At 59.1% G+C, this 56,680-nt stretch carries 45 protein-coding genes, 4 tRNA genes and 15 pseudogenes (2 of these 64 running past the window's edge); 20 read left to right on the forward strand and 44 right to left on the reverse strand.

Going from position 1 to position 56,680, the window contains the following annotated elements; genetic code table 11:
- A protein-coding gene (locus tag ACZZZP_RS16470; RefSeq protein ID WP_463536713.1) for a lipopolysaccharide kinase InaA family protein crosses the window boundary here: on the forward strand, window positions 1-115 show its end. It extends 713 nt beyond the left edge of the window; 115 of the gene's 828 nt are visible here — the last part of the coding sequence; the start codon falls outside the window, past its left edge; it ends in the stop codon at window positions 113-115.
- 37 nt (window positions 116-152) lie between these two features.
- Here the strand turns inward: ACZZZP_RS16470 and ahpF are convergent.
- The 3 genes and pseudogenes from ahpF to ACZZZP_RS16485 form a co-directional block, all read right to left on the reverse strand.
- Window positions 153-1,866, reverse strand: a pseudogene (gene ahpF / locus ACZZZP_RS16475) (alkyl hydroperoxide reductase subunit F).
- A 194-nt stretch (window positions 1,867-2,060) separates the two neighbouring features.
- Window positions 2,061-2,624: an alkyl hydroperoxide reductase subunit C gene (gene ahpC, locus ACZZZP_RS16480; protein ID WP_122452823.1), complete on the reverse strand. Its 564-nt coding sequence runs from the start codon at window positions 2,622-2,624 to the stop codon at window positions 2,061-2,063.
- A gap of 148 nt (window positions 2,625-2,772) precedes the next feature.
- Window positions 2,773-3,736, reverse strand: a pseudogene (locus ACZZZP_RS16485) (NAD(P)H-quinone oxidoreductase).
- Window positions 3,737-3,871: 135 nt separating this feature from the next.
- Between ACZZZP_RS16485 and ACZZZP_RS16490 the strand changes: the two are divergent.
- Window positions 3,872-5,959, forward strand: coding sequence for a carboxy terminal-processing peptidase (locus ACZZZP_RS16490; RefSeq protein ID WP_463384734.1), 2,088 nt, complete (start codon window positions 3,872-3,874; stop codon window positions 5,957-5,959).
- A 94-nt stretch (window positions 5,960-6,053) separates the two neighbouring features.
- Entirely contained in the window at window positions 6,054-7,814 is a 1,761-nt protein-coding gene (locus ACZZZP_RS16495; RefSeq protein WP_463383482.1) for an EAL domain-containing protein, read from the forward strand.
- Here ACZZZP_RS16495 and ACZZZP_RS16500 read toward each other — a convergent pair whose 3' ends face one another.
- The 7 genes and pseudogenes from ACZZZP_RS16500 to ACZZZP_RS16530 form a co-directional block, all read right to left on the reverse strand.
- Window positions 7,815-8,285, reverse strand: coding sequence for an SEL1-like repeat protein (locus ACZZZP_RS16500; RefSeq protein WP_463383483.1), 471 nt, complete (start codon window positions 8,283-8,285; stop codon window positions 7,815-7,817).
- Window positions 8,286-8,650 (reverse strand): annotated as a pseudogene (locus tag ACZZZP_RS16505) (hypothetical protein).
- The gene (locus ACZZZP_RS16510; protein WP_463383484.1) at window positions 8,647-8,973 is read right to left on the reverse strand and encodes a helix-turn-helix domain-containing protein; all 327 of its coding nucleotides are present in this window, start codon (window positions 8,971-8,973) and stop codon (window positions 8,647-8,649) included. The pseudogene ACZZZP_RS16505 and the gene ACZZZP_RS16510 overlap by 4 nt, the downstream one beginning before the upstream one ends.
- A 118-nt stretch (window positions 8,974-9,091) precedes the next feature.
- Window positions 9,092-9,541 carry a YkvA family protein gene (locus ACZZZP_RS16515; RefSeq protein WP_463383485.1) on the reverse strand — a complete coding sequence of 150 codons (450 nt, stop codon included), beginning with the start codon at window positions 9,539-9,541 and terminating at the stop codon, window positions 9,092-9,094.
- Window positions 9,542-9,897: 356 nt separating this feature from the next.
- Window positions 9,898-10,620 carry an FKBP-type peptidyl-prolyl cis-trans isomerase gene (locus ACZZZP_RS16520; protein ID WP_463536714.1) on the reverse strand — a complete coding sequence of 241 codons (723 nt, stop codon included), beginning with the start codon at window positions 10,618-10,620 and terminating at the stop codon, window positions 9,898-9,900.
- Window positions 10,621-10,935: 315 nt separating this feature from the next.
- Window positions 10,936-11,012: transfer RNA gene (locus ACZZZP_RS16525), tRNA-Asp, on the reverse strand.
- 13 nt (window positions 11,013-11,025) lie between these two features.
- A tRNA-Val gene (locus ACZZZP_RS16530) sits at window positions 11,026-11,101 on the reverse strand.
- A gap of 161 nt (window positions 11,102-11,262) precedes the next feature.
- On the opposite strand from ACZZZP_RS16530, the pseudogene rdgC reads away from it, so the two are divergent.
- The 3 genes and pseudogenes from rdgC to sugE all read left to right on the forward strand — a co-directional run bounded on the left by rdgC (window position 11,263) and on the right by sugE (window position 13,606).
- A pseudogene (rdgC, locus tag ACZZZP_RS16535) lies at window positions 11,263-12,182 on the forward strand (recombination-associated protein RdgC).
- A gap of 20 nt (window positions 12,183-12,202) precedes the next feature.
- Window positions 12,203-13,175: pseudogene (locus ACZZZP_RS16540) on the forward strand (bile acid:sodium symporter family protein).
- A 116-nt stretch (window positions 13,176-13,291) separates the two neighbouring features.
- On the forward strand, window positions 13,292-13,606 hold the full coding sequence (gene sugE / locus ACZZZP_RS16545) for a quaternary ammonium compound efflux SMR transporter SugE (RefSeq protein WP_122493884.1): 315 nt from the start codon (window positions 13,292-13,294) through the stop codon (window positions 13,604-13,606).
- A 126-nt stretch (window positions 13,607-13,732) separates the two neighbouring features.
- Here sugE and ACZZZP_RS16550 read toward each other — a convergent pair.
- The 4 genes and pseudogenes from ACZZZP_RS16550 to ACZZZP_RS16565 all read right to left on the reverse strand — a co-directional run.
- A pseudogene (locus tag ACZZZP_RS16550) lies at window positions 13,733-15,583 on the reverse strand (MFS transporter); the annotation flags it as partial.
- Window positions 15,584-15,700: 117 nt separating this feature from the next.
- Entirely contained in the window at window positions 15,701-16,030 is a 330-nt protein-coding gene (locus ACZZZP_RS16555; RefSeq protein WP_463383490.1) for an AzlD domain-containing protein, read from the reverse strand.
- Window positions 16,030-16,742 (reverse strand): annotated as a pseudogene (locus tag ACZZZP_RS16560) (AzlC family ABC transporter permease). Before ACZZZP_RS16560 ends, ACZZZP_RS16555 begins: the two are co-directional and overlap by 1 nt.
- A 120-nt stretch (window positions 16,743-16,862) precedes the next feature.
- Window positions 16,863-17,432 carry a GNAT family N-acetyltransferase gene (locus ACZZZP_RS16565; protein WP_463383492.1) on the reverse strand — a complete coding sequence of 190 codons (570 nt, stop codon included), beginning with the start codon at window positions 17,430-17,432 and terminating at the stop codon, window positions 16,863-16,865.
- Between the two features lie 167 nt (window positions 17,433-17,599).
- Between ACZZZP_RS16565 and ACZZZP_RS16570 the strand changes: the two genes are divergently transcribed.
- Window positions 17,600-21,085, forward strand: coding sequence for a hybrid sensor histidine kinase/response regulator (locus ACZZZP_RS16570; protein ID WP_463383493.1), 3,486 nt, complete (start codon window positions 17,600-17,602; stop codon window positions 21,083-21,085).
- 282 nt (window positions 21,086-21,367) lie between these two features.
- Window positions 21,368-22,285 carry an alpha/beta fold hydrolase gene (locus ACZZZP_RS16575; protein WP_463383494.1) on the forward strand — a complete coding sequence of 306 codons (918 nt, stop codon included), beginning with the start codon at window positions 21,368-21,370 and terminating at the stop codon, window positions 22,283-22,285.
- A 56-nt stretch (window positions 22,286-22,341) separates the two neighbouring features.
- Here the strand turns inward: ACZZZP_RS16575 and ACZZZP_RS16580 are convergent, their stop codons facing one another.
- The 3 genes from ACZZZP_RS16580 to ACZZZP_RS16590 form a co-directional block, all read right to left on the reverse strand.
- Window positions 22,342-23,742, reverse strand: a complete 1,401-nt coding sequence (locus ACZZZP_RS16580; RefSeq protein WP_463384735.1) for a DNA recombination protein RmuC — start codon at window positions 23,740-23,742, stop codon at window positions 22,342-22,344.
- 201 nt (window positions 23,743-23,943) lie between these two features.
- Window positions 23,944-24,351: a tetratricopeptide repeat protein gene (locus ACZZZP_RS16585; protein WP_463383495.1), complete on the reverse strand. Its 408-nt coding sequence runs from the start codon at window positions 24,349-24,351 to the stop codon at window positions 23,944-23,946.
- A 200-nt stretch (window positions 24,352-24,551) separates the two neighbouring features.
- Window positions 24,552-24,923, reverse strand: coding sequence for a hypothetical protein (locus tag ACZZZP_RS16590; RefSeq protein ID WP_463536715.1), 372 nt, complete (start codon window positions 24,921-24,923; stop codon window positions 24,552-24,554).
- 96 nt (window positions 24,924-25,019) lie between these two features.
- Between ACZZZP_RS16590 and ACZZZP_RS16595 the strand changes: the two genes are divergently transcribed.
- The 7 genes from ACZZZP_RS16595 (at window position 25,020) to ACZZZP_RS16625 (ending at window position 29,977) form a co-directional block, all read left to right on the forward strand.
- A complete protein-coding gene (locus tag ACZZZP_RS16595; protein WP_463383496.1) occupies window positions 25,020-26,027 on the forward strand; it encodes a D-cysteine desulfhydrase in 1,008 nt (335 codons plus the stop codon).
- 138 nt (window positions 26,028-26,165) lie between these two features.
- Window positions 26,166-26,966, forward strand: a complete 801-nt coding sequence (tcyJ, locus tag ACZZZP_RS16600; RefSeq protein WP_463383497.1) for a cystine ABC transporter substrate-binding protein — start codon at window positions 26,166-26,168, stop codon at window positions 26,964-26,966.
- Between the two features lie 13 nt (window positions 26,967-26,979).
- Window positions 26,980-27,645 (forward strand): cystine ABC transporter permease, encoded by a 666-nt coding sequence (tcyL, locus tag ACZZZP_RS16605; RefSeq protein ID WP_163016606.1) that lies wholly within the window; start codon window positions 26,980-26,982, stop codon window positions 27,643-27,645.
- A gap of 7 nt (window positions 27,646-27,652) precedes the next feature.
- Complete coding sequence (tcyN, locus tag ACZZZP_RS16610) at window positions 27,653-28,423, forward strand: L-cystine ABC transporter ATP-binding protein TcyN (protein ID WP_463383498.1); 771 nt, start codon at window positions 27,653-27,655, stop codon at window positions 28,421-28,423.
- Window positions 28,424-28,624: 201 nt separating this feature from the next.
- Window positions 28,625-28,837: a cold-shock protein gene (locus tag ACZZZP_RS16615; protein ID WP_108095560.1), complete on the forward strand. Its 213-nt coding sequence runs from the start codon at window positions 28,625-28,627 to the stop codon at window positions 28,835-28,837.
- Window positions 28,838-29,399: 562 nt separating this feature from the next.
- Window positions 29,400-29,636, forward strand: coding sequence for a hypothetical protein (locus ACZZZP_RS16620; RefSeq protein WP_122452914.1), 237 nt, complete (start codon window positions 29,400-29,402; stop codon window positions 29,634-29,636).
- A 53-nt stretch (window positions 29,637-29,689) separates the two neighbouring features.
- The gene (locus ACZZZP_RS16625; protein ID WP_122493896.1) at window positions 29,690-29,977 is read left to right on the forward strand and encodes a DUF3509 domain-containing protein; all 288 of its coding nucleotides are present in this window, start codon (window positions 29,690-29,692) and stop codon (window positions 29,975-29,977) included.
- Window positions 29,978-30,052: 75 nt separating this feature from the next.
- On the opposite strand, the gene ACZZZP_RS16630 is transcribed toward ACZZZP_RS16625, so the two are convergent.
- Window positions 30,053-30,346 (reverse strand): hypothetical protein, encoded by a 294-nt coding sequence (locus tag ACZZZP_RS16630; RefSeq protein ID WP_463536716.1) that lies wholly within the window; start codon window positions 30,344-30,346, stop codon window positions 30,053-30,055.
- 60 nt (window positions 30,347-30,406) lie between these two features.
- A complete protein-coding gene (locus ACZZZP_RS16635) occupies window positions 30,407-30,694 on the reverse strand; it encodes a hypothetical protein (protein ID WP_122493898.1) in 288 nt (95 codons plus the stop codon).
- Window positions 30,695-31,159: 465 nt separating this feature from the next.
- On the opposite strand from ACZZZP_RS16635, the pseudogene ACZZZP_RS16640 reads away from it, so the two are divergent.
- Window positions 31,160-32,435: pseudogene (locus ACZZZP_RS16640) on the forward strand (flavin-containing monooxygenase).
- A 63-nt stretch (window positions 32,436-32,498) separates the two neighbouring features.
- Here ACZZZP_RS16640 and nadE read toward each other — a convergent pair.
- Genes nadE through ACZZZP_RS16655 form a run of 3 tightly spaced genes read right to left on the reverse strand, consistent with a single transcriptional unit; the run spans window position 32,499 to window position 35,215 of the window.
- Window positions 32,499-33,323 carry an ammonia-dependent NAD(+) synthetase gene (nadE, locus tag ACZZZP_RS16645; RefSeq protein ID WP_463383500.1) on the reverse strand — a complete coding sequence of 275 codons (825 nt, stop codon included), beginning with the start codon at window positions 33,321-33,323 and terminating at the stop codon, window positions 32,499-32,501.
- A 1-nt stretch (window position 33,324) separates the two neighbouring features.
- Window positions 33,325-34,557 carry a nicotinate phosphoribosyltransferase gene (gene pncB / locus ACZZZP_RS16650; protein WP_122493901.1) on the reverse strand — a complete coding sequence of 411 codons (1,233 nt, stop codon included), beginning with the start codon at window positions 34,555-34,557 and terminating at the stop codon, window positions 33,325-33,327.
- Window positions 34,558-34,567: 10 nt separating this feature from the next.
- Window positions 34,568-35,215, reverse strand: a complete 648-nt coding sequence (locus ACZZZP_RS16655) for a nicotinamidase (RefSeq protein WP_463383501.1) — start codon at window positions 35,213-35,215, stop codon at window positions 34,568-34,570.
- Between the two features lie 180 nt (window positions 35,216-35,395).
- On the opposite strand from ACZZZP_RS16655, the pseudogene ACZZZP_RS16660 reads away from it, so the two are divergent.
- Window positions 35,396-36,104, forward strand: a pseudogene (locus tag ACZZZP_RS16660) (NUDIX hydrolase).
- A gap of 97 nt (window positions 36,105-36,201) precedes the next feature.
- On the opposite strand, the gene ACZZZP_RS16665 reads toward ACZZZP_RS16660, so the two are convergent.
- The 4 genes from ACZZZP_RS16665 to dapA form a co-directional block, all read right to left on the reverse strand.
- A tRNA-Ser gene (locus tag ACZZZP_RS16665) sits at window positions 36,202-36,291 on the reverse strand.
- A gap of 155 nt (window positions 36,292-36,446) precedes the next feature.
- Entirely contained in the window at window positions 36,447-37,316 is an 870-nt protein-coding gene (locus ACZZZP_RS16670; protein WP_463383503.1) for a phosphoribosylaminoimidazolesuccinocarboxamide synthase, read from the reverse strand.
- Between the two features lie 125 nt (window positions 37,317-37,441).
- Window positions 37,442-38,560: an outer membrane protein assembly factor BamC gene (gene bamC, locus ACZZZP_RS16675; protein ID WP_122493905.1), complete on the reverse strand. Its 1,119-nt coding sequence runs from the start codon at window positions 38,558-38,560 to the stop codon at window positions 37,442-37,444.
- An 18-nt stretch (window positions 38,561-38,578) separates the two neighbouring features.
- Window positions 38,579-39,457, reverse strand: a complete 879-nt coding sequence (gene dapA / locus ACZZZP_RS16680) for a 4-hydroxy-tetrahydrodipicolinate synthase (protein ID WP_122452790.1) — start codon at window positions 39,455-39,457, stop codon at window positions 38,579-38,581.
- 167 nt (window positions 39,458-39,624) lie between these two features.
- Between dapA and ACZZZP_RS16685 the strand changes: the two are divergent.
- Window positions 39,625-40,187 (forward strand): annotated as a pseudogene (locus tag ACZZZP_RS16685) (glycine cleavage system transcriptional repressor).
- A gap of 11 nt (window positions 40,188-40,198) precedes the next feature.
- Window positions 40,199-40,672, forward strand: a complete 474-nt coding sequence (locus tag ACZZZP_RS16690; protein ID WP_463536717.1) for a peroxiredoxin — start codon at window positions 40,199-40,201, stop codon at window positions 40,670-40,672.
- A 67-nt stretch (window positions 40,673-40,739) separates the two neighbouring features.
- Here the strand turns inward: ACZZZP_RS16690 and ACZZZP_RS16695 are convergent, their stop codons facing one another.
- Both ACZZZP_RS16695 and ACZZZP_RS16700 read right to left on the reverse strand, forming a co-directional pair.
- The gene (locus tag ACZZZP_RS16695) at window positions 40,740-41,810 is read right to left on the reverse strand and encodes an AI-2E family transporter (protein ID WP_463383505.1); all 1,071 of its coding nucleotides are present in this window, start codon (window positions 41,808-41,810) and stop codon (window positions 40,740-40,742) included.
- Window positions 41,811-41,832: 22 nt separating this feature from the next.
- On the reverse strand, window positions 41,833-42,072 hold the full coding sequence (locus tag ACZZZP_RS16700) for a sulfurtransferase TusA family protein (RefSeq protein WP_122493910.1): 240 nt from the start codon (window positions 42,070-42,072) through the stop codon (window positions 41,833-41,835).
- Window positions 42,073-42,169: 97 nt separating this feature from the next.
- On the opposite strand from ACZZZP_RS16700, the gene ACZZZP_RS16705 reads away from it, so the two are divergent.
- Window positions 42,170-43,603 (forward strand): M48 family metalloprotease, encoded by a 1,434-nt coding sequence (locus ACZZZP_RS16705; protein ID WP_463383506.1) that lies wholly within the window; start codon window positions 42,170-42,172, stop codon window positions 43,601-43,603.
- A gap of 80 nt (window positions 43,604-43,683) precedes the next feature.
- Here the strand turns inward: ACZZZP_RS16705 and nadA are convergent, their stop codons facing one another.
- From nadA to aspS, 16 genes and pseudogenes are all read right to left on the reverse strand, one after another.
- Window positions 43,684-44,742 carry a quinolinate synthase NadA gene (gene nadA / locus ACZZZP_RS16710; RefSeq protein WP_463383507.1) on the reverse strand — a complete coding sequence of 353 codons (1,059 nt, stop codon included), beginning with the start codon at window positions 44,740-44,742 and terminating at the stop codon, window positions 43,684-43,686.
- A 162-nt stretch (window positions 44,743-44,904) separates the two neighbouring features.
- A tRNA-Lys gene (locus tag ACZZZP_RS16715) sits at window positions 44,905-44,980 on the reverse strand.
- 54 nt (window positions 44,981-45,034) lie between these two features.
- Window positions 45,035-45,709, reverse strand: a complete 675-nt coding sequence (gene queC / locus ACZZZP_RS16720; protein ID WP_463383508.1) for a 7-cyano-7-deazaguanine synthase QueC — start codon at window positions 45,707-45,709, stop codon at window positions 45,035-45,037.
- 1 nt (window position 45,710) lies between these two features.
- Entirely contained in the window at window positions 45,711-46,358 is a 648-nt protein-coding gene (queE, locus tag ACZZZP_RS16725; RefSeq protein WP_463384736.1) for a 7-carboxy-7-deazaguanine synthase QueE, read from the reverse strand.
- Window positions 46,359-46,477: 119 nt separating this feature from the next.
- A pseudogene (gene ybgF, locus ACZZZP_RS16730) lies at window positions 46,478-47,297 on the reverse strand (tol-pal system protein YbgF).
- Window positions 47,298-47,303: 6 nt separating this feature from the next.
- Window positions 47,304-47,801 (reverse strand): peptidoglycan-associated lipoprotein Pal, encoded by a 498-nt coding sequence (pal, locus tag ACZZZP_RS16735; RefSeq protein WP_122452781.1) that lies wholly within the window; start codon window positions 47,799-47,801, stop codon window positions 47,304-47,306.
- 52 nt (window positions 47,802-47,853) lie between these two features.
- Window positions 47,854-49,134 (reverse strand): Tol-Pal system beta propeller repeat protein TolB, encoded by a 1,281-nt coding sequence (gene tolB, locus ACZZZP_RS16740; RefSeq protein WP_463536958.1) that lies wholly within the window; start codon window positions 49,132-49,134, stop codon window positions 47,854-47,856.
- A gap of 17 nt (window positions 49,135-49,151) precedes the next feature.
- Window positions 49,152-50,163: pseudogene (gene tolA / locus ACZZZP_RS16745) on the reverse strand (cell envelope integrity protein TolA).
- Entirely contained in the window at window positions 50,163-50,615 is a 453-nt protein-coding gene (tolR, locus tag ACZZZP_RS16750) for a protein TolR (RefSeq protein ID WP_122493916.1), read from the reverse strand. Before tolR ends, tolA begins: the two are co-directional and overlap by 1 nt.
- Window positions 50,616-50,657: 42 nt before the next feature.
- Window positions 50,658-51,353: a protein TolQ gene (gene tolQ, locus ACZZZP_RS16755; protein WP_122493917.1), complete on the reverse strand. Its 696-nt coding sequence runs from the start codon at window positions 51,351-51,353 to the stop codon at window positions 50,658-50,660.
- Window positions 51,354-51,355: 2 nt separating this feature from the next.
- Window positions 51,356-51,806: pseudogene (gene ybgC, locus ACZZZP_RS16760) on the reverse strand (tol-pal system-associated acyl-CoA thioesterase).
- Window positions 51,807-51,882: 76 nt separating this feature from the next.
- Window positions 51,883-52,933, reverse strand: a pseudogene (gene ruvB, locus ACZZZP_RS16765) (Holliday junction branch migration DNA helicase RuvB).
- Window positions 52,934-53,543, reverse strand: a pseudogene (ruvA, locus tag ACZZZP_RS16770) (Holliday junction branch migration protein RuvA). It lies immediately after the preceding pseudogene.
- Between the two features lie 31 nt (window positions 53,544-53,574).
- Complete coding sequence (gene ruvC / locus ACZZZP_RS16775; protein WP_122493921.1) at window positions 53,575-54,099, reverse strand: crossover junction endodeoxyribonuclease RuvC; 525 nt, start codon at window positions 54,097-54,099, stop codon at window positions 53,575-53,577.
- Between the two features lie 198 nt (window positions 54,100-54,297).
- Window positions 54,298-55,047, reverse strand: coding sequence for a YebC/PmpR family DNA-binding transcriptional regulator (locus tag ACZZZP_RS16780; RefSeq protein ID WP_463383512.1), 750 nt, complete (start codon window positions 55,045-55,047; stop codon window positions 54,298-54,300).
- Window positions 55,048-55,139: 92 nt separating this feature from the next.
- A protein-coding gene (gene aspS / locus ACZZZP_RS16785; protein WP_463383513.1) for an aspartate--tRNA ligase crosses the window boundary here: on the reverse strand, window positions 55,140-56,680 show its 3' portion. It continues 235 nt past the right edge of the window; 1,541 of the gene's 1,776 nt are visible here — the last part of the coding sequence; its start codon lies off the right edge, out of view — the gene reads right to left on this strand; it ends in the stop codon at window positions 55,140-55,142.

Raw genomic sequence — 56,680 nt, forward strand, 5'->3', positions numbered from 1 at the left:
ACCTTCTGGCAGAACAACCGGGGCTGGATCGGCGGATGTTCGATCCGGTGTTCGAGCGCTTTCTGACCGGGCGTGTGTCGCGCTCCACCCGGTATTCAATCCTGACATCGGCTAACGCCCAGGCCGAATTTATTCGCGCCAAGCGCTGATCGTTATGTGGGAGCGAGCTTGCTCGCGAAGCACTTTGCGTCGCAACGAAGAGCTTCGCGAGCAAGCCCGCTCACAAGGCAACTCGCAAATTGAGCGCAAATGCGCGACAAAAAAAGGCAGCCCGAAGGCTGCCTTTTTTTGTTTATCGCCGAAGCGATCCAGGTGGTACGGATCAGGTGGTCAAACGCGCTCAACGACGCTTTGGCCCCCTCGCCTACCGCGATAACGATCTGCTTGTACGGCACGGTGGTGACGTCGCCGGCAGCAAAGATGCCGGGCAACGAGGTTTCACCACGGGCGTCGACAATGATCTCGCCACGGTTCGACAGTTCGATGGTGCCCTTGAGCCATTCGCTGTTAGGCAGCAGGCCGATTTGCACGAAAATCCCTTCCAGTTCGATGTTGATGAACTCACCGGAGTTGCGGTCTTTGTAGACCAGGCCGGTCACTTTCTGGCCGTCGCCTTTCACTTCGCTGGTCAGCGCGCTGGTGATCACGTTGACGTTCGGCAGGCTGTGCAGTTTGCGTTGCAGTACAGCGTCGGCGCGCAGCTTGCTGTCGAACTCGATCAGGGTCACGTGGCTGACGATACCGGCCAGGTCAATGGCCGCTTCCACGCCCGAGTTACCACCGCCGATCACCGCTACGCGCTTGCCTTTGAACAGCGGGCCGTCGCAGTGCGGGCAGTAAGCCACGCCACGGTTGCGGTATTCCTGCTCACCCGGCACGTTCATTTCGCGCCAGCGGGCACCGGTGGCCAGAATCACGGTTTTGGCCTTCAGCGACGCGCCGCTTTCGAACTTGATCTCGTGCAGCTCGCCCGCGTTTTTCGCCGGCACCAAAGCGCTGGCACGTTGCAGGTTCATGATGTCGACTTCGTACTGCTTCACGTGCTCTTCAAGGGCACGGGCCAGTTTCGGGCCTTCGGTTTCCTGCACGGAAATGAAGTTCTCGATGGCCATGGTGTCGAGCACCTGACCGCCGAAACGCTCAGCCGCCACGCCAGTGCGGATGCCTTTACGAGCGGCGTAAATAGCGGCTGCGGCACCGGCTGGGCCACCGCCAACCACCAATACGTCGAAGGCTTCTTTGCTATTGAGCTTCTCGGCATCACGGGCGGAGGCGCCGGTGTCGATCTTCGCCAGTACTTGTTCAACGTCCATGCGGCCTTGGCCGAACAGTTCGCCGTTGAGGTAGATGCTCGGCACCGACATGATCTGACGCTGCTCAACTTCTTCGTCGGAAGAGCGCGCCGTCGATGGCCACGTGGCGGATGTTGGGGTTGAGCACGGCCATCAGGTTCAGCGCCTGGACCACGTCCGGGCAGTTCTGGCACGACAGCGAGAAGTAGGTTTCGAAGTTGAATTCGCCCGGGAGGTTCTTGATCTGCTCGATCACGTCCGCAGCGACTTTCGAAGGGTGGCCGCCCACTTGCAGCAGGGCCAGCACCAACGAGGTGAATTCGTGGCCCATGGGAATACCAGCAAAACGCAGGCTGATATTGGCGCCAGGACGATTCAGGGCGAAAGACGGCTTACGGGCATCGTTGCCATCTTCACGCAGGGTAATTTTGTCGGTCAGGCTGACGATGTCGTTCAGCAGGCCGCTGAGTTCACGGGATTTGTCGCTGTCATCGAGGGACGCGACGATCTCGAATGGCTGAGTAACCTTCTCGAGGTAAGCCTTCAACTGGGTCTTCAGAGTGGCGTCCAACATGATGCGGTACCTTCCGTTTACAAAATTCAGGGAAAAAAATGCCCGAGCGGATCGCGCCCAGGCATTGGGCGTGCGGAGCCGATAAAGCCCCGCAGCGCTGCTTGCTTAAACGAATTCCAAACCCAGCTAACTACGAGATGGCGGATCTGTTTTCAGTGCCGCCGCGTGACTGCGCAGCGGGCTTGGAGTCGTTTTTAGATTTTGCCGACCAGGTCGAGCGAAGGAGCCAGAGTGGCTTCGCCTTCTTTCCACTTGGCTGGGCACACTTCACCTGGGTGAGCAGCGGTGTACTGAGCAGCTTTCAACTTACGCAGGGTTTCCGACACGTCACGAGCGATCTCGTTGGAGTGGATTTCTACGGTCTTGATCAGGCCTTCTGGGTTGATCACGAAAGTGCCGCGCAGTGCCAGACCTTCTTCAGCAATGTGCACGCCGAAAGCGTTGGTCAGCTGGTGAGTCGGGTCGCCGATCAGCGGGAACTGAGCTTTGCCAACGGCTGGCGAAGTTTCGTGCCAAACCTTGTGGGAGAAATGGGTGTCGGTGGTGACGATGTACACTTCAGCGCCGGCTTTTTGGAACTCGGCGTAGTTGTTAGCGGCGTCTTCAATTTCGGTCGGGCAGTTAAAGGTGAACGCTGCCGGCATGAAGATCAGGACCGACCACTTGCCCTTCAGGGACTGCTCGGTCACTTCGATGAATTTACCGTTGTGGAAAGCATTGGCGGTGAACGGTTTGACTTCGGTATTGATCAGAGACATTCGCTAAATCCTTCTGGTTGGAAAATTTACAGGAAGGATAGTAGGCCGATCTGCCTGAAAGAGCATATTGATTGAAACCATGGCAACGATTGGTTTACCCAATCGATGCCACGGAACAGCAATATAAAAGCGCAATGGAAACTGCTGATTAACTTAAAGATTCATCCAACAGCAACGCAACCTTTCCGGACACAGTATTGCTGGCGAGTGCAGCAAAAGCGGCCTCCACATCCTTGCTGGCAAAGGTACGCTCCAATTGCGGTTTTTAGTCGACCCTCTGTGAACAGCGGCCAGACGTGCTGACTCAAATCGCTCAGCAAATCGGCCTTGAACTGATCGCTTCGGCTACGCAGCGTGGAACCGCAAAACTGCACGCGTTTGGCCAGCATCAGGCCCAAGTCGAACGTCGCTTGGCGGCCGCCCATTACACCAATGGACACCCAGCGCCCATCCAGTGCGATTACTTGCTGGTTGAGCTCGGCGTAGTTCGCGCCCACCGGATCCAGAATCACATCGAACGGTGCGAAATCGCGCAGGCTTTCAAGGTCTTTGTCTCGCAGCACGCCACCTTGTGCGCCAAGGCTTTCGCAATAGGCCAGGCGATCTGAAGAACCCACACTCACCCAGCACGGGTTACCGAACGCTTTACACAACTGAATAGCTGCCGAACCGACGCCGCTGGCGCCGGCGTGCAGCAACACTTTCTCGCCGGGTTTCAACTGCGCCAGCTGAAAAATGTTCAGCCAGGCAGTGGCGTACACCTCAGGAATCACAGCCGCTTCAACCAGACTCAACCCTTGTGGAACCGGCAGCGCATGACGGCCATCGACCACCACTTCCTCGGCCATCGCACCGCCTGCCAACAGCGCGCAAACGCGATCGCCGACCTGCCATGAGCTGCCTGCGCCAACTTCGGTGATAACCCCGGAGCATTCCAGACCCAGCGTGTCGCTGGCACCCGGAGGCGGCGGATAATGGCCGGCTCGCTGGAGCAGGTCGGCACGATTGAGACCGGCCGCGGCAACGCGAATTCGGATCTGTCCGACGTCGCAGGTGAGACTTGGTCGATCTGCCCATTCAGCGCGTCCTTCAACGCCTTGCAATGCCTTCACGGTGCCTCCATAGTGAGTTCGGACTGAGCCCGGTGCGAACCATCGAGCTATTTGCATTATGCAGCCGGGCAACGGAACCGGCGCTCTCAAAGACGGCCTAATATGCGTTATCAACTACCCTCGCGTCGACTCAGCATGCAGCGCTTTTTACCCAGTTCCGCCTTAGCCCTTTTGATCGGTTTCAGTGCCCTCCCTCTCACGGCGTGCGCCACTGCGACCGCGAAAAACAGTTGGGACGCGTTGCAACCAGACCGCGAGCAGGTAATCGCCAGTCTCAATGTAGTGGAGCTGCTCAAGCGCCATCACTACAGCAAACCGCCGCTCAACGATGAGCGCTCGGTAATCATCTATGAGAGCTACCTGAAGCTGCTCGACCCGTCGCGCAGTTACTTCACGGCCGGCGACATCGCCGAGTTTGATAAGTGGCGCACACAGTTCGACGATTTCCTTAAGAGTGGCGATCTCGACCCTGGGTTCACCATTTACAAACGTCACCTCGACCGCCTGAAACAGCGCCTCGATTTTGCCCTCGGCCTGCTCAATAAAGGCATCGACAAAATCGACTTCGGCGTTGATGAAAGCCTGATGGTCGATCGCGAAAAAGCGCCGTGGGCCAAAGACACCGCCGAGCTCGATGAGCTGTGGCGCAAGCGCGTAAAAGACGAAGTGCTGCGCTTGAAAATCGCCGGCAAAGAACCCGCCGCGATCCAGGAATTGCTGACCAAGCGCTACAAGAATCAACTGTCGCGTCTGGAGCAAACCCGTAGCGAAGACATCTTCCAGGCCTACATCAACACCTTCGCCCAGTCCTACGATCCGCACACCAACTACCTGTCTCCCGACAGCGCGGAAAACTTCGACATCAACATGAGCCTGTCGCTTGAAGGCATCGGTGCCGTGCTGCAAAGCGATAACGACACCGTGAAAGTGGTTCGCCTGGTGCCGGCAGGTCCTGCCGACAAGAGCAAACAGGTGGCCCCGGCTGACAAGATTGTTGGCGTTGCCCAAGGCAATGGCGAGATGGTCGACGTCATCGGCTGGCGTCTGGATGAAGTGGTCAAACTGATTCGCGGTCCAAAAGGTTCGGTGGTTCGCCTGGAAGTGGTGCCTGCCACCAACGGCCCGAATGACCAGACCAGCAAAGTCGTTTCGATTACCCGCGAAGCGGTAAAACTTGAAGAGCAAGCCGCGAAAAAATCGGTACTCAAACTCAAGCACGATGGGCGCGACTACAAGCTCGGCGTGATTGAAATTCCGGCGTTCTACCTCGACTTCAAAGCGTTCCGTGCTGGCGATCCAGACTACAAAAGCACCACGCGTGACGTTAAAAAACTGCTGGCTGAATTGCAGAAAGAGAAAGTCGACGGCGTGGTTATCGACCTGCGCAATAACGGCGGCGGCTCGCTTCAGGAAGCCACCGAGCTAACCGGTCTGTTTATCAACCAGGGCCCGACCGTACTGGTGCGTAATGCCGATGGTCGTGTCGACGTGCTGGCCGATGAAAACCCAGGCACCTATTACAGCGGCCCGATGGCATTGTTGGTGAACCGTCTCTCGGCGTCGGCTTCGGAGATTTTCGCCGGCGCCATGCAGGACTATCACCGCGCCTTGATCCTCGGCGGCCAGACCTTCGGCAAAGGCACCGTACAAACCATTCAGCCGCTTAACCATGGCGAACTGAAACTGACCCTGGCCAAGTTCTACCGCGTCTCCGGCCAGAGCACTCAGCATCAGGGCGTACTGCCGGACATCGCTTACCCTGCCGTGGTCGACACCAAGGAAATTGGCGAAAGTGCGCTGCCAGAAGCCATGCCATGGGACAGCATCCGCCCGGCCATCAAGCCGGAAAGCGATCCGTTCAAACCGTTCCTGGTTGAGCTCAAAGCCCGTCACGATGCGCGCGTCGCCAAAGACGCCGACTTCGTATTCACCCGCGAGCGTTTGGAATTGGCACAAAAGCTGAGCCACGAAACCACCGTGAGCCTCAACGAGGTTAAACGCCGCGCGCAGCACACCGACATCGAAACCCAGCAGTTGGCCATGGAGAACACCCGCCGCGCCGCCAAGGGCCAGGAGCCGTTGAAGGAACTGAAGAAAGAAGACGAAGACGCACTGCCCACCGAAGACGACAAACTGAAACCCGAAGACGATGCCTATCTGTCCGAAACCGGCCAGATTCTGCTCGACTACCTGGGTTTGAACTCGGCAATGGCCAAGCACTGACGGAGCGTCATCAAGCAGTCATCAAACTGTCGTGAAATAAGGGGCTGATAGCGATATCAGCCCCTTTGTTTTTTCAGGACATCGAGAGCGACCCATGACCGTCACCGAGCAGTTGAGCGCGCTGGACCACATCCTTGCTCACGGCGACCTGCATAGCCTGTTTCAGCCCATCGTGTCGCTGTCCGAACGACGCATTCTTGGCTACGAAGCCCTTACACGCGGCCCGTCTAACAGCCCGCTGCACTCCCCCGTCAATTTATTTGGCGTAGCCCGCCACGCCGGCCGCCTGAGCGAGCTGGAACTGGCCTGCCGCAAGAGCGCGTGCCGTGCGTTCAGCGAGCTCCGGCTCGAGGGAAAGCTGTTTCTCAACGTCTCCCCTGACTCATTGCTGGAGCCGACGCACCAGCCCGGGCGCACCCTGCAACTGCTGCAGAATTACGGCATTCCGCCGAGCCAGGTGGTGATCGAACTTACCGAGCAATCGCCGACCGAAGACTTTTCCCTGCTCTACACCGCCCTTCACCACTACCGCGCCATGGGCTTTTCGATTGCTTTGGACGACCTCGGCGCGGGTTATTCCAGCCTGCGCCTGTGGTCCGAACTGCGCCCCGATTATGTGAAGATCGACCGGCACTTTATCGACGGCATTCACCAGGACGCCGTGAAGCGCGAGTTCGTCGGCTCCATTTTGCAAATGGCCAAGGCCTCCCGCGCGCAGGTGATCGCCGAAGGCATTGAGCTGGCTGAAGAGCTGACAGTGCTGGCTGAGATGGGCGTCGACCTGCTGCAAGGCTACTTACTCAGCCGCCCGCAGGAATTGCCGCCTCGCGATGCCCGTAGCTTGTTGCCCCAACTCGATGCCAGCGCGCCGGCACTGAACGACGAAGGTAGCGACCTCACCGCCTTGCTCAATGAACAACCTGCGGTAAAAGAAAGCTTGCCGATTGCCGCCGTGCTCGAAGCCTTTCGTGCCCAAGCGAACCTGAACTCGCTAGCGGTGCTGAACGAAGAACAGCAGCCGGTGGGCATCGTCCATCGGCACTCGTTGTCCGATGCGCTGCTCAAACCCTTCGCCACCGACCTGTTCGCGCGTAAGCCGATCAGTCGCCTGATGAGCACCGACTTCCTGGCAGTGGACATCGGCCAGAGCCTGCAAAAGGTCAGCCGCCTGCTCACCAGCCGCGCGCGGCAACGCATGGAGGAGGATTTCATCATCACGTTGCACGGTCGCTATCTGGGCCTGGGGCGCGTGATCGATGTGCTCAAGCTGATTACCGAACTGAAAATTCAGCAGGCGCGGCACGCTAATCCGCTCACACTACTGCCGGGCAACGTGCCCATTCAGCAATGCCTGACGCGCCTACTGCAGCAGAGCCGCGAGGCAGTGATTTGCTATGTGGATATCGACAGTTTCAAGCCGTTCAACGACCTGTACGGCTACGCCAAAGGCGACGAGATTCTGTTGTGCCTGGCGCAGTGTCTGAATGAACGGGTGGACCCGACGCGAGACTTCGTCGGCCATATCGGCGGCGACGATTTCCTGCTGGTGTTGGGCTCGGAAGATTGGCGGGCGCGCTTGAATCGTCTGCTGGAAGATTTTCAGGGCCAGTGCCGACGCTTTTACAGCGCGGAACACTTGGAGGCTGGCTGCTTCATCGCGCATAACCGCAAAGGCCACCGCGAGGAGTTTCCATTGTTATCGCTGTCGTTGGGCGTGGTGCATTTGCATCCGTCCAGTTGCGCCAATCTGGACGCAGCGCAACTGGCCGCCTTGGCCTCGGAAGCCAAACGCCAGGCGAAAAATGTGCCCGGCTACAGCCTGCACATTATCGACACGCAAAAGCTTACCGCCTGACTAAATACCCAACTCGGTGGCGCGTTGAGCGTAACGCTCGGCGAGCGCCGGGGCGGCGGCCAAGCCGTGCTCACCTTCGGCGTACAACTGCGCCAGACGGCGAGCGGCCAGTGGGTGACCCGCATCAGCCGCCAGCGTCCACCAGCGCGCAGCCTCGATGCCATCCGGAGCGTTGCGCGTGTCGCCCGCCAGACTGAGCACGCCAAGCTGATACGCCGCCTTGGCATCGCCACCCGCCGCAGCCTTCCCGAGCAGGCGAATACCTTCTTCCCGGGCGCCGAAACCGCGACCGCGAAACACCAGTAAATGACCGTAGAAACTTTGCGCGGGCACGTCGTCCAATGCCGCCATTCGAGCAAACTGGCCTTCCATCCAGGCCCAGACTCGCGGCTGCTTAACCAACGCAGGCCAGCGCAACAAGCGCCGGGCAACGAAATAGCCCAGGCGCGCTTTAACTCGCCAATAAACCACTCAGACCTCTTCCGGGTAGTCGTACTCGAACACACGCACCACTTCGGCCGCATGCCAGGAGGCCGCAGCGATGCCGTCGCTCGGACCACTGAAGCGCCCCAAGCGAACCGCGCATTCGAAAAACCCGTGCGCGGTAAACGGCTGGCACCTTGGCTGATAACCAAGGCGCTGCGCAGCGGGTTTTCCGCACGAGCGTCCAGCGCCGCCAAGTGCTCCAATGCTGCAGTGAGGGTTTGCATCGCCGGGGTTGGCAATTCCAACCGTTCGATCAGGGCGCGGTACGTGAGTAGATGCCGTTGCCGGCGAGCTTCAGCGAGCTCACCCAGAAGTGCCTGCCAATGCTGGCGACTGATACTGACGCTCACGTATCGGCCTCCCAACTGCTGACACCAAGGTTCCAGGCGAGGGCGCGGCGAATCGCCGAATCCGGCTGGCGCTCGCCGCTTTCGATCATCTCGAGATAGTGCGGGCTGATGCCCACCGTACGCGCTAACGCCTCGAGGCTCAGACCCTTGGCCTCACGAAGCGCGGTTATTTCACTGAGACTGGACGCCGACGCAATCGGCTCGCTGGCCGCTACCGCTGTGGCCGGAGCACGCCCTGCCGCTTGCAATAACGCTTGATACTCCGCCCATGGCAGCACCGCATATTCGGCCTCGCCATCACGCATGATTACCTGAACATCCATCACCGCCCACCCCATGGAAAAGCAGTGCCGACTGGCTCAGCACTTTCCTTGTAAGCGGGCATCTTAACAGCCCAAATCGCCAACGGGGCGTGATGCGCGGGGCAAGTTTTCCCCGTGGCTAGGGCGCGGAATTGCTTTCCGATGATGGCACTGGTGATGGCAACCTCAGCAATTCTTCCTGCTGCGCCGGGGTTCGCGCGGCGAGCCAGGCACGGAACTCATCCAGCTCGCCGCTCCAGGTGCGCAGCAGCCAACCGAGCACGGCGATGTCATCGATGAAACCAACGCCAAGCAGCGCATCGGGTATGGCGTCGATTGGCGAGAGGAAATACAACAACGCCGCCACCACCGAGAGCAGCGCTTGTGAGCTGATGCCGCGATATTCACCGCGCCACCACGCCATACACAGCGCCAGTAACACTCGTAACTCTGCCTTCAATGCGCCCAGACGACCGCCCTGGGATGCGCTCTTGCGCGTGACTGCGAGGAGCAACGCAGGCAATCGGCCGCGGGCGATAAACCGCTGCGCCAATGGCAGGTAACGGGCGAAATTCCATGGCGTTTTCATCGGCATTTCTCCTCAGCCCGCGTGCGCGCTGGGCTGGCTGGGTTATCCACCGAAGCTGTGGATAACCTTGTGAACAAGCGGCTAAGGGTGCAAGCCAAAGCCCATGGCGCGGGGCTTTGCTACAGATCGGGCATTTTTTAATCAGCGCAAAAAAACCAACTAAATCAGCGAGTTACTGAATATATAAACCTGGTACGAAAGTGTCACTTGGCGGCGATGGGAGTTGTTCGCGAAATGTGCATAACCGTAACACCCATGCTCATTTAAGACCCGCCAGTCAACCCGTGGTTCGGATTTTAAACCCGTAGAAACAACAACGCCCCGTCGAGACGGGGCGCTGGGATGACACGAAGGTATTACTGAGCGGGTTCTGGAGCCGACGCTGCGGACGGGTCTTCGATGCCCAGCAGTTCCAGATCGAAAACCAGTACCGAGTTGGCAGGAATTGCCGGGCTCGGGCTCTGCGCGCCGTAAGCGAGTTCGCTCGGGATGAAGAGCTTGATCTTCTCGCCAACGTGCATCAGTTGCAGGGCTTCGACCCAACCTGGAATCACGCCGCTAACCGGCAGATCAATCGGGCTGCCGCGCTCAACAGAGCTGTCGAACACTTTGCCATCGGTCAGCTTGCCTTCGTAGTGAACGGTCACCACATCGGAAGCTTTAGGTTGAGGGCCATCGGCCTTCTTGACGATTTCGTATTGCAGACCCGAAGCCGTGGTGGTCACACCGTCACGCTTCTTGTTTTCTTCGAGGAATTTCTTGCCGGCTGCAGCGGACTCTTCGGCGAGCTTGGCGCTGTGCTCTTCAGCACGCTTCTGCAGCGAAGCGAACGCTTCCATCAACTCTTCATCTTTGAGCTTCTGCTCTTTCTTGCCGATAGCGTCTTCGATGCCTTGAGCAACTGCCTTGGAATCGAGATCGTTCATACCTTCTTGAGCCAGGCTTTTGCCCATGTTCAAGCCGATACCGTAGGACGCTTTTTGCGCGGGGGTTTTCAGCTCAACGCTGGTCTGCGAATCGCAGCCCGCGAGCACCAGGCCAACCAAGGCCACCGCCGCCGCTAAACGATGTTGTCTCATACTCATTCCTTGTTAGTGCAAAAGAGGGCAATCGAGTGAAGCGGGGAGCTTAGCAGGCCGCCGGGATCACTGGCTACGGGGATACGAACGGGAAAAGTGCCATAAGTTCAGGCATCCAAACGGAATTTATCCGGGAAAAGGCGAGGAAAAAATCCGGCGGTTTTTTTGAAAAAAATAACTGCGCGCAGGCGACTCAATTGAGCGGTGCCAGGCAATAAAAAGAAGGGAGTAAAACGCGGAGGGCAGAAACGAAAAAAGCGGCCAATGGCCGCTTTCTCGTTGAGTCTCTACTTCAGTCTATAGAGCCTCATAATATGGCGCAGCGGACGGGACTCGAACCCGCGACCCCCGGCGTGACAGGCCGGTATTCTAACCGACTGAACTACCGCTGCGCGTAACCTCGATTGGTGGGTGATGACGGGATCGAACCGCCGACCCTCTGCTTGTAAGGCAGATGCTCTCCCAGCTGAGCTAATCACCCTTCACTCTCGAAGTGGGGCGCATTCTACGGAGCGATCCTCACCCTGGCAAGCCCTTTTTAAAATAATTTTTACTGACGTTCCAAAGGCTTAGCGCAGGGTTGGCCAATGGCGTTCAGGGGGGAATAATGCGCGCTTTGCGAAAAAATGGAGTTCTTCCCTCATGTGGTTCCGCAACCTGCTCGTCTATCGCCTCACCCAAGATCTGCCCTTCGATGCGCAAGCACTGGAAACCGCACTGGCCGCCAAACCCGCTCGCCCCTGCGCCAGCCAGGAACTGACCACCTACGGTTTTATCGCCCCGTTCGGCAAAGGTGAAGACGCCCCGCTGGTTCACGTCAGCCAGGACTTCATGCTGATCGCCGCGCGCAAAGAAGACCGCATTCTTCCTGGCAGCGTCGTGCGCGATGCGGTTAAAGAGAAGGTCGATGAGATCGAAGCCGAGCAGATGCGCAAGGTTTATAAAAAGGAGCGCGACCAGATCAAGGATGAAATCATCCAGGCCTTCCTGCCCCGTGCCTTTATTCGCCGCTCCTCCACGTTTGCCGCCATCGCGCCGAAACAAGGCCTGATCCTGGTGAATGCCTCCAGCCCGAAACGCGCCGAAGACCTGCTGTCCACCCTGCGTGAAGCCATTGGCTCACTGCCGGTGCGTCCGCTTTCGGTGAAGGTTGCACCGACCGCCACCATGACCGAGTGGGTCAAAACCCAACGGCTACGCCGGGCTTCCATGTGCTCGACGAATGCGAGCTGCGCGACATTCAGGAAGACGGCGGCATTGTTCGTTGCAAGCGTCAGGACCTGACCAGCGAAGAAATTCAGCTGCACCTGTCGTCTGGCAAATTCGTCACTCAGCTGTCCCTGGCCTGGGAAGACAAGCTGTCGTTCGTGCTCGACGACAAACTGATCATCAAGCGCCTGCGCTTTGAAGATTTGCTCACCGACCAAGCCGAACAGGACGGCGGCGACGAAGCCCTGGGTCAGTTGGACGCCAGCTTCACCCTGATGATGCTGACCTTTAACGAATTCCTGCCGCAGCTGTTCGAAGCACTGGGCGGCGAAGAAATTCCGCAAGGCGTTTAACCCCGGTTTAGGAACTCACCATGCGCGCACTCGCAGCTCTCAGTCGTTTCGTTGGCAATACGTTCGCGTATTGGGTGCTGCTGTTCGCCGTGGTGGCGTTCTTCTTCCCCCATGTATTTATCGGCTTGAAGGTCGCCATCGTGCCGTTGCTGGGCGTGGTGATGTTCGGCATGGGCCTGACACTCAAGCTCGACGATTTCGCCGAAGTCGCCCGCCATCCGTGGCGCGTGGCATTGGGCGTGGTTGCGCATTTTGTGATCATGCCGGGCGTGGCGTGGCTGTTGTGCCAGCTGTTTAACCTGCCGCCAGAGATTGCGGTGGGCGTGATTCTGGTCGGCTGCTGCCCGAGCGGCACCGCCTCCAACGTGATGACCTGGCTGGCCAAAGGCGACCTGGCGTTATCGGTGGCCATTGCGGCCGTCACCACCCTCCTCGCCCCATTGTTAACGCCTGCCTTGATCTGGCTGCTGGCGTCGGCCTGGTTGCCGGTGTCGTTTGCCGAGCTGTTCTGGTCGATCCTGCAAGTGGTGTTGCTGCCGATCGTGCTGGGCGTCGTCGCGCAACGGCTGCTCGGCGAACGCACGCGGTTGGCGGTGGATGTGCTGCCGCTGGTCTCGGTCGTCAGCATTGTGCTGATCGTCAGCGCCGTGGTGGCAGCCAGTCAGGCGAAAATCGCCGAGTCCGGTTTGCTGATCATGGCGGTGGTAATTCTGCACAACAGCTTTGGATTTTTGCTGGGCTACTTCACCGGCAAAGTATTTAAGCTGCCGCTGGCGCAACGTAAATCGCTGGCGCTGGAAGTGGGGATGCAAAACTCCGGCTCGGCGCCGCGCTTGCCAGCGCGCATTTCTCCCGCTAGCTGCGGTGCCCAGCGCGCTGTTCAGCGTATGGCACAACATTTCCGGGGCGCTGCTCGCAACGTGGTTTCGCCGTATGCAAGATGACCAAGCGGCACCTGGCTCCCTAGAAAAGCCTAATCAGTCCATATCCTGAAACGTCTGCCAGGCTTGCCATCTGACAAACCTTGTGCAAAATACCGCACAGCCTGAGGACGACCTTGGGCCTGCCTTTCACTCGGGGACGACCCCACACACTGTGGAGTTAGTCTCATGTCCTGGATCATTCTGATCGTCGCCGGCTTGTTCGAAGTGGCGTGGGCCATCGGCCTGAAATACACCGACGGCTTCAGCCGCCCTCTTCCCACTGCACTCACCGTTGGCGCGATGCTCGTTAGCCTGGGCCTGCTGGGTCTTGCCATGAAAGAGCTGCCGCTGGGCACTGCCTATGCGATATGGACGGGCGTGGGTGCCGTGGGCACGGTCATCGCCGGCATCGTCCTGTTTGGCGAAGCCGTAACGCTGATTCGATTGGGCAGCGTGGCGTTGATTATTTGCGGCTTGGTTGGCCTCAAGCTCAGCCACTAGCAAGGGCAACGCCTGTAGGAGCTAGCGTGCTAGCGAACCCTGCAAACGACATTCGCGATCATCGTTTGCAGGGTTCGCCAGCAAGCTGGCTCCTACGAAAGGCTTACCTGATGTTGCCTCGCAACCCGTTACCTGCGCTTGCAACACAGCCGGCGTTGCCGTTTCCGGCGCCAGCGGTGCGCCGGCTACCAGGGTGATGCGCGACCACAGGCGACGGAACAAGCCTTTGTTCGGGTCCCTGCTGAAGAAGCTGCCCCACAAGCCTTGCAGCGCCAGCGGAATCACTGGTACCGGGTTCTCTTCCAGAATGCGCGTCACGCCGGCTTTGAACTCGTTGATGTCGCCATCAGTGGTCAGCTTGCCCTCCGGGAAAATCAGCACCAACTCGCCGTTCTTCAGGTAGTCGCCAATTCTTTTGAATGCCTGGTCGTAGATCAGCAGGTCCTCGCTGCGCCCGGCAATCGGCACGGCGCCGGCGGTGCGGAAGATAAAGTTGAGCACCGGCAAGTTGTAAATCTTGTAGTACATGACGAAGCGAATCGGCCGGCGCACCGCGCCGCCAATCAGCAGCGCATCCACAAACGAAACGTGGTTGCACACCAACACAGCGGCGCCCTCGTCTGGAATCCGACCCAGCTCGCGGTGCTCGACGCGGTACATGGAATGGCTGAGCAGCCAGATCATGAAGCGCATGGTGAATTCAGGGACGATTTTGAAGATGTAGCTGTTCACCGCGATGTTCATCAGCGACACCACCAGAAACAGCTGCGGAATGGTCAGCTTGGCGACTGCCAGAAACAGAATCGAGGCGATGGCCGAGACCACCATGAACAACGCGTTGAGGATATTGTTGGCAGCGATCACGCGTGCACGCTCATTCTCAGCGGTGCGCGACTGAATCAGGGCGTACAGCGGCACGATGTAAAAACCACCAAAAATACCGATGCCCAGAATATCGCCCAGTACCCACCACGCCTGGCCGTAGCTCAACACCTGCAGCCAGCTGTGGGGCTCGGCGGTTTGAGGGAAGTTGCCGGAATGCCACCACAGCAAGATGCCAAATACCGTCAGACCGATAGAGCCAAACGGCACCAGACCGATCTCCACTTTGCGCCCCGACAAGCGCTCACACAGCATCGAGCCCAAGGCGATGCCGACCGAGAACACGGTGAGAATCAGCGTCACCACGGTCTCGTCACCAAACAGCCATTCTTTGGCGTACGCAGGAATTTGCGTCAGATAAATTGCGCCGAGAAACCAGAACCACGAGTTGCCGACAATCGAGCGCGACACCGCCGGACGCTGGCCCAGGCCCATGCGCAAAATGGCCCACGACTGGCGAAAGATGTTCCAGTCCAGCACCAGGCTCGGCAGTGCCGCCGACGCGGGCGGAATGCCTCGGCTGGCGACGTAACCGGCAACCGCGATGGCGACGATGGCGGTGGCCACCAGCGGCGCATACGTTTGCTCGGACATCATCACACCGGCGCCGATGGTGCCCGCCAGAATGGCCAGAAACGTGCCCATCTCGACCAAGGCGTTGCCGCCCACCAGTTCGTCTTCACGTAGCGCTGCCGGCAAAATCGAGTACTTCACCGGCCCGAACAGCGCGGAATGCGTGCCCATGCCGAACAGGGCGACAAACATCAGCGTCAGGTTGTTGAGCAGAAAGCCCGCTGCGCCCACCGACATGATCAGAATTTCCGCGAGCTTGATGGCGCGGATCAGCCGGTGCTTGTCGAACTTCTCGCCGAACTGGCCGCCCAGCGCCGAGAACAGGAAAAACGGCAGGATAAACAGCAGCGCGCACAGGTTCACCAGCACGGTGCGGTCGCCAGAAATACTCAGTTTGAACAGGATGGCCAGAATCAACGACTGCTTGAAAATGTTGTCGTTGAAGGCGCCGAGCAATTGCGTCACGAAGAAAGGCAGAAAGCGTTTTTTACCCAACAAAGCGAACTGCGAGTGTGTGGTCATGATCCCTGTGTACCTGTGGTGAGGCCACGCCGGCCGTCCAGCATTGACTGCAAATGCGTGGCACAAAGCCACAGGACGAAACGGATTTTGTGCTGGAAAGTGCGAAAAAAATCGCCGTTACAGTGGCAACTGGCCGAACGCCCAGCGCAGCAGGAAGAACAGGACAAACCCACCGCCAATGGTAGCGAGCAAGTGCCGGGTAACGGCAGCGATCACAATTGCGCCAAGACCGGCGAGCAAGTAAGCGTTGTCCAGACGAAGCGCCAGGTGCTCGCCATCGGGCATCAACATGCCGGGCACGACAATCGCCGTAAGCACCGCGGTCGGCACGTAATGTAAGCCTTGCAGCACCAGCGGCGGGAAGCGCAGGTTCGGCCAGGCGAACAAGCTGTAGCGCACGGCAAATGTGATGAGTGCCATGCCGAGAATCAGCCACCACGTTTGCACTACGCGCCCTCCCCGACCACGGATTTGCTGGCGCGACGCTCCAGCAATACACCCACGACAATCCCGGCCATGGCCGCCGCCAGTAACCCGAGTTTGTAAGGCAGGGCGTGACACGCCACAGCCACGGCGCCCGCGACTACGGCAGCAGCCACCTGCGGCGTGTTGCGCAGCAGCGGCACGACGATGCCAATAAAGGTGGCCAACATAGCGAAATCCAACCCCCAGTCAGCCAGGCTCGGCATCGCTTGGCCAAACAACACGCCAAGCAATGACGAACTGATCCAACACAGGTACAAGGCCAGCGCCACGCCGGCGTGGTACCAATGGCCATGGCCACCGGCGCCGTGCGCCAGGTAGCGGCGCTGTACCACGGCAAAGGTTTCGTCGGTCAGGCCAAAGGCCAGGGCACGCGCCACGCTTGCGGTAGATGGGCGATGTAAGGCTGCAACGAAGCGCTGTAAAGCACATGGCGCAAGTTGACGATCAAGGTGGTGAACAGAATGACCGCCGCGCCGGTGCCAGCGGTGAGCAGGCTGATGGCGATAAATTGCGCCGAGCCGGCATATACCAGCAACGACATGCCCAACGCCTGCCACAGGCTGAGCCCGGCGACGCTCGCCAACGTGCCGTAGATAATGCCGAAGGGCGCGATGCCGACAATCATCGGCACGCTGTCGCGCAAACCGTAAGCGAACAACTGCGAGCGGTTCATTCGTTCGCCTGCCAAACCGTCGACGTGCTCGTCCACTGGTTGATGCGTTGCGCCGCAAGCCGTTTAACGCCGAAAAACTCTCTACCTGCCAACACCCTGCTGCATTACCCGCTGCCATCGCTACCCGCTGAAACGCGCCTCCAACTGCTGCTTGATTGCCGGCCACTCGCGGTCGGTCAGGCTATATAGCACGCTGTCGTCCAGGCGCCCATCGGCCAAACGCCGATGGTTGCGCAACACGCCTTCACGCACCGCGCCCAGCCCTTCGATGGCCGCTTGCGAGCGCCCGTTGCTGGCGGCGGTTCGCAGTTGCACGCGCACCATGTCCCAGCTTTCGAAAGCATGACGCAGCATCAGGTACTTGATCATGCGGTTCAGTCCTGTGCCATGTTGGCTGGCGTCCAGCCACGTGCCCCCGATTTCGCATGACGGCAGTTCCGGGTGAAAGTCGAAAAACCGCGTAGTGCCCACCAGCCGATCACCCAAGCGCACCACCAGCGGCAACGCCTGCTCGTCGCGCTGCTGGGCAAGCGCGCTGCGGTACCAATCCAGGCGCAACGGGCCGCTCATATAAACAAGTTGCGCGCGGTTGGCATCGGCGAGCGTGACCAGCGCTGGAATATCCGCCTCGAGCAACGGCTCCAGGCGCAACGCGCCACGTTGCAGGGTGATGAGTTGGGGTTTGAACATGACTGAATTCCTATGGACGACTGCCGGCGCTTGGGTGCGGCGAAACGCTGCGTGCGACCTTAGTCGCGCCTGACTGGATGACACTTTGATGCGACACTCAGCAGCGTCCTGGCGTTCCACCTCGCCACCTCGACGCGCCAAATAAACCAGCTGTTTTCGGAGTACGCATGTCGCTGTCCAGCGGGCTGATCGCCACGGTCGCCCTGTGCTACATGGCCATTATGTTCGCCATCGCCTTTTACGGCGACCGCCGCCGCACGCCTATGCCGGCCAATGTACAAGCATGGGTGTATAGCCTGTCGCTGGCGGTGTATTGCACCAGTTGGACGTTCTTCGGCGGCGTCGGCCAGGCGGCCGGGCAGCTGTGGTCGTTCCTGCCGATCTACCTCGGGCCCATTCTGCTGATGCTGTTCGCACCCTGGGTGCTGCAGAAAATGGTGATGATCAGCAAGCAGGAAAACATCACCTCCATCGCCGACTTCATCGCCGCGCGCTACGGTAAATCGCAGCTGCTGGCGGTCGTGGTCGCGCTGATCTGCCTGGTGGGCGTGCTGCCGTATATCGCCCTGCAACTCAAAGGCATTGTGCTCGGCGTCAACATGCTGATTGGCACCGGCCACGTGCAAGACACCACGGGCACCCGCTCGCAAGACACCGCCTTGGTGGTGTCACTGGTGCTGGCCTTGTTCTCGATTTTGTTCGGCACCCGCAACCTCGACGCCACGGAGCACCACCGAGGCATGGTGCTGGCGATTGCCTTCGAGTCGCTGGTGAAATTGCTCGCCTTCCTGGCGGTGGGCGCTTACGTGACGTGGGGCGTGTTCAACGGCTTCGGCGACCTGCTCGACCAAGCCGCCGCCGCGCCGCAGCTCGAATCGTTCTGGGCCGAAACCATCAACTGGCCGTCGCTGATCGTGCAAACCGGCGTAGCGATGATGGCCATCGTCTGCCTGCCACGGCAGTTCCACGTCACGGTGGTGGAAAACATCGAGCCGAAAAATACGCGCCTGGCCCGCTGGGTGTTTCCGGCCTATTTGGCGCTGGCCGCGCTGTTTGTCATCCCCATCGCCCTGGCAGGAAAAATGCTCTTGCCGGCCGGGGTGATTCCCGACTCATTCGTCATCAGCCTACCGCTGGCCCACGCCCATCCAGCCCTGGCGATGCTGGCCTTTATCGGCGGCGCCTCGGCTGCCACCGGCATGGTGATTGTCGAAGCGGTGGCGCTGTCGACGATGGTCTCCAACGACATGCTGTTGCCGTGGTTGCTGCGCCGGCAAAACGCCGAGCGGCCCTTCGAGGTGTTCCGCCATTGGATGCTCTCGGTTCGCCGCGTCAGCATTGTGGTGATTCTGCTGCTGGCGTACGTCTGCTATCGCCTGCTCGGCTCGAACGCCAGCCTGGCAACCATCGGCCAGATTTCCTTCGCCGCCATCACGCAATTGGCGCCGGCGATGTTCGGCGCCCTGCTGTGGAAACAGGCCAACCGCCGTGGCGTGTTTGCCGGGCTCACGGCCGGCTGCTTGGTGTGGTTCTACACGCTGGTATTGCCGGTGGTGGCGCACAGCCTGGGCTGGTCGTTGGCGAAATTTCCGGGGCTGGAGTTTCTGCTGTATCAGTCCATTGGCATGCAGGTCGACCCGCTCACCCGTGGCGTCGTGCTGTCGCTGGCGAGCAACTGCACGCTGTTCGTGTGGGTGTCGTACTTTTCCCGCACACGCGTGGCCGAGCACTGGCAAGCCGGGCGGTTTATTAGCCAGGAATTCGGCAACAAGCCCAGCAGCCGCAACCAACTTGCCGTGCAGGTGGACGACTTGCTTAACCTCGCCAGCCGTTTCGTCGGCGAAGAGCGCGCGCAACAAAGCTTTATTCGCTTCGCCTACCGCCAAGGCAAAACCTTCAACCCCGACCAGCCGGCCAATGGCGACTGGATTGCCCACACCGAACGTCTGCTGGCCGGTGTACTCGGCGCCTCGTCGACCCGCGCGGTGGTAAAGGCTGCCATTGAAGGCCGCGACATGCAGGTCGAGGATGTGGTGCGCATCGTCGACGAAGCCTCGGAGGTGCTGCAGTTCAACCGCACCCTGTTGCAAGGCGCGATCGAAAACATCACCCAAGGCATCAGCGTGGTCGACCCCGCGCTGCGGTTGGTGGCGTGGAACCACCGCTACCTGGAATTGTTCGATTACCCGGATGGTTTGATCAGCGTCGGCCGGCCGATTGCCGACATCATTCGCCACAACGCCGAGCGCGGTTTGTGCGGGCCGGGCGAAGCGGATGCGCATGTCGAGCGCCGCTTGTACTGGATGCGCCAAGGCCGTGCGCACACCTCTGAACGACTGTTCCCCAATGGCCGTGTGATTGAGCTGATCGGCAACCCGATGCCGGGCGGCGGGTTCGTTATGAGCTTCACCGACATCACCGCGTTCCGCGATGCAGAGCAACAGTTGAAAGAGGCCAACGAAGGGTTGGAACAACGGGTTGCCGCGCGCACTCACGAACTGTCCCAGCTCAACCTGGCCCTGAGCGAAGCCAAGGGCGTGGCGGAACACGCCAACCAATCGAAAACCCGTTTTCTTGCCGCTGTCAGCCACGACCTGATGCAGCCTCTGAACGCGGCGCGGCTGTTCTCCGCCGCCCTCGCCCACCAGGCTGAAGCGCTGCCGGGCGAGGCCCAGCAATTGATCCGCCACCTCGACAGTTCGCTGCGCTCGGCTGAAGACCTGATCAGCGACCTGCTGGATATTTCGCGCCTGGAAAACGGCCGCATCACCCCCGAGCGTCACGCCTTCGAGTTGAACACGCTGTTCGATGCCCTCGGCGCCGAGTTCAAAGCCCAAGCGCAAGAACAGGGCGTGGCCTTCCACCTGCGCGGCAGCCAATTGCGCATCGACAGCGACATCAAGCTGCTGCGCCGCGTGCTGCAAAACTTCCTCACCAACGCCTTCCGCTACGCCAGCGGCCACGTGCTCTTAGGCGTGCGCCGGTGCAGCGAAGGGTTGCGCCTGGAAGTGTGGGACCGCGGACCGGGCATTCCAGACGACAAACGCGCGGTGATTTTCGAAGAATTCAAGCGCCTGGACAGCCACCAGACCCGCGCCGAAAAAGGCCTGGGGCTGGGCTTGGCCATCGCCGATGGCTTGTGCCGCGTGCTGGGCCACAAGCTTGAAGTGCGTTCCTGGCCAGGCAAAGGCAGCGTCTTCAGCGTGACCGTACCGCTGGCACGCACGCCTGCGCCCGCCGTCGTGAATAGCAACGGCGCCGATGCCAACGGTCACCACCTGAGCGGTGCCCATGTGCTGTGCGTGGACAACGAAGACAGCATTCTGGTCGGCATGCACAGCCTGCTATCGCGCTGGGGTTGCCAGGTGTGGACCGCGCGAAATCGCCTGGAATGCGAGCACCTGCTGGCCGAAGACGTGCGCCCGCAACTGGCGTTGGTTGACTACCACCTCGACGAAGGCGAAACCGGCACCGAACTCATGGCCTGGCTGCGCACACGCTTGGGCGAGCCGGTGCCCGGGGTGGTGATCAGTGCCGATGGGCGCCCGGAACTGATTGCTCAAGTTCATGCAGCGGGTTTGGACTTTCTGCCTAAACCGGTGAAGCCGGCGGCGCTGCGGGCCCTGTTGAGCCGGCATTTGTCGTTGCGGTGAATGAAGGGAACGTGGAACCGCGGCTGACCGTCGTCCTCGCGAAAGCGGGGACCCAGGTTTTCGCCTGGCACGCAGTTGAACACCCAAATCTTATCTCCCGCCCCAACCTTGGGTTGGAACTCCATTTGCCAGGCCGGGCCTATAAATAAGGGCCACCGCTCTAGTGCGGCACCTGTCGACTCAAACAGCGCCTGCGCACCACCTACGCACTGCACGCCGGCCTCTGGTCACCCGCGCCGTCGCCCTTCAATACTGACAACCTGCCCGAATTGGAGTGTTGCCATGACTGTTGCCGTTCACATCGCCAGCCCCGCCGCCGTAACCGATCAGGTGATGGTCGACAGCGGCGGCGTGCGCCTGGCTACGTACCGCTGGGGCAACCCAGACGGGCCCACAGTGCTGCTGGTGCACGGCTACCCCGATAACCACGACATCTGGCTGCCGCTGATTAACCACTTAGCGGCAGACTTCAACGTCATCGCCTATGACGTCCGTGGCGCCGGCGCATCGGATAAACCCCGGCACCGTCGCGACTACCGTTTGCCGCTTTTGGCCGATGACTTAGAGGCCGTGATTCTGGCCCACAGTCCCGATAAACCGGTGCATCTGGTCGCCCACGACTGGGGCTCGATTCAAAGCTGGGAAGGCGTGACCGAACCGCGTCTTCAGCGCCGGATCGCCTCTTACACCAGCATTTCCGGTCCATGCCTGGACCACATCGGCTATTGGATGGGCCAGCGCGGCAAGGCGCGCAGCCTGAGCGGGCTGAAGCAGATGCTGAGCCAGCTGCTCAGCTCGTGGTACATCGGTTTTTTCCATATTCCCTGGCTGCCCGAACTGGCCTGGCGTCACGGCATGGCGACGCTGTGGCCGCGCATTTTGCGCACCATGGAAGGCATCCGGCCGGTGCGCATTAACCCGACCCAGCGCGAAGACGGCCAATACGGCGTGAAGCTGTACCGGGCGAATTTCATCCGCAGTTTGTTTATGCCGCGCCAACGGTTTACTCAGGTGCCTGTGCAGGTGGTGGTGCTCACTCGCGACCGGTTTGTGCGACCGCACCTGTTCGATAACTTGCAGCACTGGGCGCCGAATCTGCTGCGGCGGGAAGTGGCGGCCGGGCATTGGCAACTGCTCGCCGAGCCCACTCAGTTGGCCGATTGGATCCGCGAATTTGTCGCGCAGCAGGACCGAGATTGACGTTGTAGCCAGCTTGCGGGCGAACCCTGCAAACGGCTTCGCCAGCAAGCTGGCTCCTACGGGTTGGGGGCGTCGGCGGAGTTGGAGACGTCGGCGGGTTCGTCCGCGTCGTCGAACTGGGGCAATCCAGCGGCACGCTCGAGCAAATCACTCGGCAAACTTTTGCTCGCCCGCGCGCCCAGCAGTTTCAGATTTTCCACGCGGCTGATGATATTGCCGCGGCCGTCGGCGAGCTTGTTGCGCGCGGCGGCGTAGGCTTTGTCGAGCTGGCTCAAGCGGCTGCCTACTTCATCCAGATCCACGATAAAGGCCACGAACTTGTCGTACAGCGCGCCGGCACGCTCAGCAATTTCGCGCGCGTTCTGGCTTTGCCGTTCCTGGCGCCAGAGGCTGTCGATTACACGCAACGTCGCCAGCAATGTCGTGGGGCTGACGATAACGATGTTCTGCTCGAACGCTTCCTGAAACAGCCCCGGATCGGCCTGCAAAGCGGCGGCGAAAGCGGCTTCAATCGGTACGAAAAGCAGCACGAAATCCAGACTGTGCAGCCCTTCCAGACGCTGATAATCCTTCAGCGACAACCCTTTCAAATGCCCCCGCAGCGACAGCACATGCTGCTTCAGAGCGCGCTGACGCGCCGCGTCGTTTTCAGCCACCACATAGTGTTGGTAGGCGGTGAGGCTGACCTTGGCGTCCACCACCACCTGCCGCTCGCCCGGCAACTGAATCAGCACATCCGGCTGAAAGCGTGCGCCGTCTTGCCCCTTGAGGCTGACCTGCGTCTGGTACTCGCGGCCCTTCTCCAGGCCGGCATGTTCCAGCACCCGTTCCAGCACCAACTCGCCCCAATTGCCTTGGGTTTTCTGGCCTTGCAGCGCGCGTGTCAGGTTGGTGGCTTCGTCTCCGAGGCGCTGGTTAAGCAGCTGCAAGCGCTCCAACTCCTTGCTCAGGGAGAACCGCTCGCGGGCTTCTTGTTGGTAGCTCTCTTCCACGCGCTTTTCGAAGGACTGGATGCGCTCTTTCAGCGGGTCGAGCAACTGGCCCAGGCGCTGCTGGCTGGTTTCGGCGAAGCGCTGCTCGCGCTCGTCGAAGATCTTTCCGGCCAACTCGGCGAACTGCGCGCGCAACTCATCGCGCGACCCTTGCAGGTCGTTAAGCCGCTGCTGATGGCTGTCATGTTGTTCGCGAAGTTCGGCGCTGAGGCTGGCGCGTTCGGCCGACAGCTGACGCAGCTCCGCCTCTTTCAGCTCGCGCTCGCTTCGCCATTCTTGCGCGGCTTCGCGGGCACGGCTGCGTTCGCTTTGCAGCAAATCGGTTTCACGGCGCAGTGCCGCCAGCTCGGCCTGTTGCTCGGCTTTGGTTTCAATGAGATCGGCGATGTCGTTGCGGTAGCCATCGAGCTGCGCGGCCAAACCATCCTGGGCCAGTTGCGCCGTGCTCAGGCGCTCGTCCAGCAGCGCCACGTGCGATTGCGCTTGCGCGAGGCGCCGCTGCTGTTGCCAGAGCAGCGCCAACAACGGCACGGCGGCGGCGGCCAAACCAATTAACAGAGTGGGCACATCGATAGGCATGAAAGGCTCCGCGCGAGAATGGCGGGCAGTATAACCAGGGTTCCAGACGGCGGATCAGGGCGCGCGAGCAAGAGGCGACGCGCTTTATTAAGCGCTCGGCAGGGCCTGCAAACGCGTGACCGCTTCCTCGCAGCCTTGCGCAGCGGCCATATCCAACCAGTGCCGGGCTTCGGCCAAATCGAAATGACGCGGCAAGCTATACAAGCGGCCCAGTTCCAGCTGAGCGCGCGCGTCATGAGCGCGGCCCGCTTGGCGCAACAACTCAAAGCCAATGCGGCGGTCGCGGGCATTGCCGCAATCACGGCACAGCAACTCACCCAACCGCGTTTGTGCAACCACAACGCCTTGGCGCGCCGGTTGTTTAAGCAGCCGGCCGGCAAACTGTTTGGTGCTGACACGGCGCCCCAAGCGGGGGCTGTCCAATAGCCATAAAGCAACCCGCAGCGGGAAACGCGGTGCGGTCTGGGGAACGGCAGATGTGGAATTGCGCGGCATAAAGATCGGCAACGGCGACGGAGGGCGGCCACTCTACTCCGATTTTTATGTCAGTAAAGTCTTGCAAAAAACCGGCACCCGCGATCTAGAGCAAGCGCTTGGGACAATCCACAGAACCTGTGGATAACTCAGTGGGTAACTTGGGAGCAAGCCTCGCCAAGGCCGATGATGCGGGGCTCGAAGTCGAATTGATGATTTTTTCACCAACTAAAAAAACCTATATTTTTCATTGACTTAATGAGCGCGGGAAAAAACTTGAACGCCCTTATAGGATTTTGCGCGTCCTGGAAAGTGCCGCTTCGCAATTGTGCACAAGTTTTGACGCTCGCTTGCTTGGCGCCCTTTTTCAGGGCGCCGAAGTGCCAAAAATAGCTAAAACGCCAGGTAGTTTTCCTACAGCATTCGCTGGAACCCACGGAACTACTGCGCCCGCGCTTGGTCGCCGGCGAAAGGGCTGACATACAAGCATCATGAAAATTTGCTAGCCGCTTCCACGGCAACGCCAGCAAAGCGGTTTTCAAGGTGGCATTGCGCCAGACAAAGGCTGCGCTAAAGCTGTGCGCACGGCGCAAAAGGCCAGCATGACGACGGCGAGAATCCGGGTTGTGGCTGATCGGATCGCTGCCTATAGTCCTCTGCTTCCCGCTCCCGATTGCTGACCGGACACCATGATTAGCCACCGCCTCGAAACCGTTGCCCGCCTACCGTTATTCACCGCCCCCACCCCGCTTGAACACCTGCCGCGCCTCTCGGCCACATTGGGTCGCGAGGTGTATATCAAGCGCGACGACACCACGCATTTCGCCCTGGGCGGCAATAAAGTGCGCAAGCTCGAATACTTGCTGGCCGATGCCCTGCACAAGGGCGCCGATACGCTGGTAACGGCCGGGGCGATTCAATCGAATCACGTTCGCCAGACGTCTGCCGTCGCCGCGCGGCTGGGACTGGGGTGCGTGGCGCTGCTGGAAAATCCGATCGGCACGTCAGACGCTAATTACCTGAACAACGGCAATCGCCTGCTGCTGGATTTGTTCGGCGCGCACATCGAGCCCGTCGCTACGCTCGACAACGCTGACGAGCTGCTGCAACAGAGCGCTGAACGCCTGCGCCAGCAAGGCAAGCGGCCGTATGTGGTGCCGATTGGTGGCTCCAACGCGCTGGGCGCCTTGGGCTATGTGCGCGCGGGTCTGGAATTGGCCGAGCAAATCGAAGCCAGCGGCGTCACCTTCTCCGCCGTGGTGCTGGCCTCCGGTAGCGCCGGCACGCACAGTGGACTGGCGTTGGCCCTGGCGGAGCGTTTGCCTGCCTTGCCGGTGATTGGCGTAACGGTGTCGCGCCCCGTTGCCACCCAATTTCCCAAGGTGCAAAGCTTGGCAGAACGCACCGCGGAGCTGCTCGGTATCAGCCTGCCAGCGGCGTTCAAGGTAAACCTGTGGGACGAGTATTTCGGGCCCCGCTATGGCGAGGCCAATGCCGGTACGCTGGCCGCGATCAAGCTGCTAGCCAGTCAGGAAGGCGTGTTGCTCGACCCGGTTTACACCGGCAAGGCGTTTGCCGGTCTGCTGGATGGCATTTCCACGCAACGTTTTGACGGTGACGGCCCTCTACTGTTTCTGCACACGGGCGGCGCACCCGCGCTATTCGCGTATCAGCCTGCCGGAGCAACGCAAGGCTAAGCACAACCGAAAATCAGGGCCGCGTCGCTTATTCTCCAAAGTGCGGAAGGTCTACTTTTTTATTATTTAATTGCATAGTATTTTTCGCTCTATAGTTATCCCCACTTCACGCCACTCACCGGTAACAGGGACTCTGCTATGACCATTTCCGCATTGCGCCGCACCTTCATTCTCGGCGGCTTGAGCTTGATGCTCGGGGCCAGCTTTATCGGCACTAGCCAAGCTGCCGACGACCTGCTTCAAACCATCCAGAAAAAAGGCACCATTCAGATTGGTTTGGAAGGCACCTACCCGCCGTTCAACTTTCAGGACGAGAGCGGCAAGCTGACCGGCTTTGAAGTGGAATTCGCCGAAGCAGTGGCCAAGGAGCTGGGCGTGAAAGCCGAGTTCCAGCCCACCAAGTGGGACGGCATTCTCGCGGCGCTGGAATCCAAGCGTCTGGACATCGTGGTCAACCAGGTGACCATCTCGGAAGAGCGCAAGAAGAAGTACGACTTTTCCAGCCCGTACACCGTCTCCGGCATTCAGGTGCTGACGCGCAAAGGTCAGGAAGGCAACTTCTCCAAGCCGACCGATCTGAACGGCAAAAAAGTCGGCGTGGTGCTGGGCACCAATTACGAGCAATGGCTGAAAGAGAACGTGCCGCAAGCTGACATCCGCACCTATGACGACGACGCCAGCCGTAACCAAGACGTGCGCGTAGGCCGTTTGGACGCGATTCTCGGCGACCGCCTGGCCGCGTTTGAACTGATCGAAAAAACCGGTGACACCCTGGCCGTTGCCGGCAAGCCGTTCGCCCCGCAGGAAGCCGGCATCGCCCTGCGTAAAGGCAACCCGCAACTGCTCGCCGCAATCGACAAAGCCATCGCTAAACTGCGTGCCGACGGCACCTTGCAGAAGCTTTCAGTGAAATGGTTCAAGGCCGACGTAACCCAATGATCGACGCCCAATAATGGAACAAAGCCTACAACTGGCGCTGAACTCGGCGCCCTTTCTGCTCAAGGGCGCGATGTACACCATCGTGCTGAGCCTGGGCGGCATGTTTTTCGGCCTGCTGCTGGGCTTCGGCCTGGCGCTGATGCGCTTGTCGGCATTGCGGCTGCTGAGTTGGACGTCGCGCATCTACGTGTCGTTCTTTCGCGGCACGCCGCTGTTGGTGCAGCTGTTCATGATCTATTACGGCCTGCCGCAGCTGGGTATCCAATTGGATCCACTGCCGGCAGCGCTCGTGGGTTTCTCGCTGAATATGGCTGCGTACGTGTGCGAAATTTTGCGTGCGGCCATCAGCTCTATCGACAAAGGTCAATGGGAAGCTGCCGCGAGTATCGGCATGACCCGCGCACAAACCTTGCGTCGCGCCATTCTTCCTCAGGCCGCGCGTACGGCTCTCCCGCCGTTGGGTAACAGTTTCATTTCGCTGGTGAAAGACACGGCGTTGGCCGCAACCATCCAAGTGCCGGAGCTGTTCCGTCAGGCGCAATTGATTACCGCGCGAACCTTCGAAATCTTCACGATGTACTTGGCCGCCGCGTTGATTTATTGGCTGCTGGCCACCGCCCTGGCGACGCTGCAAAACCATCTGGAAGCGCGGGTCAACCGCCACAACCATGAGCCATGACAGACCGATGATTGAAGTCCGTGCGCTGACAAAAATGTTCAACGGCCAGACGGTGCTCAAAGGCATTGATCTGGATGTGGCCACGGGCGAAGTGGTGGCCATTATCGGCCCCAGCGGCTCGGGTAAAACCACGCTGCTGCGCTGCCTCAATCTGCTCGAAGAACCGGACAGCGGCAGCATTCGTGTTGGCGATATGTTTATCGATGCGAGCAAGCCGTTGGCCAAACAAAAGGAGCTGATTCGCAGCCTGCGTCAGCGCGTTGGTTTCGTGTTCCAGAATTTCAATTTGTTTCCCCATCGCACAGCGCTGGAAAACATTATCGAAGGGCCGCTGGTGGTGAAAAAAGAAGCGCGCGCCACCGCGGTTGAACGGGCCCGCGCGCTGCTGGCGAAGGTCGGTTTGGCGGGCAAGGAGGATGCGTATCCCCGGCGCTTGTCAGGCGGCCAGCAGCAACGCGTGGCCATCGCCAGGGCCCTGGCCATGCAGCCCGACGTGATTCTGTTCGACGAACCAACCTCGGCGCTCGACCCGGAATTGGTCGGCGAAGTGCTGGCAACTATTCGCGGTCTGGCCCAAGAAAATCGCACGATGATCATCGTCACCCACGAGATGAGTTTCGCTCGCGACGTAGCCAATCGCGTGGTGTTTATCGACCAGGGCGTGATCGTCGAACAGGGCGAAGCCAAGGCGTTATTTGCCAACCCGCGCGAGGTGCGGACGCAGCAATTTTTAAGCAAATTTTCTGAAAGCAACGACGTTGCCGACTACGTCATTTAGCCAGTAAATACAGGGTGATTTTCGGCGATGCGAAGGGCTCGCACTCGACGAATAAACCTTGTATGGTGTCGCCACTGTGCTGCTTGTGTCACCGTGAATCGCAATGGAAGCTAGCTCTTGCTCCACGACTCCTTTTACTCTTTGCACTCAGTCCGAACCTGGTCTTTTGACCTCAGTTAACTTTGTTCAAGGAGCTACACCATGTCCAATCGCCAAGCGGGTACCGTTAAGTGGTTCAACGATGAAAAAGGCTACGGCTTCATCACTCCACAATCGGGCGGCGACGATCTTTTCGTACACTTCAAAGCTATCCAAAGCGATGGCTTCAAAAGCCTGAAAGAAGGCCAGTCGGTTACTTTCGTAGCGGCTAAAGGCCAGAAAGGCATGCAAGCTGAAGAAGTTCAGGTTGCCTAATTCAGCCCAGCGCTGAAGGTAAAAAGCCCCGCTTCGGTGGGGCTTTTTTATGGGCCATTGTTTGTGCTTGACCTGCGACCGCATACGCCGATAACGCAACCGCTGGTCAGACTAGCTGGTCACACCGGCGTTTTTACCGTAGGGTGCCGGCCGGTTAGTACCACGTTTGAAAGTCAATTTACGCCCTCCTCTCCAGCTTTCTCGCTCTGCCGAGCCCAGCTGATGCGAAGTGCCTGATGCCAAGTGACCGCTTTTTTTCGGCACACCTGGCTGGCCTCCAGATAAAGCTTCACCGCCCTCTCCAAAGATCGCCGTGCTGCCTCCAACTCTGCAACGCCAATCTGTCGATTGATCAGGACTACCACTGGAAACGCACTGAAAGCGTTCCGTGGCACCTGCCCTCCGAAGTACCTACCTGCACGATGAGCCCCGCATATTGGCGGAACTTTTAGCGTGCGGTCCTGCTCCGATCAGAGTCATTTGAGCTCGCCCGTTTGGCGGCCAATATCGGAGTTATTTTATTAGCGGCAAGACGCCGCACGTGTAGGAACATCTAATAATGATGAATACCCAACCCCAAGTTCAGGATGCAATCAGCACCCTTCGTAACGCCTTCGCCCCTCTGGCCTGCCACATCCAGGCCGTGCGCAATGGCTGCTTCAGCTTCACCATCGTCAACGAACGCGGCGTGGCCCGTCACTGCGAACGCCTGTACCCAGAGCAGTATGAAAACGGCTCGTTGCAGCACGTGATCGACCGCACGCGTCAATCGCTGGCAACCAAAGGCCTGGCGGCCTGAACCTCCGCAAAACGGGACGGTCTGAGCTAACTCACCCGCGACGGAGCGCTTATATGCGTCATGTTAATTTCGACCTGCTCGAGAAAGCCTTCCACCCGCTGCGCCCTTCACTCGGCCAGCTCCGCCCCGATGGCAGCGTGGTGTTGACCCTCGCCGACAGCAACGATGAAATGGCCTATAGCCGCGTTATCAGTTCGGATGAAGTGGTCAGCGCCGAGGTGTTTGGCCAGGTGGTTGAAGGCGTACGCCGCGAGCTGTGCGTACGTGCCGGCTCACTCTCGTCAGAGATGCGCAAGCAACTGGTGGATAACGCCGGGGTCATGAGTTACATACCGGCCTGATTGCCGACAGCGCCATAAAAAAAACCGGAGCCTGTTTTCACAGACTCCGGTTTTTTTATGGCTACGAAATACGCGTCAGTGGCAGGTCACCACCAGGCTGCGGTACGCATAGTCGCCTGGCTCCATGCCCAGCACACGGTCATCCGGGGCCGCATCGGCGCGCCCCTTTTTGCCGACCACGTCATAGCCGCTCGGGCAGCTCTGCGTGGCTTTCTCATAGCAGTGTTGCCATTTGAGCGCCTGCCCCGAGCAGTCGATGCTCAGCGCCTGATCGCCATCCTTGGTAATCGTTGGGTTGACCGTTGCGCAGCCATTCAGCGCCAGCAATAACGCAGCGCCACCCAGTAATCCCCAGCCCAACTTAGCCATAGTCCTTCCCATGTGAGCGCTCGGTGAGCTTTTGCAACACCGCAGCCTTTCAATTGACCGCTAACGGCAGAGAACGATCATGTTTCGGCTGGAGAAGCCGTCCGGGTTCAGGCCAAACGGATAATTTTCATCGTAGTCCCCTTCCCCCACACCCGACTTCGCCAGCACTTTGTACCCGGCACTGCCGCAACTTTTCGCGGCCTCAGCCAGACAGTTTTCCCAAGAGGACGTCAGCCCGGAACAGCTGATGTGCAGTCCTGCTTTCTTGCCGTACTTCTTATGCACCGTAGGGCTCGACGAACAGCCGGCGATCGCCAGTACGGTTAGCAGTATTAATAGACGCTTCATTCGGTGTCCTTATGCGGCGCCTGTTTCAGTTTCTGGATGCAACAACGGTTCTACTCATGGCTGCGCCTCTGTGGGGCATGCCTTAACCTGTTAATTGCCATCCTTAGCACCGCACTCATTCCTTAAAACGCCCATTGCTGAGCCCTTCTTGCAAGGAATGAGAGACAAAATCCACGCGCAGTATCTGCTAAAGCCCCAGGGCGGCACAACGCATTGCGCAGCCCATTAAAGCCACTTCGTACGCTGCGCCGCAGCGTGGACGTCACTTCCCATAGCCCCGCTTGCACGACACGCCGTGCGGCCTCCGCAGAGGCATCTTTTTCCTAGCTAGCGACTACATAAATCATATTTTCGCTATTTCCTTCCTCTGAACAGAATGCGCCCTATCTCCTCGGTAATGGCGGCGCCAACCATTTCGCTCGTCACGACCGGGAAAGGCCAAACGCCATTCAGAAGGACTGAGATGTGACAGCCGAAAAAATCTCCATCGACACACTTGTGATTGGCGCAGGCCAAGCCGGCATCGCCATGAGCGAGCACCTGAACAACCTCGGCGTACCGCATCTGGTCCTGGAGCGAAGCCGTATTGCTGAAGCGTGGCGCTCGGGCCGCTGGGATTCTTTGGTGGCCAACGGTCCGGTGTGGCACGACCGTTTTCCCGGCTTGGAATTCGACGACCTGGAGCCCGACGCGTTCGCCTCAAAAGAGCGCGTCGCCGACTATTTCGTGACCTATGCGGAAAAATTCAACGCGCCGATCCGCACCGGCGTCGAGGTGAAAAAAGTCACCCGCAACGCGGAACGCGCAGGATTTACCATTGAGACCTCAGAAGGCACCTACGAAGCCAACCGAATCGTGGCGGCAACCGGTCCGTTTCAGCGCCCGGTGATTCCACCGATTGCACCCACCGCCACCGACATTCACCAGATCCACTCAGCCGACTACCGCAACCCGGCACAATTGCCCGAGGGCGCAGTGCTGGTCGTTGGCGCGGGCTCTTCCGGTGTGCAAATTGCCGACGAATTGCAGCGTGCGGGCAAGCAGGTGTACTTGTCGGTAGGCGCCCACGATCGCCCGCCGCGCGCGTACCGCAACCGTGATTTCTGTTGGTGGCTCGGGGTGTTGGGCGAATGGGATGCGCCCGCCAGCAAGCCCGGCAAAGAGCATGTGACCATTGCCGTCAGCGGTGCTCGCGGTGGCCATACCGTGGACTTTCGTGCCCTGGCGAAACTGGGCATCACACTGGTGGGACTGACCGACTCGTTCGAGCATGGCGTAGTGAAATTCAAGGGCGATCTCGCTCAGAACCTGGCCAATGGGGATCAGAATTATCTGTCGCTGCTGGACGCGGCCGATGCCTATATCGCTCGCAACGGGCTCGATCTTCCCGAAGAACCGGAAGCCCGTTTCTTCTTGCCGGAACCAGAGTGCGTAAAAACCCCTCTTGCAGCTGGATTTAGCCGAGGCCGGTGTCACTTCGATTATCTGGGCCACCGGCTATGCGGTGGATTACAGCTGGCTGCAGGTGAATGCCTTCGACGCCAATGGCAAGCCGCAGCATCAACGCGGCGTGTCCAGCGAGCCTGGGGTTTACTTCCTGGGCCTGCCCTGGCTGCTACGCCGAGGCTCGACGTTTATCTGGGGGGTGTGGCACGACGCGAAAATTATCGCCGACCATATCGCCACGCAGCGCAAATACCTCGCCTATCGCGACGCGGCGCAACGGAAAACGCAGGGATAAAAACGATATCGAGCACGCTGTAACAGCGCGCTCGATATGACACAGGCCGGAATAGACGCTGTGTTACGGCGCCAGAGGCAGTGCGCGCTTGTGCGCTGTTTTGGCGAACGCGCGCTCGATGATCTCCACCGCCGCGGCAGGCACTTCATTGCCTAGCAGATAGTTGTCGATGTCTTCGTAGGTGCAGCCGTACGAATCTTCGTCCAACTTGCCTGGCACTAACTCTTCCAGATCCGCAGTAGGCGCCTTGAACACCAGCTCATGGGGCGCGCCCAATGCAGCGCTCACCATCCGCACCTGGCTTTTGCACAAGCCGCTTAACGGCGCCAAATCGCAGGCACCGTCACCGAATTTGGTGAAGAAGCCCATCAACGCCTCGGCCGCGTGGTCGGTGCCCACCACCAAACCGTTGGTGAAGTTGGCGATAGCGTACTGAGCCACCATCCGCGTGCGCGCTTTCACGTTGCCCTTGGTGAAGTCGATCAGCCCCTCGCTCGGCTGCAGCCCTTCGATGGCGATGTTGGACATCAGGCCTTCGACACTGTCGGCAATGTTAACGGTGGTGATCTGGTCCGGCTTGATAAAGTCCAGCGAGGCCTGGGCATGATGCTCGTCAGCCTGGGTTTTATAGGGCAGGCGCACGGCAATGAACTGAGCCTCATAACCTTCGTCGCGCAGTTGCTCGGCGGCGAGTTGGCAGAGGCGTCCGGCAGTCAACGAATCGACGCCACCACTGATGCCCAGCACCAGCGACTTGCAGCCGGAATTACGCACCACGCCTTTGATAAAGTCGACACGACGAGTAATTTCCGCCTGCTCGCCACCTTTAGCCAACTGGCGGTTTACCCCCAGCTCGCGCGCAATCGCATCTTGTTTTGCCGTGCCCATTTCACACTCCTACCAGTTGCTGTTTGGTGTCGCGTACGCCGAATACGTTCGAGGCGTATTGCAGGAACGAGGCGTCTTCGCAGACATTTTTCACCGGGTCGTCGGAGAACTTCACCACCGGTTCGCCGTGCACCCGCACCAGTTTCATCACAATACTCAACGGCTCTACACCGTCTACGTCACAGGCCAAGCTCGTGCCCATGCCAAAGCCGAATTTTGCCCTGCCGCGAACGTGACGCAGGATGGGCAAGCACTTTTCGAAATTCAGCCCATCGGAAAACATCAGTTCTTTGGTCATCGGGTCGATCCCCAACTGACCATAGCGGGCCAGCACTTTGTCGGCCCAAACGATTGGGTTGCCCGAGTCCTGGCGCAGCCCGTCGTAAAGCTTGGCGAAATACAGATCGAAATCCTTGAGGAAAAAATCTGTGCTGATGCAGTCGGTCAGGGCAATGCCCAAGCGCCCGCGGTATTCATGCACCCAGTTTTCCAATGCCACGTTCTGGCTTTCACGCAAGCGGCTCAGTTGCTGGTGAACCATCAGCCACTGGTGCGCCATTGTGCCAATCAACGGAAGATCGAACTCGTAGGCCAAGTGCCCGTTACTGGTGCCGACAAACACGCCGGGGAAATCGCGGCGCATGATGTCGACCACCTCACGCTGCGCTTTGAACGATAAACGCCGGCGTGTTGAAAAGTCAGACACACGAAAGTCGGCGAGTTCTTCTTTACTGACGTTTTTTTCCAGCCATTCGAACTTCTGATACAGCCGACGCGTGACATCTTCCAACTCGATATCGGCGTATTTCTCGCGGTTACGCAGCTCGCTGACCAAGGCCAACACCGGCTGCTCAAACATGATGCAGTGCAGCATCGGGCCACGGACGCGAATATTCAGTTGCCCATCCACTTCGTTGACCAGGATGTAGCGCAGGTTGAAGCGGAACAATCCTAAAAACTGCTCGAAGTCAGGCGTCAGGTATTCGCGAAAACGTCGGTTGAACAGGAAGCGCAGCTCGTCGTCGCGCATACGCAGCTGAGACAACTTCTCCAGTTCCTCGCGAATTTCCGGAATCAGGTGCCCCAGGTTTTCCTTGGAGCGCACGATGAACTGGTATTCCACATCGACGTTCGGGTGCTGGTGCAGCACCGCCTGCATCATGGTGAAGGTGTAGTAGTCGGTATCCAGAAGACTCTGAATCACCCCGCCTTCGCGGCCGTAAGCACTTTCCATGGTGATGTCCTTATTGGCCTTGCAGCAAGGCTAACTGTTCTCGGCTGTTGCTAAGGCGTATGCCCTGCGCCTGCATGTCGGCGACCGCTTGTTGGGCGCCATCTTCGCTAATCGCGCGGCAGGCGGGAAGATGGACAATCACTTCAAACCCTGCGGATGCCAACTGCAACGCAGTGGTTTTCACGCAGAAATCCAAAGCCAGCCCACCCACGATGACCCGTGAAATGTCCTGAGCCCGCAGGTATTCGATAACCCCTGTGGACAGTTTGTTGTGCAAATCGTGGTAGCAGGCGCCGTATGGGTGAAGGTCCGGCTCCACGCCCTTCCACACGAAATAGTCGTACTCGTAGGGAGTCGGCAGCTCATCAAGCAGCGTGAACCCTTCGGTGCCCGGTACGCAGTGGCTCACCCATGTCAGATCAGCGTGCTCAAGGCCGGTCGCCTGCAACATTTCGGAAGGCTGTGCCACCACCCAGGGCGCCATCGGCGTGTGGGCATCTTTGCTGCCGACACGAACGCGGGCTAGGCTCGCCATCACATTCAGCTCGGCGCCAATCAAGTCTCCGCCGGCGACGGGCAATTCATCAGGGCACAGCGGGGTGAAGCTTTTCTGCGCATCAACATCGAAGGAAGCGGTGTTCGTCACGGCACTGTTCATGGCATCTCTCCTGTACACGACTCACAAAGTACACGTCATGTACTTACAGTTCAACACCCGAGTCGTATTTATTTCTTATAAAAGCGCAATCCCCTCAACAAGCTTGAAAAGAAAGTACATGACATATACCTTTCAACGCACCAAAGCGATGCGCCACCACCCTGCCCTGCGGTAACTGAAATGCCAAACCATCGAGAAGAACGAAGCGCCTACCTCCACACCGTCGACCTCTGCGTTGTGCGCTATTGCCGCGACAGCCAGGCGCTGCAGATTCTGCTCAACAAGCGCGAAGCCGAACCGTTTGCCGGGCATTGGGCGTTGCCGGGCATCGTGGTCAATGGCGCGACAGCCGACCTGACACTGGACGATGCCGTAGACCGCCTGCGCGCCTCCAACAAGGTGGGCATGGCGCTAGCCTACATTGAGCAAGTGGGCACCGTCGGCGATGCGTTTCGCGATCCACGGTGCTGGTCGTCTTCAACCTTCTATCTGGCCATCGCCTACGAAGACGTAGCCCTCAACAGCACCCAGGCGTTTTTCCCGCTGGCTGACGCATCGGACGCTTCGCTCAAATTGCCTTTCGACCACAACGCCCTAGTGAAGGCGGCACACGAACGGCTGCTGTCGAAATCGCTCTACAGCAGCCTGCCGCTGATGTTCCTCGGCAATGAATTCAGCGCGCCGGAAGCGGTGATGATTTTTTCCCGAAGTGCTGGCCCGCCCCGTGCTGAAAACCAGCATGCGACAACGCTTGATGAAAATGACCGAAGCCGGCTATTTGCGCGAAACCGGCCGCAAGAAAAACGGCGACGGCGGACGACCACAGGCGACGCTGGAAAACATCAAGCCTTCCAGCCTGTACCTGTTTGATCGCTGCTTTCTGGAATGAGTTTTTGACAGGGGCGCGCTCACTGCCGACGACCAAACCTCGGAAACGCAAAAGCCCCCGAAACCGTGAAGATTTCGGGGGCTTTCGTTTTAAATGATGGCGGGGAAATAGGGATTCGAACCCTAGGTACCATCGCTGATACAACGGATTTCGAATCCGTCCCGTTCGGCCACTCCGGCATCTCCCCAGCGGCGCGCATGATAACAGCTCAATTGCGATTGGTGAAACCCAAAAATGGAAATTTTTCGCCTGCTTTCAGGCGGTTGCGCTAATTACTGCCCCGCCCTCGACTAAACGCAAAAGAGAGGCCGAAGCCTCTCTTTTGCGTTGCAGAGCTGAGCGTTACGCCGTGAGTTTGGTCAGCGCTTCGCGGTATTTGTCGGCGGTCTTCTGCGCGACGTCAGCGGGCACTGCCGGCGCCGGCGGCTCTTTGTTCCAACCGGTGGATTCCAGCCAGTCACGCACGAATTGCTTGTCGAAGCTCGGCGGGTTCTTGCCTTCCACGTAGCTTTCCACGGGCCAGAAACGGCTGGAGTCAGGCGTCAGCGCTTCGTCCATCAAGGTCAGCGTGCCGTTTTCATCAAGGCCGAACTCAAACTTGGTGTCGGCGATGATGATCCCGCGCGTGGCGGCGTATTCCACCGCCGCGCTGTACAAGGCGATGGCGGTGTCGCGAACCTTGGCGGCCAGCTCCTTGCCGATCACCGCCTCGCACTGCTCAAACGAGATATTTTCGTCATGGTCGCCCACCGCCGCTTTGGTCGACGGCGTGAAGATCGGCTGAGCCAGCTTCGACGCTTCCTTCAACCCGGCCGGCAGTTGAATGCCACAGACGGTGCCGCTTTTTTGGTATTCCTTCCAGCCGGAACCCACAATGTAGCCACGCACGATCGCCTCCACGGCGACTGGTTTCAGCCGCTTGGCCACCACGGCGCGCCCTTCCACCAACGGCAGCTCGGCCGCTGGCACAACGTCTTCAACGCGGTCGCCGGTGAAGTGGTTGGGGACGATGCCGGCGAGTTTGTCGAACCAGAAGTTGGAAATGGCGGTGAGAATCTTGCCTTTGTCCGGAATCGGCTCGGCAAGAATGACGTCGAAGGCGGAGAGACGGTCGGTGGCAACCATCAGCATGCGCGCGTCGTCGATTTCGTACAGATCACGAACCTTGCCGGAATAGATTTTCTTCAAGCTCAAGGTGGAGGGAGTGGTCATGGAAAATTTCCGCCTTTATTAAACGAAACAGGCGAAACCACCAGGGTTTCGCCTATCGATCAAGCGAGCTGCAGGGGCCTTGCGGCCCCGCCCCTGCCGCCCCATCAAGGGCGGCTGGAACATCATCAGCCCAGGTTTTCCTGGATCAAGGCCAGAACGCGGCGGGCCACTTCGGCCGGTGCCACGGTATTGAGGTCTTTTTCCACGGTGACTTGCACGTTGTCGGCGGCTTTGGTCAGGCGCACTTGATAACGCTCGGCACGGGCGTCGACCTCTTCTTTGGTCGGCTCGCTGCTCCACAGACGGCTGAAGAAACCGCGCTCTTTGTCTTTGCTCTCTGCGCCTTCAGCCAGGTTGATGTAGTACACACCCAAGCTGCGGTTGAGGTCGTCGACGCGCACGTTGGCGGTTTCCAACGAACGGCCCACGCTGGACCAAGCGCGGTCGAAGTCGGCACCCAGGTTCAGCACCGGATTGTTGTTGCCGTCTTCGGTCAGGCTGACGCGGCTCGGCGCGTCGAAGTCGCGTGCGGCGAGCAAAGAAACCGAACCGCCCTGCTCAGCGCTACGCGCCATGCTGGCGAGCATTTCGTCGAGCAGCGCAGCGTCGAGGCTGGCGTTGGTCGATTTGTCCGGGAAGGCGACGTCGGCGGTGCTGTCGGCTGGACGCGCGGCACTTACGACATAAATTTCGCTGGTGTTGCGTTGAACGCCTGGCTCGATACGGACGCGAACGCGGGTTTCGCTTTTCGGATCAACATCGGCGACACGGCCGCTAAGGCGACGCGCCATCGGAGCGGACAGTTCTTCGAAACGCTGCCAGTCGGTGCTGAATTCGCCTGTTTGCGGACGGTCTTCGCTAATCCGAAAGCCGTTGTCTTCAAAGAACTGATGAGCCACTGGCCAGACTTCTGCCGGCGGACGCTGCGCTACCAGCCAACGGGCATCGCCGCTTTTTTGCAGGCTGAATTCGCTGGAGTCGGCCTGGGCAGTCAGCGGTTGCGGACGCGGAACGTCGTATTCGCCCTGCACGGTGGAGTCCGCCACGTTACGCGGCACCGGCAGCAACGGGTCGAGCGGTTTGACGTCAAGGCCGGACGGCACTTGCATCGCCGGGCTTTGATGTTGGGTCAGGTAATCACTGCCACGATCACGGAAATAACCGTCGTCACCCCACAGCCACCCGCAACCGCTGGTGCTGGAAATGATCACGGCAAGGGCAGAAAGTCCGGCCAGTCGCTTCATGCGTAGTGCTTCCTTCAATTAAACCAATACGCCGGACTGGCGCAGGGCCTGACGCAGCGGTTCATGACAACGCGGACTAAGCCAGGTCAGCGGCAGACGAATGCCTTCGACCATCAAGCCCATTTCCTGCAGGGCCCACTTCACCGGAATCGGGTTGGATTCAATGAACAGCGTTTTGTGCAGCGGCATCAGGCGGTCGTTGATCGCCCGGGCTGTCACGGCATCGCCGGCCATCGCCGCGGCACACAGCTCGCTCATGGCGCGCGGGGCAACGTTGGCAGTCACGGAAATATTGCCTTTGCCGCCCATCAGCATCAGCTCGACGGCGGTGGCGTCATCGCCGGAATACACGAGGAAATCGCTGCTCACACGGTCCAGCACTTCCTGGCCGCGTTGCAGGTCGCCCGTGGCTTCCTTGATACCGACGATGTTGGAGATCTTCGACAGGCGCTCAACAGTTTCCGGCAGCATGTCGCACACAGTGCGGCCTGGAACGTTATAGAGAATCTGCGGAATGGCCACGGCTTCAGCGATGTGGCGGAAGTGCTGATACAAGCCTTCCTGGGTCGGCTTGTTGTAGTACGGGGTGACCAGAAGGCAGGCATCGGCGCCGGCGGTCTTGGCATTGGTGGTGAGCTCGACCGCTTCGCGGGTGGAGTTCGCGCCCGTGCCGGCGATGACCGGAATACGGCCAGCGACCTGATCGACTACGCGGCGGATCACTTCGATGTGTTCGTTGACATCCAGGGTCGCCGACTCACCGGTGGTGCCGACCGCGACAATGGCGTTGGTGCCTTCTTGCAGGTGGAAGTCCACCAGCTTGCTCAGCGCGTCCCAATCAAGACGACCCTGCGCATCCATAGGCGTGACCAGTGCCACCATACTGCCCGCAATCATGCAACCGCTCCTGCCGGAAAAAGAGAGCCGTAATGGTACTGGCGCCACCTGCCTTGCACAAGCGAAGTACCGCGCTATGAGCATTCCCCTCAGCGACAGTTTTCGCTAACCTTCCGGCTTTGATCGACAGTTAACCTGCCGACCGCTCATCGCTTTAGGAATGCTGCATGTCCACCCCCATCGTCCGCGAACAATTCCTTGTCATCAGTGCCCTTGGCACCAACCCGATGGAGCTGACCAACATTCTCTGCCGCACTTGCCATGAGAACCGTTGCGCCGTGGTCAGCACGCGGTTGAGTCGTCATGGTGAATACAGCGCGCTGGTCGTTCAGGTGTCGGGTAGCTGGGACGCTTTGGCCCGCCTGGAAACCAGCCTGCCTTCGCTGTCGAAAAAGCACGCGTTCACCGCCAGCGTGGTGCGCAGCGCAGCGGCTGAAGTCCGCCCGCAGGCGCTGCCCTACGTCGCGTACGTCAGCTCGGCGTACCGTCCCGACATTCTTAATGAGCTGTGCCAGTTTTTCCTCGACCACAATGTGGAGCTGGAAAACCTCACCTGCGACACCTACCTGGCGCCGCAAACCGGCGGCACCATGCTTAACGCCACGCTGACCGTCAGCTGCTGCCTGCCGGCACGCAAATCAGCTGGCTGCGCGACCAATTCCTCGACTTCGCCGACGCGTTGAACCTGGATGCCCTGATCGAACCCTGGCGCCCACAAACGCCTGCATAAGGAACTCCCGCATGAGCGTTTCCTCGACCAGGCCGTGGCCGACTTCACCTTTGCCGGCCACCAGCGGCAAGCAAATCACCCTCTCGGCGCTAAAAGGCCAGCAGGTGGTGATTTATTTCTATCCCAAAGACAGCACGCCCGGCTGCACCACCGAAGGCCAGGGCTTCCGCGATCAATACGCGGCCTTCAAAGCGGCGAACACCGAAGTGTTCGGCGTATCGCGAGACAGCTTGAAGTCGCACGAGAACTTCAAGTGCAAGCAGGAATTCCCCTTCGAGCTGCTGTCGGATAAAGACGAAGCGCTGTGCCAGTTGTTCGACGTGATCAAGCTGAAAAAGCTCTACGGCAAGGAATACCTGGGCGTGGATCGCAGCACCTTTCTGATCGACGCCAATGGCGTGTTGCGTCAGGAATGGCGCGGCGTGAAAGTGCCTGGCCATGTCGACGCCGTACTAGCTGCCGCGCAGGCGCTGAACCCCAATTAAGCAGCACCGTTCGCTCACGAAAAAGCCCGGCAAAGTGCCGGGCTTTTTTGTGCGTGCGACGCAGGCTTTACATCAATGGCGCCACCACCGGCTCCTGCCGGGGCCAGGCATCGAGCAAGGCCTTGCACAGCGTGGCCAACGGAATGGCAAAGAAGATTCCCCAAAAGCCCCACAGGCCGCCGAACAGCAGCACGGCGCAGATGATGACCACCGGATGCAGGTTCACCGCTTCGGCGAACAACAGCGGCACCAACACGTTGCCGTCCAATGCCTGGATGATGCCGTACACCGCCATCAGGTAAATGAACTGATCGCCCCAGCCCCACTGGAACAACGCAATGAGGGCAACCGGCACGGTAACCACCACGGCGCCCACATAAGGCACCACAACCGAAAGCCCGACCAGCAATGCCAACAGCGCCGCGTAGTTAAGCCCCAGGGCGATGAATGCCACGTAGGTCGCCCCGCCACAAATCAGAATTTCGATGACTTTGCCGCGAATGTAATTGGCGATTTGCTGGTTCATTTCCCGCGCCACCCGCGTGATCAGCGTGCGCTCACGGGGCAAGTAACTGCGCAGCCAGCGCGCAATCAACGCGCCGTCTTTCAAAAAGAAAAACACCAGAATCGGCACCAGCACCAGATAGATCATGGCGTTGACCAGTAACGGCAGGCTCGACAGCGAAACCGTCAATGCCATCTGGCCGAAGCTGCCGATTTCATTGCGCACCACTTCGATCAGGTGCAGCACTTGCTCATCGGAAACCAACTGCGGATATCGCTCTGGCAACAACAGCAGCAGCGACTGCCATTTGCCCAACATGCCCGGCAGCTCGTTGAACAGCTTGATCACCTGCTGCCAGAGCAATGGCACCATCACCAGTAAGCAAACGCCCAGCAACCCCATGAAGCAGGCGAACACCACCCACACCGCCGCCACCTTCGGCACTCGCAATCGCTGCAACGTACGCACCAGTCCCTGCATCAGAAACGCCAGAACCAAGCCCGCCAGCACCGGCGCGAGCATGCCGCCGAACGTCAGAATGACCGCGAATGCGACCACCAGCAGCACGGCAAGCACCACGGCTTGCTCGTCCGAGAAATAGCGCTGCACCCAATTGCGTAACACGTTGAACATCACAATTCCTTAACGGCTTGAGCTAGGCCTTGCGCAACCAGTAGCGGTAAACGCCAGCGTCCACTTCTTCATGCAGAAGCGTGTGGCCGGCCAGCCTGGCGAAGGCGTGGAAGTCGCGCTGCGAGCCGGCATCGGTGGCGGTCACTTTCAACACCGCGCCACTGGCCAGACGATTGAGTTCGAGCTTGGCCTTAAGCAGCGGCAGCGGGCAATTCAGGCCGCTGGCATCCAGCTCGGCATCAGCGTTCACAGCATCACTCATCAAATCGGGCTCCAAAATCGGTGGATCAGGATACCGAGGTGGTCAGCCGACCGCCATGGCGGCTACAGTAGCGACTTTGCCGCCAAGAGCTCCGTGCATGAATCTTCTGCGCCCCACTCTGCTGTCACTTGCCTGCTTGCTCGCCTCCCCCGCCATCGCCGACGACCTGCCCTCGCTGGGTGATTCAAGTTCGTCGATCGTCTCGCCGGAGCAGGAGTTTCAACTGGGCCGCGCCTGGCTCAGCGTGGTGCGCAGCCAGGTGCCGCAGCTGAACGACCCGCAGCTCAAAGCGTTCGTGGAAAGCAGCGTGTACAAGCTCGCCGAAACCAGCGACCTGCATGACCATCGCTTGGTGTTCATCCTGATCAAAGACCCGCAGATCAACGCCTTCGCCGCACCCGGCGGCGTCATTGGCGTAAACGGCGGTCTGTTTCTGTACGCGCAAACCGAAGCGGAATACGCCGCCGTATTGGCGCACGAATTGGGTCACTTGATTCAGCGCCACTACGCCCGAGGCTTGCAGGCTCAGCAGCAAATGCAGATTCCGGTGATGGCGGCGATGCTCGCCGGCATTATCGCGGCGGCAGCCGGTGCCGGGGACGTCGGCATGGCGACGATCATGGGCACGCAGGCGGCGGCCATTCAGAACCAGCTGCGCTTCTCGCGGCAGAACGAACAAGAGGCCGACCGCGTCGGTGTGGTCAATCTGGAGCGCGCCGGTTACGACCCGCGTGCCATGCCGAACATGTTCGAACGCATGGCCCGCCAATACCGCTACGACAAACGTCCGCCCGAATTCTTGCTGACTCACCCGGTGACCGAATCGCGTATCGCCGACACCCGCAACCGCGCCGAACAATTCGGCGCGACCGGGCGCGAAGACACCCTGCAATATCAGCTGATGCGCGCACGGGTTCAGCTCACCTTTGAAGAAACCCCAGGCATCGCTGGCAAGCGCTTCCGCGCCATGTTGCAAGACGACCCTGACATGGACGCCGCCCGCTACGGCCTTGCCCTGGCGCAAGTTAAGAACGGCCAGCTCAACGAAGCCCGCGACAGCCTGGCGATATTGCTGAAGAAAGACCCCAGCAACATTACCTATAACCTGGCGCAGGTTGACTTGGACATCACCGCCAACCGCCTGCCGGATGCCAAGCAGCGCGTCGACAAAATGCTCAGCCAGTTCCCAGACGACTACCCGCTACAGCAGAGTCGCATCGATTTACTGTTGAAACAAAACCAGGCACCGCAGGCGCAGAAAGCGCTGGAAGAACTGCTGAAAGCGCGGCCAAACGACCCGGATGTGTGGTACCAAATCGCCGAAGTGCGCGGCCAGGCGGGCGACATCATCGGCCTGCATCAGGCGCGTGCCGAGTATTTCGCCTTGATGGCTGACTTTGACCAGGCGCTGGAACAACTGGACTTCGCCAAACGCCGCGCCATCAACAACTTCCCGCTGGCCTCGAAAATCGACGCCAGACAGAAAGAGATCATGGAACAGCAACGCATGATCAAGCAGTTGATGCGCTAAAAAGCATCGCGACGCCACTCCTACAAACCTGTGCAACCTGTAGGAGCGGCTTCAGCCGCGATAGCCGCAACTGCAATCCATCAGGCGTTACCAACCACCTTCAACCGCGCCGCCTGAGTGAAATCCAACATTCGTTTGAGCGGCTTGAGCGCGCGCGGAATCAACGCCGGGTCAACGAAGATTTCATTGCTGCCCTCACGCAAACATTGCAGCGTGCGCTCCAGGGTATTCATCGCCATCCACGGACAATGCGCGCAGCTGCGGCAGGCCGCGCCATTGCCGGCTGTTGGCGCTTCCACGAAAATCTTATCGGGGCACAGCTGCTGCATCTTGTAGAAGATGCCGCGGTCAGTGGCGACGATGAACGTGGAGTTTGGCAAGGTCTGCGCGGCTTTGATCAGCTGACTGGTCGAGCCCACCGCATCGGCCAGATCAATAACCGACTCCGGCGACTCGGGGTGCACCAGAATGGCGGCGTCCGGGTACAGCGCCTTCATGTCTTCGAGCTGCTTGGACTTGAACTCTTCGTGAACGATGCAGGCACCGTCCCAGAGCAGCATGTCGGCGCCGGTCTGTTTCTGGATATAGCGGCCCAGGTGCTTGTCGGGCGCCCAGATGATTTTCTCGCCGTTATCCATCAGGCTTTCGACGATTTCCAACGCGCAGCTCGATGTCACCACCCAGTCGGCACGCGCCTTAACGGCGGCCGAGGTGTTGGCGTACACCACCACCGTGCGCTCGGGATGCTGGTCGCAAAATGCAGAGAATTCATCTACCGGACAGCCGAGGTCCAGCGAGCAGGTCGCTTCCAGCGTCGGCATTAAAACGCGCTTTTCAGGGTTGAGAATCTTCGCGGTCTCACCCATGAATTTCACGCCCGCGACCAGCACGGTTTTGGCCGAGTGCTGATTGCCGAAGCGCGCCATTTCCAGCGAGTCGGACACACAACCGCCGGTTTCTTCGGCCAGCGCTTGAATCACCGGATCGCAATAGTAGTGCGCGACCAACACCGCATCCTGCGCCTTCAGTTCGGCCGCAATGTCTGCGCGCAAACGCGCCTCTTCTTCCGGCGACAGGGGCTTGGGTTGTTTGGCATCGAGGTGCGCCTGAACCAACAGGCGTTCGGAAATCTGGGTCATGTCATCAGGCTCTGAATATGCTTTCAGTGGGGCGGAGTATACCCGCCCGAATGTCAGCGCAAGCGCGCGGCGAGAATAAAACTGGGACGACAGAAACGAAAAAACCCGGAACATTCGCGGTGGAATGTTCCGGGTTTTCCGGTCCTTCTTGCGAAGGAAATATGGTGGGTCGTGTGGGACTCGAACCTACGACCAATTGGTTAAAAGCCAACTGCTCTACCAACTGAGCTAACGACCCGCGGTGTGCATAATACTGATTTAATTCATAAAATCAACAGCATGCGGTAAAGATTTAGAAATATCTTGTAGGGTCATTCACGCCGGCCTCGGCAAACCCGGCAGCACGCAAACGACAGCTATCGCACTTGCCACAGGCGCGGCCGTCGTCGTCCGCCTGGTAGCACGAGACAGTCAATGCGTAATCGACGCCCTGCGCCATGCCTGCCTGAACGATCTGCGCCTTGCTCAGAAACTGCAACGGCGCCTGGATACGAAAGCCCTGGCCTTCCACGCCCGCCTTGGTGGCCAGATTGGCCATGCGCTCAAACGCCTCGACGAACTCGGGGCGGCAATCGGGATAACCCGAGTAGTCCACCGCGTTCACGCCAATAAAAATATCCTGCGCGCCGAGTACTTCAGCCCAACCCAGAGCGAGCGAGAGGAATACGGTATTGCGTGCCGGAACGTACGTCACCGGAATGCCTTCGCCGGGCGTTTCCGGCACGGCGATGCTGCTGTCGGTCAACGCCGAACCGCCCATGCCGTTGAGGTTCAAGCCAATCACTTTGTGCTCGATGACGCCGAGCTGTTCGGCCACGCGCTCGGCGGCTTGCAGCTCGGAACGGTGACGCTGGCCATAGTCGAAACTCATGGTGTAGCAGGCGTAACCGTCGGCCTTGGCCATCGCCACAACGGTGGCGGAGTCGAGGCCGCCGGAGAGCAGAATTACCGCTTTTTTCGTCGTCATGTCAGTGCCCCGGCTGGTCGTTCCAAAGAATTTTGTGAAGCTGCAACTGCAAACGCACCGGCAAATTGTCAGCAACGATCCAGTCGGCCAACGCACGCGCGTCTACTTGTTGATGGCTGGGCGAAAACAACACTTCACCGGCACGATTCTGCAAACCGTATTGGATGAGTTTGGAGACTGACCAGTCGTAGTCTTCACGGGAACAGATCACAAATTTGACCTGATCGTTTGCCGTCAGGAATTCGATATTCTCGTAGCGATTGCGAGCGACCTCAGCAGAGCCTGGGGTCTTCAAATCGACCACCTTGCTCACTCGCGGGTCGACCGCCGACACATCGAGCGCGCCACTGGTTTCCAGCGACACCTCGAAGCCGGCATCACACAGGCGCTCCAGCAGAGGAATGCAGTTGGGCTGAGCCAACGGCTCGCCACCAGTGACGCAGACATAGCGCGGCTTGTAGGCCGCGATCTGCTCAACGATGTCGTCGAGGGACATGATTTCGCCGCCGCTGAAGGCGTAGGCGGTGTCGCAGTACTGGCAGCGTAACGGGCAGCCAGTCAGGCGAACGAACACAGTCGGTAAACCGGCAGTGCGCGTTTCACCCTGCAACGAGTAAAAAATCTCGGTAATGCGCAGGTTTTTTTGCATATCAGCCACGGGCGTGACGGCGAAACAGGCCATCCGCCTCCGTTGCGGGAATTGGGGCGGCGATTCTAAACAAAAAACCCGCGACAGGCGCGGGTTTTATTGAACAGAAAGTCAGGCTTTTACAAACGCTGCAAATCCCGCCGGGCCAACTGTGCGGCTGAGCTGCCGGGGTACTGCGCAATAACTTGCTGCAAGATACCTTTGGCTTTGTCGGTATGGCCCAGACGCTGCTCAACATCGGCAAGTTTGTACAACGAATCCGGCACCTTGTTATGAGTCGGATACAGCTGGCTAACCTTGGCAAACGCTTGACCGGCGCCTTGCAGATCACCTTTGGTGAGGTTTACTTCGCCCAACCAATATTGCGCGTTACCGGCATATTGGCTTTGTGGGTATTTGCGCAGGAATGCGGCGAAAGCCTGGCTGGCTTTGTCGAAGTCTTTAGCTTTGATGAGGTCGAAGGCAGCATCGTAATAGAGCTTTTCCTTCGCCGGATCACCCGGCTCTGAACTCGCCGCAGGCTGTTGCGCTGCCGGCTGAACAGGCGCACCGCCGGCATTAATAGCCCCGGCGTTGCTGGAATCTGGAGTAGCGGGAGGAGCACCTGGTGGCGCCGCCAGCTATACGTCTGTCGAGGTCTTGATAACGCTCCAGGCCTTCTTGTTTCAGGCGCTGAATTTCGTTCTGTTGCTCCTCGACCATGCCGCGCAGACGCGCGACTTCGTCTTGCATTTGTTGCAGCTGCATGAACAGCTCGCCCTGTGCCGAGGCAGGGGCCGTAACCCCTCCCCCTGCATAGGCGCCGGTCGTGCCATAACCTGCAGGTGGATAGCTGCCACCGCCATTACTGGCGTTGTCTTCTACCACCGGAACCGCAGCCCACGCTGAAAGCGGAAGGCTGAGAGTCAATATAGTCAGAGCACGACGGCACGTTCGCATGTCGAATTACTTACGCAGTTCAACGCGACGGTTTTGAGCCCAGGATTGCTCGTCGTTGCCGGTAGCAACTGGACGCTCTTCACCGTAGGAAACCAGTTCCAGCTGAGCTGGGGAAACACCTTGCAGCACGAGGTAGCGCTGAACAGCTTTGGCGCGACGCTCGCCCAGAGCCATGTTGTACTCGCGGGTGCCGCGTTCGTCAGTGTTGCCTTCCAGAACGACGCGAGCGCCGTTGCCTTTCAGGTCCTTGGCGTGAACGTCAAGAGCGCGCATGGCTTCTGGCTTCAGATCCGAGCTGTCGTATTCGAAGTAGAAAGTAGTGATAGCGCGCAGAGCAGCTTCTTCGCTCATGCTGCCGTCTACGCCGCTGTTGTTAGCGTTGTAGCCAGCGTTTGGATCAACAGCGCCTTCGCCAGCGTTGTCGCCGCCTTTGGAGGAGCAACCTACTGCTACGGCCATGGACAGAGCCAGAGCTGCGAACTTACCGAATTTCAACATTTCCATAGTAAAACTCCTAATGAACCCCAGTGTGTTAAGTAAAAGGTGTAGCGCCGCGTCAGTTCAGGAAGGGCGACCAGGATGGCTCTCGGATTTCGCCTTGCGCGGTTGGAATCGGGAGTTTTACTCGTCCATTGATGGAGGCAAGAATCAAGACTCCACGGCCCTGCTGGCGGGTGGCGTAGATTACCATGGTGCCGTTGGGCGCAACAGTAGGCGACTCATCCAGATTAGTATCTGAAAGAATGCGCAAACGGGACGTTTGAAGGTCCTGCGCCGCAACTTTGAAGTTGGTGAACCCGTCCTGACGGTGAATCATCACCAACGTCTTCTCGTCAGCAGACAGTTTAGGGTTGGCATTGTAGTTACCTACAAAGGTCACCCGATCAACTGCACCGCCGCCAATATTCGTCTTATAGATCTGTGGTTTCCCAGCGCGATCCGAAGTGAAGTAAATAGTCTGACCGTCCTTGCCCCAGAACGGTTCGGTATCAATTGCGTAGTGATTGGTCACGCGGGTCATTTGCCGACTACCCAGATCCATCACATAAATTTCCGGGTTGCCATCACGCGACAATACGAACGCCAACTTGCTGCCATCCGGCGAGAAAGACGGCGCACCATTCAGGCCTTCGAAGTTGGTGATTTGCTCACGGCGACCGGCATCGATGTGCTGAATAAAGATGCGCGGACGCTTCTGTTCAAACGACACATAGGCGATGCGCTTGCCGTCGCTGGCGAAACGCGGCGACAGAATTGGCTCGCGCGATTGCAGCAATGTCACGGCGCGAGCGCCGTCATAGTCGGAACGCTGCAAGGTGTAACGAGTATTGGTGCCGGAGAAACGCTCGGCAGTCACATACAGCATCTGGGTAGAAAACGCGCCCTTGATGCCTGTAAGTTTTTCAAACGACTGATCCGAAACGTAGTGCGACATATCGCGAAGTTGGTCGGTAGTACCGCCAACGCTACCGGCAAATACTTGCTGCTCGGTGGCCACGTTGAACAAGGCAAACTGCACTTGCAGTCGGCCGCCGTTAGGCGCGATGTTGCCAACCAGCACATATTGGGCGCCGAGTGCTTTCCAGTCGCGGAAGATCACTTCGCTAGCCTGAGTCGGCAGGCTGATCATGTTCTGACGCGGGATCGGCTCGAAAATACCGGAGTTGCGCAGGTCTTTGCCGATCAAGTCGGACATGTCTTCAGGCAACACATTGCCGCCCTGCCAGCCAAACGGAACCACGGCAATCGGGATGGCACGGTCAGAACCGGTGCCGACCACGATGTTTTTTTCCTCTGCCACTGCCAGTCCTGCAGCGCAGCAAAGGACCAGGAGCATTCCTCGAAGAAGGTTGATCACAAATCTAGATCCTCAGGTTTGAAGGTCATCTTAAATGAACGGTACGGATTAAAGTCAGTAGGACTCAGACCCTGCATTTCTACTAAACGCCCAATATTTTTCACTGCGGCTACAGCCGAGTTATCAAACGGCGCGTTACCGCTCGACTTGGCAATGCTTGCACTGGTAATTGTGCCGTCCGGCAGCATGGTGATCTGCAGAACCACGGCCATACCATTTCGGGCGCCTGGTGGACGAGTCCACACTTCCGAAGCCCGCATACGAATCAAATCGTCGAAGTTACCGGAAACCGTGTCGCCCACTTCATCAGCGGTGGTCGCCTCACGCTCGGTTGTATCCGAAAGCAGTTCTGCCAGCGCCTGCGCCTTTTTATCTTCAGCGGATTTGCGGGCTGCTTCGGCTGCTTTCTTTTTCACGGCCTCCGCTTCTTTCTTTTTAGCGTCTGCTGCTTTCTTCGCATCCGCTGCCTTTTTCTTGGCATCATCTGCAGCTTTTTTTCTTCGCAGCTTCGGCGTCGGCTTTCTTCTTCGCCTCTTCCTCAGCTTTTTTCTTTTCTTCTTCGGTTTTCTTTTTCGCAATATCGGCGAGTTTCTTTTCTTCGGCCGCTTTTGCTTCAGCCGCTTTTTTCGCATCAGCCGCTTTCGCCGCTTCCGCCTCAGCCTGCTCTGCTTGTTCGGCTTTTTGAGCTTCTTCCGCTTTCTTTTGTTCCGCGGCCTTCACGGCCTGCTTTTCCTGCTCAACTTTCTTGGCTTCCAGTTGCTCGACTTCATATTGCTTGGCAGCGGTTTTCTTCGCCTCGCCGGCAATTTTTTGATTGGTCTGCGTGGTCGCCGGGCTCTTGGATTTGAGCTCGTACAGTGTGGCCTGAACAATGGGTTTAGTCGGTGGAAGCTCCGGCGTAAAAGCAAAGCTGACAAACAGCATGCCGAACAGCAGGACATGCAGCCCTACCGCCCAGATACTTGGCCAGAAATAGCCTTCCGATGAGGAGCGCTCGCGTTCCTGCATCAGGGCGCCTCGGTAATCAGGCCGACGTTACCCACGCCCGCTTGCTGCAGCCCGCCCATGGCGGCCATCACGGCACCGTAGTCGACCACTTTGTCGGCGCGGATAAACACTTGAGTCTGCTTACCCTGAGCGCGGCTCTGATTCATGATCGCAGTCACGGCAGTGGTCATTTCCGGCAGCGTCAAGGCTTTGGCCTGCTGCTTGTCGGTGTCCACTTCGCTACCCAGGTTCCAGTAGTAGGTCTTGTCGGCCTTGATCGAAATGGTCAGCACCTGAGTGTTGTTGTCTTGCGGCAAAGCGTCGCTCGACACCTTGGGCAAGTCCACCTTGACACCCTGGTTGAGCATCGGGGCAGTCACCATGAAAATCACCAGCAGCACCAACATCACGTCGATGTAGGGCACCACGTTCATTTCGGCGACTGGTTTACGTCTCTTACGAATACGTGCCATGAGTTAAAACCTTTCCATATAGCCTTCAGTAGAACCGGCGTCTTATTCGTCGCTGGTGTGCACTTTGCGGTGCAAGATGGCTTGGAATTCATCGGCGAAGGTGTAGTAGCGGCCGATCAGGGTTTCGCCGCGAGCAGCAAAACGGTTGTAGGCAATTACCGCTGGAATCGCAGCGAACAGGCCGATGGCCGTGGCGATCAAGGCTTCGGCAATACCCGGCGCTACGGTCGCCAGCGTGGCTTGTTGAGCGGAGGCCAGACCACGGAACGAGTTCATGATGCCCCACACGGTGCCGAACAGACCGATGTACGGGCTGGTGGAACCTACGGTGGCCAGGAACGGCAAGCTCTGCTCGAGCTTTTCTTCTTCGCGGGAGATGGCAACGCGCATGGCACGGTTCACGCCGTCCATGACCGCATCCGGGTCAACGCCCGGCTGCTGACGCAGGCGCGAGAACTCTTTGAAACCGCCACGGAAAATCTGCTCCACGCCCGAATCCGGGTCCGGGTTGGCACCCGCTTGGCGATACAGCTTGGACAAATCGATACCCGACCAGAAGCGCTCTTCAAACGATTCAAGCGAACGGCGGGCTGCACGGATCATGGTGCTGCGCTGGAAAATCATGATCCATGAGGTAACCGATGCGCCTACAAGGATCAGCATGACCAGCTGTACCACGATGCTGGCGTTGCTGATCAGGCTCCACATAGAGGTATGGTCGACGACGGTGGCTTCCACGCTTAATCTCCTGCTTTAGATGTACCCGCGTCGCTCACGCCGGCAAAGGCGGTACGCAACGCTTCGGGAATGGCCCGGGGTTTCAAACTGTCGGCGCGCACACAGGCCACCAGGAACTGCCCTTCACAGAGCAGCGTTTTATCCGTAGCCCGCCGCACCTGTTGACGGAAGCGCAGGCTGGCACGGTTTAATTCGATTACATCGGCGCTCACCAGCAGCTCATCGTCCAACCGCGCCGGCATCGTGATAACGCGCTTCGCTGGAATGCACGACAAACAACATGTCGCCCGCCAGCTGTGACTGGGAAAAGCCCAGATCACGTAGCCGCTCGGTGCGGGCCCGCTCCATGAATTTCAGATAATTGACGTAGTAAACGATGCCGCCGGCATCGGTGTCTTCGTAGTAAACCCGACAGCGATGGGTGAACGGCTCAAGCCCATTTTGCGCGCGCATACTCTAGTGCTTACTCCCCGGGTTGCCAATTGGGCAAACCAACTGTTTTTCATCGATTTGCATCTGCAAGTTCATCTTATTCGTCCACTGCAAACAGATCGGTCTGCGGCAGATCACCCATGCGCTTGGGCACGTTGAGGCCAAAGTGCAGATAAGCATGGCGCGTCACCACACGACCGCGCGGTGTACGCATGATGTAGCCCTGCTGAATCAGGTAGGGTTCGAGCACATCTTCGATGGTGTGGCGTTCTTCACTGATGGCCGCCGCCAGGCTGTCGACGCCCACCGGGCCGCCGTCGAACTTCTCGATCATGGTCAGCAGCAGACGCCGGTCCTGATGATCGAAACCATGCTCATCGACATCCAGTAGATTCAGCGCCAGGTCCGCAATCGCGCGCGTGATATGCCCCCTGGGCACGCACTTCAGCGAAGTCACGCACACGGCGCAGCAAGCGGTTGGCAATACGCGGCGTGCCACGGGCGCGACGGGCAATTTCGAACGCGCCCTCGGGATCCAGCGGCAGGCCAAGAATGCCGGCCGAGCGCTGAACGATCGTGGCCAGGTCTGCCGTGCTGTAAAACTCGAGGCGCTGAACAATGCCGAAACGGTCACGCAGCGGATTGGTGAGCATGCCCGCGCGGGTAGTGGCGCCGACCAGGGTAAAAGGAGGCAAATCGAGTTTGATCGAGCGTGCAGCGGGCCCTTCGCCAATCATGATGTCGAGTTGAAAATCTTCCATCGCCGGGTACAGCACTTCTTCAACGATGGGCGACAGGCGATGGATTTCATCGATAAACAGCACGTCGCCGGGCTCAAGGTTGGTCAGCATCGCGGCCAGATCACCAGGACGCTCCAGCACCGGGCCTGAAGTGCTCTTGATCGACACGCCCATTTCTTGGGCAATGATGTTGGCGAGCGTGGTTTTACCCAGACCGGGCGGCCCGAAGATCAAGGTGTGGTCAAGGGATTCGGCACGGCCGCGCGCCGCCTGAATAAACAGCTCCATCTGCTCACGGACTTTCGGCTGACCAATGTACTCAGCCAGGCGCAGCGGCCGAATGGCGCGGTCCAGTTGTTCATCGCGGTCACGGCCAGAAGCGGTGATCAGGCGATCGGCGTCTATCACTTAAACCATTCCTTTCAATGAACGACGGATCAATTCTTCGCTGCTCAAACCTTCTTCCTGCACCGCCGATACCGCGCGACTGGCCTCTTGCGGCTTAAAGCCCAAGGAAATCAGGGCGCTCACGGCATCGTTCTCCGCACTTGAGACTGTGCCACCGGCACCGAGGGTTCAGTGACAAAAGTGGCGATGCCCGGCACGGTTTCCCAGGCTTTGAAGCGGTCTTTCAATTCCACCAGCAAGCGCTCAGCGGTCTTTTTTCCGACGCCGGGAATGCGGGTGAGTGCCGAGGTGTCTTGCGCTTGCACACAGCGCACCAGCTCATCGACTTCCAGGCCAGACATCAGCGCCAGCGCCAGCTTCTGGCCCCACGCCGTTAAGACGAATCAGCTCACGGAACAGCTCGCGCTCGCGCTTTCTCGGCAAAACCGAACAACAAATGAGCGTCTTCGCGCACCACCAAATGGGTGTGCAACGTCACCGGCTCGCCCAGCGACGGCAAGCGATACAGCGTGGTCATCGGCACTTCGATTTCGTACCCCACGCCATTCACATCGACGATAAGGTGCGGCGGCTGCTTTTCCAGCAAGGTCCCGCGCAGGCGTCCAATCACAACATCAGTTCCTTAATAAAGAAGCGCAGCCTCACAGACGCAGACGCCCGCCGCGACTGCGAGCCCCGACCAAGCCGTGAGGAATCAAACTGGAGCGAGTGTGGGCATGACACAAGGCAATTGCCAGCGCGTCAGAGGCATCGATCTGCGGTTTTTGTGTCAATTTCAGTAAGTGCATCACCATCAACTGCACCTGCTGCTTGTCCGCCCCGCCCGTGCCGGCAATTGCCTGCTTCACTTGGGTAGCCGTGTACTCGGCAATTTCCAGCCCATGCTCGGCGGCGGCAACAATCGCCGCGCCCCTGGCCTGACCGAGCTTGAGTGCGGAGTCGGCGTTCTTGGCCATAAACACTTTCTCGATACCCATGGTGATCGGCCCGTACGTTTCGATCACCTCGCGCACGCCGCGAAACACTATTTGCAACCGTTCATGCAGCTCGCCGGCGCCGGTACGGATGCAGCCCGAGGCCACGTACTCACAGCCACGCCCGATGTCACGCACCACGCCATAACCGGTGATGCGGGAACCGGGGTCAATGCCGAGAATAAGGGTCATAGCACCTGCGATTGAGCAAAGAGGTTAAGTGGGGGTCAGCTTAAAGGCAGATGGGGGACGCGCATAGCGACGGTTGCGGCGGCGCAGGCGGTTTGCCGAACATCCCCTATGGGGCGCAATCGAGGCTAAAGCCTCTCCTACAGGAACCGTACCTGCCTGTGGGAGAGGGCTTTAGCCTCGATGCGATTTCCACCGGGGTTACCCCACCTGCTCCATGATCTCTTCTGGAATCTGGCCGTTGAAGTACACGTTTTGCACGTCGTCCAGGTCTTCGAGCATGTCGATCAGCTTGAGCACCTTCTGCGCCGTCTCCAGCTCACTTAGCTCGACGGTGATCGACGGAATCATGTTGATCTCCGCCTCCTCGCCTTTGAAGCCGGCTTTTTGCAGCGCTTCGTTGACGGAAATGAAGTCGACGAAACTGGTGAACACATCGATGGAGCCGTCTTCATGGGTGACCACGTCGTCCGCGCCCGCTTCAAGTGCCGCTTCCATCAGCGCATCTTCATCGACGCCGGGGGCGAAGCTGATCTGGCCTTTGCGGTCGAACATATACGCCACGGAACCATCGGTGCCGAGGTTGCCGCCGCACTTGGTAAAGGCGTGACGCACCGCCGCAGCGGTGCGATTGCGGTTGTCGGTCATGGCTTCGACGATCACCGCCACACCGTTGGGTGCGTAGCCCTCGTAGCTCAACTCTTCAACCTTGGTGCCGTCGTCCGCGCCAACGCCGCGGGCGATCGCGCGGTCGATGGTGTCGCGGGTCATGTTGGCGCCCAGCGCCTTGTCCACCGCGAGCCGCAAGCGCGGGTTGTCGGCTGGAATGCCGCCGCCCTGGCTGGCCGCGACCGTCAGTTCACGAATCAGCTTGGTGAAAATCTTGCCCTTTTTGGCGTCCTGACGCCCTTTACGATGCTTGATGTTGGCCCATTTGGAATGACCCGCCATAACTCGCTCCGACCTGTCCAATAACTCACACTTGAATTGAAAACGCCCCTGTCCCGAGTGAGAGAGGGGCGCTGTAAAGCCCAACCGAATGCTTAGTCGGCTTTGACTTGCTCGCGCAAACGAATGTGCAGGTCGCGCAGCTGACGCGCATCGACTTCGCCCGGCGCCTGCGTCATCACATCGGCAGCGCTCTGGGTTTTCGGGAAGGCGATCACTTCACGAATCGACTGCGCACCGGTCATCAGCATCACCAGACGGTCGAGGCCAAACGCCAGACCACCGTGGGGCGGTGCACCGAATTTCAGCGCGTCGAGCAGGAAGCCGAACTTCTCTTCTTGTTCTTCTTCGCTGATGCCCAGCACGCGGAATACCGTTTGCTGCATGGCCTTGTCGTGGATACGGATTGAACCGCCACCCAACTCAGTACCGTTCAACACCATGTCGTAAGCGCGCGACAGAGCGGCAGCCGGGTTGGCTTCCAGCTCTTCGGGGGTGCACTTGGGCGAGGTGAACGGGTGGTGCAGCGAGTTCAGGCTGCCGTCGTCGGCTTCTTCGAACATCGGGAAGTCCACCACCCACATCGGCGCCCATTCGCAGGTCAGCAGATTGAGGTCATGGCCAACTTTGATACGCAGCGCGCCGAGGGCATCGCAAACGATCTTGGTTTTGTCAGCGCCGAAGAACACGATGTCGCCATCCACAGCGCCTACGCGGTCAAGAATGACGTTGAGGTTAGCTTCCGGAATGTTTTTCACGATCGGCGACTGCAGGCCTTCAACGCCTTTAGCACGCTCGTTGACCTTGATGTAGGCCAGGCCCTTGGCGCCGTAATTGCCGACGAACTTGGTGTAATCGTCGATCTGCTTGCGCGGCATGGCGCCACCGCCAGGAACACGCAGGGCGGCAATACGGCATTTCGGGTCGTTGGCCGGACCGCTGAACACTTTGAAGTCCACGTCTTTGAGCTGATCGGCAACGTCCACCAGTTCCAGCGGAATACGCAGGTCCGGCTTGTCGGAACCGTAGCGGCTCATGGCTTCGGAGAACGGCATGTGCGGGAATTCGCCGAATTCCAGGTTCAACACTTCCTTGAACAGCTGGCGAATCATCTTCTCGGTGATACCGATGATGTCGTCTTCGTCGAGGAAGCTGGTTTCGATGTCGATCTGGGTGAATTCCGGCTGACGGTCAGCACGCAGGTCTTCGTCGCGGAAGCATTTGGCGATCTGGTAGTAACGGTCGAAGCCGGCAACCATCAGCAGTTGTTTGAACAGCTGCGGAGATTGTGGCAAGGCGAAGAAGCTACCGGGGTGGGTGCGGCTAGGCACCAGGTAATCACGGGCACCTTCAGGCGTGGCGCGGGTGAGGATCGGCGTTTCCACGTCGATGAAACCGTTTTCGTCGAGGTAGCGGCGGATGCTGCTAGTCACGCGCGAGCGCAGCTTGAGCTTCTCGGCCATTTCCGGACGGCGCAAATCGATGAAGCGATAGCGCAAACGGGTTTCTTCACCGACGTCGGTGTATTCGTTGAGCGAGAACGGCGGGGTTTCCGCTTCGTTGAGCACTTCCAACTCATAGCCCAGCACTTCAATGGCGCCGGATGCCATGTTGGCGTTGTTGGCGCCGGCCGGAC

This window comes from Pseudomonas sp. AC211 (genome assembly GCF_979258055.1).

Excerpts from the sequence above, each read along its gene's own strand:
- pal (WP_122452781.1), bottom strand. The coding sequence starts at position 47,801 with ATGGAAATGTTGAAATTCGGTAAGTTCGCAGCTCTGGCTCTGTCCATG.
- ahpC (WP_122452823.1), bottom strand. The coding sequence starts at position 2,624 with ATGTCTCTGATCAATACCGAAGTCAAACCGTTCACCGCCAATGCTTTC.
- queC (WP_463383508.1), bottom strand. The coding sequence starts at position 45,709 with ATGACGACGAAAAAAGCGGTAATTCTGCTCTCCGGCGGCCTCGACTCC.
- ACZZZP_RS16695 (WP_463383505.1), bottom strand. The coding sequence starts at position 41,810 with ATGTTCAACGTGTTACGCAATTGGGTGCAGCGCTATTTCTCGGACGAG.
- ACZZZP_RS16705 (WP_463383506.1), top strand. The coding sequence starts at position 42,170 with ATGAATCTTCTGCGCCCCACTCTGCTGTCACTTGCCTGCTTGCTCGCC.
- nadA (WP_463383507.1), bottom strand. The coding sequence starts at position 44,742 with ATGACCCAGATTTCCGAACGCCTGTTGGTTCAGGCGCACCTCGATGCC.
- ACZZZP_RS16570 (WP_463383493.1), top strand. The coding sequence starts at position 17,600 with ATGTCGCTGTCCAGCGGGCTGATCGCCACGGTCGCCCTGTGCTACATG.
- dapA (WP_122452790.1), bottom strand. The coding sequence starts at position 39,457 with ATGATTGCGGGCAGTATGGTGGCACTGGTCACGCCTATGGATGCGCAG.
- ACZZZP_RS16520 (WP_463536714.1), bottom strand. The coding sequence starts at position 10,620 with ATGAGACAACATCGTTTAGCGGCGGCGGTGGCCTTGGTTGGCCTGGTG.
- ACZZZP_RS16780 (WP_463383512.1), bottom strand. The coding sequence starts at position 55,047 with ATGGCGGGTCATTCCAAATGGGCCAACATCAAGCATCGTAAAGGGCGT.
- ruvC (WP_122493921.1), bottom strand. The coding sequence starts at position 54,099 with ATGACCCTTATTCTCGGCATTGACCCCGGTTCCCGCATCACCGGTTAT.
- pncB (WP_122493901.1), bottom strand. The coding sequence starts at position 34,557 with ATGGAAAGTGCTTACGGCCGCGAAGGCGGGGTGATTCAGAGTCTTCTG.
- ACZZZP_RS16585 (WP_463383495.1), bottom strand. The coding sequence starts at position 24,351 with ATGCCGCGCAATTCCACATCTGCCGTTCCCCAGACCGCACCGCGTTTC.
- tolR (WP_122493916.1), bottom strand. The coding sequence starts at position 50,615 with ATGGCACGTATTCGTAAGAGACGTAAACCAGTCGCCGAAATGAACGTG.
- ACZZZP_RS16575 (WP_463383494.1), top strand. The coding sequence starts at position 21,368 with ATGACTGTTGCCGTTCACATCGCCAGCCCCGCCGCCGTAACCGATCAG.
- ACZZZP_RS16630 (WP_463536716.1), bottom strand. The coding sequence starts at position 30,346 with ATGGCTAAGTTGGGCTGGGGATTACTGGGTGGCGCTGCGTTATTGCTG.
- ACZZZP_RS16655 (WP_463383501.1), bottom strand. The coding sequence starts at position 35,215 with ATGAACAGTGCCGTGACGAACACCGCTTCCTTCGATGTTGATGCGCAG.
- tcyJ (WP_463383497.1), top strand. The coding sequence starts at position 26,166 with ATGACCATTTCCGCATTGCGCCGCACCTTCATTCTCGGCGGCTTGAGC.
- ACZZZP_RS16515 (WP_463383485.1), bottom strand. The coding sequence starts at position 9,541 with ATGAAAACGCCATGGAATTTCGCCCGTTACCTGCCATTGGCGCAGCGG.
- ACZZZP_RS16700 (WP_122493910.1), bottom strand. The coding sequence starts at position 42,072 with ATGAGTGATGCTGTGAACGCTGATGCCGAGCTGGATGCCAGCGGCCTG.
- ACZZZP_RS16620 (WP_122452914.1), top strand. The coding sequence starts at position 29,400 with ATGAATACCCAACCCCAAGTTCAGGATGCAATCAGCACCCTTCGTAAC.
- bamC (WP_122493905.1), bottom strand. The coding sequence starts at position 38,560 with ATGAAGCGACTGGCCGGACTTTCTGCCCTTGCCGTGATCATTTCCAGC.
- ACZZZP_RS16510 (WP_463383484.1), bottom strand. The coding sequence starts at position 8,973 with ATGGATGTTCAGGTAATCATGCGTGATGGCGAGGCCGAATATGCGGTG.
- ACZZZP_RS16690 (WP_463536717.1), top strand. The coding sequence starts at position 40,199 with ATGAGCGTTTCCTCGACCAGGCCGTGGCCGACTTCACCTTTGCCGGCC.
- ACZZZP_RS16615 (WP_108095560.1), top strand. The coding sequence starts at position 28,625 with ATGTCCAATCGCCAAGCGGGTACCGTTAAGTGGTTCAACGATGAAAAA.
- queE (WP_463384736.1), bottom strand. The coding sequence starts at position 46,358 with ATGCAAAAAAACCTGCGCATTACCGAGATTTTTTACTCGTTGCAGGGT.
- sugE (WP_122493884.1), top strand. The coding sequence starts at position 13,292 with ATGTCCTGGATCATTCTGATCGTCGCCGGCTTGTTCGAAGTGGCGTGG.
- ACZZZP_RS16625 (WP_122493896.1), top strand. The coding sequence starts at position 29,690 with ATGCGTCATGTTAATTTCGACCTGCTCGAGAAAGCCTTCCACCCGCTG.
- tcyL (WP_163016606.1), top strand. The coding sequence starts at position 26,980 with ATGGAACAAAGCCTACAACTGGCGCTGAACTCGGCGCCCTTTCTGCTC.
- ACZZZP_RS16490 (WP_463384734.1), top strand. The coding sequence starts at position 3,872 with ATGCAGCGCTTTTTACCCAGTTCCGCCTTAGCCCTTTTGATCGGTTTC.
- ACZZZP_RS16635 (WP_122493898.1), bottom strand. The coding sequence starts at position 30,694 with ATGAAGCGTCTATTAATACTGCTAACCGTACTGGCGATCGCCGGCTGT.
- ACZZZP_RS16595 (WP_463383496.1), top strand. The coding sequence starts at position 25,020 with ATGATTAGCCACCGCCTCGAAACCGTTGCCCGCCTACCGTTATTCACC.
- tolB (WP_463536958.1), bottom strand. The coding sequence starts at position 49,134 with ATGCTCCTGGTCCTTTGCTGCGCTGCAGGACTGGCAGTGGCAGAGGAA.
- ACZZZP_RS16670 (WP_463383503.1), bottom strand. The coding sequence starts at position 37,316 with ATGACCACTCCCTCCACCTTGAGCTTGAAGAAAATCTATTCCGGCAAG.
- ACZZZP_RS16495 (WP_463383482.1), top strand. The coding sequence starts at position 6,054 with ATGACCGTCACCGAGCAGTTGAGCGCGCTGGACCACATCCTTGCTCAC.
- nadE (WP_463383500.1), bottom strand. The coding sequence starts at position 33,323 with ATGGGCACGGCAAAACAAGATGCGATTGCGCGCGAGCTGGGGGTAAAC.
- tcyN (WP_463383498.1), top strand. The coding sequence starts at position 27,653 with ATGATTGAAGTCCGTGCGCTGACAAAAATGTTCAACGGCCAGACGGTG.
- ACZZZP_RS16565 (WP_463383492.1), bottom strand. The coding sequence starts at position 17,432 with ATGTTCAAACCCCAACTCATCACCCTGCAACGTGGCGCGTTGCGCCTG.